We start from the raw sequence: 54,021 nt of genomic DNA, 5'->3' as shown, positions 1-54,021 counted from the left end.
ACAAAGACCGGCTCCACCACATTCACCTCAAGGACGTAAAACTGTATCGTGACAAGCTGAACCGCGTCGGCATCATGGCCAATCCGCTGGAATACCATTCGCCGAAACTACCCGGTTTGGGCGACGTCCGCTGGCGGGACTTTTTCACGGCATTGACCGACGTTCGGTATCGCGGCCCGGTTTGCATCGAAGTGGAAGACAAAGCCTACGAAGGCAGTCCCGAAGACGTACAGACGGCCATTCTCACCGCGCGCAATTACCTGAGCCAATTTCTGGCCTGATATTGATTTTTGTTTCGCAGAGTTAAGCGGAGGAAAGCAGAGTTACGCAGAGTTTATTAGAGAAAAAACTCTGCGTAACTCTGCTTTCCTCCGCTTAACTCTGCGAAACAACTCTTTCCATAACTTAATTTCCGTAACCCGCATGTCGAAATTTAAAGCTGCCATCATTGGCGGAGGAAGTATTGCCGATAAAAATCACATCCCGGCGCTGAAAACCCTTTCGGATTTGGTCGACATCGTGGCCGTTTGCAGCCGCGACGGATCGAAAGCCCAGGCGCTGGCCGATCAGCATGGTATTCCGCACGCCTTTGCCGACGCTGCGGAAATGTACCGGACGTGTCAACCAAACGTGGTCATCAACTGCACTCCGAATACCCTGCATTATCCGTTCACGATGCAGGCGCTGGAAAACAATTGCCACGTTTTGTGCGAAAAACCGCCTGCGCTCCACGCTCACCAGGCTCGTGAAATGGCTGAACTGGCGGCTCAAAAAGGGTTGATTCTGGCCTATAACCTGCAACTGCGGCAAACGAGCGAATGGGAGTTGCTGATGCGGTGCAAAGCCAACGGTCAACTGGGCGAGATTTACCACATCAAAGCAAATTTTCTGCGTCGGCGGGGCATTCCGGGCTGGGGCTATTTTACGAACAAGGAAATGCAGGGGGGAGGAGCGTTGATGGATCTGGGTGTTCACGTGCTCGATCTGGCATTGTGTGCGCTCGACTATGCTGTTCCGGCAAACATTCTGGCGAACACCTACGATTTCATCGGGAAAACCGGGGGCAAAGGGCTGATGGGTTCCTGGGACCCGCAGAAATTTGAGGTGGAAGATGCCTGCACGGCCTATCTGTCGTTTCCGAACAAGGCGTCCATCATGCTCTCGGCTTCGTTTGCGTTGAATACGAAAGCCGATATAGACCGTAATCTGGAGGTGTTTGGCAGCAAAGGTGGGGCAAAGCTGTTTCCGTTTTCACTCTATACCGAAGTGGCAGGCGAACTGGCAGATGTTCAGTTTCCGTTTCTGGAAGACGTTGACATTCAGCTCAAAAATACGGCGGCATTTCTGGATGCCTGTCTGGGAAAACCGTCCAACGTTTGCACGGCGGAGCAGGGTGCGGTTTTGCAGGAAGTCGTGGAGCGGATTTATGCGTCGGCGGAACGGTAGAAAATGGGATTTCCGAACGAAAACCTTTGCGTGAATTGCCGATAAATCATCCTTGAAATTTAAAGATTCAATTTTTAAATTTCAAGGATGAATTTCTAATAAACAAGAAAAATTGTAATGGAAGGGCTATTTTTGACTGCCTATCAATCGTCCGAGCTTCCCCCAAACTCGTAACTGTCGTCGTCTTCGCTGCGGAAGTCGTTTTCGAGTTCATTCATAAACACGGCGTCGACGGCTTCTTCGACCGTTGGCAAAATGGTCAGATCCGGAATTTTCGAACCATCCAGAAAGTCGATAATTTCCTCGTTTTTCGTCACCAGAATCAACAAGCCGGACTCGTTGGTGCATTGCCGGTTGATTTTCCGGATGGTGGGAACACCGCCATCTTCAATTTCCTGAACCGCCGTAAAATCGACGATGATGTTGCTGTAGCCTTCCCGGAAGAGGTTTCGGCTGAGGGTTTCGAAGGTGGTCGGAACCTCCCCGCCAAATACCGTTTCGTTTAGCGTAACGAGCGAATACTGCTCGTTTTTTTCAATGGCATAATTCATAATGGATAACCTTGGTCCGTTTCAAAAATAAGTAACAGTTAGCGAACGGCGGATATTTTCTTCAATACGGTCGTAAATATTGTCAGTTTCCGACCGTATAAAAGGCTGGCCGGTCACGGTTTCGTAGAGTTCGATGTAGCGATTGGAAATCTGGTCGATCCATTCGTCGCTCATCGCCGGAATCCTCTGTCCTTCTTTGCCCTGAAACTGGTTGGCGATCAGCCATTCCCGGACAAACTCCTTCGACAACTGCTTCTGCTGCATGCCTTTCTTCTGGTTTTCGGCGTAGGAGTCTGCGTAAAAATACCGGGATGAATCGGGGGTGTGAATCTCGTCGATCAAATAAATCTGACCCTCTAGCATCCCGAATTCGTACTTGGTATCGACCAGAATCAACCCGTGTTCGGCGGCCATTTCGGTGCCGCGTCTGAACAGGGCCAGGGCGTATTTTTCAAGCTGAACGTATTCGTTTTCGGGAACAATGCCCTGAGCCAGAATCTCTTCCCGCGAAATGTCCTCATCGTGTCCTTCCTGGGCTTTGGTGGAGGGCGTAATGATCGGTTCGGGGAGTTTATCGGCTTCTTTCAGACCTTCTGGCAGGGCCACTCCGCAGAGCATTCGTTTACCGGCTCGGTATTCACGCCAGGCGTGTCCGGCCAGATACCCCCGCACCACCATCTCGACCGGATACGACTGGCATTTCAGGCCCACGCTCACGTTCGGGTCGGGAACATCCAGCAGCCAGTTCGGGACGATGTCGGCGGTGGCTTTCAGGAAATGGGCCGCTGTCTGGTTCAGCACCTGTCCTTTGTACGGAATCGGGACGGGCAACACCACGTCGAAAGCCGAAATCCGGTCGCTGGCCACCATAATCAGGCGGTCGACGAAATGGTATACATCGCGAACTTTACCCCGGTAAAAACCGGTTTGTCCATCGAACTTAAAGTTGGTTTCTTTTATTGCCTGCTTGGGATTACTCATTTTCGAAGTCAAAACAATTATAAATGTAAAATGAGGAATGATAAATGTAAAAGTGCGGGTCTCGATTTCTAACTTTTACATTTATCATTCCTCATTTTACATTTTACATTTAAAATTATATTTTCTCAATCACCAGTGCCGACGCGCCCCCGCCACCATTGCAAATGCCAACGGCTCCAATGTGACCATTTCGCTGTTGCAAGACGTTCGCCAGCGTCGTTACAATTCGCGCCCCGGACGCCCCCAGCGGATGTCCCAGTGAAACCGCCCCGCCGTTGACGTTTAGTTTCGCCTGCGGTATTTCCAGAATCTGGCTGCACGCCAGGGCTACGACGGAAAACGCTTCATTAATTTCGTAATAGTCAACGTCTTCCGGTTTAATTCCCGCCCGTTTCAACGCTGCCGGAATGGCCAGCGTGGGGGAGGTGGTGAAAAGGGCCGGTTCCTGCTCGGCATCGGCGTAACCCAGAATGCGGGCGATGGGTTTCAGGCCCAACTCCTCTGCCTTTTTCAGACTCATCAACACCAGTGCCGACGCCCCGTCGTTGATGGTCGATGCGTTGGCCGCCGTAACGGTGCCATCGGGCGAAAAAGCCGGTTTCAGCTTCGGAATTTTGTCAAAAAAAACATTTTTGTACTCCTCATCCTCGCTCACCGTCAGGCTGCCTTTGTTCGTCGGAACGTCAACCGGGATGATTTCGGCTCCAAAATTACCATTTTTCGTGGCTTCTGCGGCCCGCTGGTACGATTGAATGGCAAAAGCATCCTGGGTTTCGCGACTGATGTTGTATTTGGTAGCAGTTTGATCGGCAAAAAAGCCCATCGCACGCTGGTCAAACGGATCGACCAAACCGTCTTTTGCCAGTCCGTCGATCAATTGTCCGTCGCCGTATTTATACCCAAAGCGCGCTTTGGGTATGTAGTAGGGCGCATTTGACATGCTTTCCATACCACCGGCAATGATGACGTCGGCCTGGCCCAACTGAATGGTTTGAGCCGCCATCATGATGGCTTTTGTTCCCGATGCGCACACTTTATTGACCGTCGTGCAGCGGACGTTCACGGGCAAACCGGCTTTCAAAGCCGCCTGCCGCGCTGGAGCCTGTCCCAGATTGGCCGACACGACGTTTCCCATAATGACCTCTTCCACCAGATCAGGAAGGATGTCGGCTCGCTGGTAAGCCGCCCGGATCGCCATTGCACCCAGTTCGGTCGCCGTCAGGGGCGCCAATGCCCCGCCAAAGCTACCAATCGGCGTACGGACGGCCGAGACAAATACTACGTCATTCATATTCAATGGGTTCGTCTGGGCGATCTAATAGGTGTTGAATGTAAGTCGGTCTTTCGTTTTTGCCGTTTGTTTTCGCTGGTGGATGTACTGCACTTCATTGGCCTGCATGGAATTCAGGATCGACAAAGCCTGCTCTTCCGATAGATTCAGCGACCGCAGCCGACGCAACAATTCGTTTTTAGTATCTCCCTGTTCCACTTCCGTTCCACTTTCTTTTCCACGTTCCAGGGCCGTTTCCGTTTCCTGCTGCGATTGCCGTGGCTTGGGTTTAGGTCGCTGAGCACTATTTTGGATGGGCTTTCCGGAGTAGGTTTTTTTGATCAGTTCATAGTTAAACTGGGCGGGCTCAAGGGCAGGAACCGTATTCAGTGCTTTCCGGAACAAGGTCAGCGCAGCGGTTGAATCGCCCTGCAAAACCGCAATAACACCCAGTTGGATTTCGGCAGCCGCGGCCAGGTCGGGTTGGCTGACCTGCGCCACCAGCCGGTAATGTTTCTGGGCCTGGGCATATTGCCGGAGTTGAAAATAGGAGTGAGCCAGATTCAGGCGCGCCGATGGCTCCACAAACAAAGCCGAGTTGACCAGGGCGACGTATTGCTCGGTAGCCCGTTTGTAATTACCGGCCTGGTAGGCCCGTAGGCCTTCAATCCGCGCGATGTTATCATGCGAAATCTTATCGAAAGAACGATTGTCGTACAACCAGAGCAATACCGATAAAATCAGGTAGGTCATGTTTGGGCTTGAAACGTTCGCAAAAATACGAACTCTTTTGGACAACTGGAACGGGTTTACAGCTTAAACGTTCGAACCGTCACCAGGATATCGATGGCGATCAGAACCAGCGCCACGACCAGAAAGTAATAGTATTTATTGGTCGTCACCTCCAGTTTGCGCTGGTCGACCAGCCGGTTTTCCATCGTCTGGATGGCCGAGATAAGGGGCGTCAGGTCACCGGACGACGAAGCCAGTTCCAGGTATGAGCCGCGGGTATCCTTCACAAATTGCCGTAAATAGCTGCGATTCAAACGGGTTTGCACAACCTTACCGTCTTTGTCGCGCAGGTTTCCTTTAGGCGTCGGAATGGTGGTGCCGTTTTCGGTGCCGACGCCAACGACAAAAGGCGCAATACCGTATCTCCGCAATTGTCCGGCCAGTGCCGGGTCACATTCCCCAAAATCTTCGCCGTCCGTCAGTAGGATTAACACTTTGGTTTGGGTCAGATCCGAGGTTTCGGCCAGTTGTTTCCGCAGGGCCAGTTCCACGGCGGAACACAGGTTGGTGCCGGATTCGGGTACGAGTTTTGTGTTCAGCGACTGAATAAAGAGCGTCAGCGCCCCCTGGTCCGACGTCAGGGGGGCATGGACGTAGGCTTCCGTGGAGAAAACCAGCAGGCCAAACCGGTTGCCGGGCAGTGCGTCGATCAGTCGTTTCAGTTCATACTTTACTTTTTCCAGCCGCGTAGGCGGAATGTCGGTCGCGTCCATCGATTTGGAAAGATCGACGGCGATGTAAATATCTTTTCCTTCCGAAACCAGTTCTTTTTCAACGACCCCGAAAGAGGGGCCGAGCAACGCAATCAGCAGGAGGGTGAAGTAGCCGGTTCGCAGAAAAAACTTCGGAATGGTGGCCCAGGCCGTGCTGCCCAGCAAGCGTGCAACCCGAAACGTTCGAAAAAAATAGTACCCGTAAAGCAGCACAAAGATGGCTATGAAGAGGTATTCGGTTTGGGTCAGACTGTGATTCCAGTTCATGCAATTCGCAAAGGATCAGGACATCAACGAACCGGGGGCCGTTGGATTGACTTCGTGAAGCTGCGAAATTAGGAGGAAATGACCGGATGCCCTACCGGAGATCACAAATTGCCGCGAAACTTTTTTGGCTGAAATCTTGGCGAAACGGCGGGAATACCTCTATATTTGTGACCCCAATGACGGCAAAGCGGCTTTGGGGTTATCCTGGAGAGATGCCTGAGTGGCCGAAAGGAACAGTTTGCTAAACTGTCGTACTGGCAACGGTACCGAGGGTTCGAATCCCTCTCTCTCCGCCAGAATATAAATAATAGGGATTTTAAAGGCCCCGGTTTTCTTTTCTGAATTAAAATCGTACCTTTGTGCTCTCGAAAGTAATCGGGGTGTAGCGTAGCCCGGTATCGCGCCTGGTTTGGGACCAGGAGGTCGTAGGTTCGAATCCTGCCACCCCGACGCTAAAAACCGCCTAAATTTAACGATTTGGGCGGTTTTTTTTGTAACAACTGCCCGTAATTGTACTTTTCCAAGAGTGAATTGTGACGAAAAGAACCCAAAATTCGAACCGTAGTCCCTACCCCTACAAACTCCCCCGGTTGATCAAAACCACCAATGTCTGGTATATCCTGTACTACGTCTGGAATGTGGATACCCAGAAGCTCGTCCGCAAGCGCGTTTTGGTCCAGGGGCGTACCGACGCCGAGCGTGAACAAGATGCGTCGGATATCATTGCTTGGGTAAGCAAGGAACTACAAAACGGGGCCTATGTCGGCACCCCCAAACCGAGTCCCCAACCCGCAGCCTCCGACATTACCCTGAGTAAAAACCTGACGCTGACCCAGGCGGTGGCCTACTTCTTTCAAACCAAACGCGATATTGCCGACAGCACGGCGATCCTGTACACCAATTACAGCAACCATTTCCTTGCGTTTTTCAAGGAACGGGGGAATGCCCAGGTCCAGTTACGCCAGATCACCAAACCCGTCGTTTTGGCGTTCATGGACCAGGTCAAACTGGCGGGCAAGACCCGCAACAACATCCTGGGCTTTCTGCACTCGTTTTTTGAGATGTACGTCGAGCGGGAAGTGATCGAGAAGAATCCGGCGGCTAAGATCCGGAAAGACTCCCTGGAGGAATCCGAGGATCACTTGCCCTTTACCCCGGAACAGATCCGCACCTTGAAGGAATCGATTCTGGAACGGGGCGACGAGCAGTTGTGGCTATTCTGCCAGTTCATTTACTACACCTTCGCCCGACCGGGACAGGAGATCCGTTTGCTGCAGGTGAAAGACCTGATGCCAACCAGCATCCGGATTACGGCCAAGCGGGGAAAAACCAACCGGTTCCGGTACCCCTTTCTTTCCCCAGCCCTGGAGGCCGAAATCATTCGTCTCGGTTTACGGAAATATCCGCCGGATTACTACGTGTTCAGCAACGCCAGTAATTCGGACAACCCCAATCATCCGGATAATTTCAAGGTGGTTCCGGGACCCACCCCGCCGGGCCAGAATAGCTATTACAACCGCCACGTCCGGCACCTGAAGAAACTGGGTTTATTCGGCAAGGATTACGATATCTATTCCTGGAAACCGACCGGGGTCATTGCGCTCTGGAGTGCCACCCTGGACATGAAGCTGATCCAGGAGCAGTGCGGCCATTCCACGATCAACCAAACCGATCGCTATCTGCGCAAGCTGGGCCTGGTCATCCGACCCGAAAAGCTCAACGAGTTTCCGACCATCTAAACCCGCCACAGCTCCGCTTCGCAGATCAGGATCGGATCATCACCCAGGGCGGTTTTCAGGGAGCTGATCAGGTAATCGACGCCCTGGATGTGGACCTTCTGGCGCAGGGTGAAGCGGGCCAGATCGGCCGCCGACAGATACAGATTCCGCCGGATCGGGAAGGTGCGGCCCTTGAAACGCTCGAACCGGCGCCAGTGGGTGTCCACCAGGTTGCCCGCGCCGGACCACAGCAGCGTTTGGCCCGCGTGGGCATTGGTCGCCGTGGGTACCCCGGCCACCAGCCCGTTCCAGAACAACAGCCGGTTACTGAGCACCGGTTTGCTGTCTTTGTTCAGGACACTGAACCCGGTCTGGCTGGTGGTGGCCAATCCCAAAACGGGGTCGGTCAGCAGGGTCGAAAACCGCGACTTGACGGGCAGCAGCACCCCGCCCGCGTTCTCCTCGTTCTCCGGGGTCTGGTACTTGTCCATCAGGGCCGGAATGGGTTTCATCGTCGCATCGTTGCCGTCGATCTCGTAGCTCAGCTCCAGCCTTCCGTGCTGGTCGGGAATGCGCAGGTGGGCCGTGCCGGTTTTGTAGCTCCAGTTGGTGAGCGTGGGCTGGGCCAGCACGTCATCGACAAAATCCATCGTGCAGATCTTCCGGCGCACGTTGAAGTCCAGCCAAAGGTTGAAGAGTTTGCGCAGTTCGATCAGCAGGCCCCCCAACGTGATTTCTGGCAAATGGTTGCTGTACGTCAGCGTGGTCTGCTCATCCAGGGCGTACAGGTTGTAAAACACCAGCCGCTGCATGGCGGGATCGTCCATGAAGGCCCCCTCAAAGCGCCAGCCCGTCAGCTCCCCGTAGCGTTTCAGGATTTGGTGCACAAATAACATCGGCACCCGCGCGGTCGGTTTATAAAGCCCGGCTTCCTGCTCATTGACTTTGCCGGTAAAACCGCCCACGGCCTGATTGCCGTAGAAAGCCGGGTTGTGAAGGGTGGGAAAACAATACCGGTCCACCAGCGGATCGACGCTGGCGACCGGCGATGCCGGAACCGGTTCGCTGCCCAGTTCAGTGAGCTGCGAAAGCGGGATCAGTTGGTAATCGCCGAAAATATCGCCCAGGTTCTGGGTGAAATACAGACTGTAATCGGGGGTGGTTTCCCGGATTTTGACGTAACCCTGCTCGACGATGGTGCTGTGGTGATATTTCTCGCAGTACCAGCGCCGTTTGGAACTCTCCACCTGGGGGTTGTGCAGATGCCCCAACACCCGCCGGTTGGTGGGGGTGCTGGGCAACTGGAAATCGTAGATGCGGCTACCCTGCACGGTCGAGAAATCAAACAGCGGGCTGAACTGCTCCAGCGTCAGCACCATGCCGGGTTTGCGGTCGACCGACACGCCTTCGATGCGAATGTCTAACATTATTTCAGGTTGCTGTCGTTATTGACGACGTTGATTGAATTCATCACATTGACCACGTTATGCACGCTGACGCTCAGTTCTTTGGCGGCAATGCGGTCGAGGTAGCCGTTTGCCGTGCTCAATTGGTTGGCCAGGCTGACCAGGGTGGCGTTGGTGGTAGACAACATTTCGACGGTTTCTTCCGTATTCTGGGCGATGGCGGTCATCATTTGCTGGGACTTGGTAATCTCGGCATTGGTCATCGAAACCGCCCCGGCCGCATCGCCATCGACGCCTTCCACATCGCCACCCCCGCCGTAGTCTCCCCCGCCTGCGTCGGCCGCGTACTGTTGGGCTTCGGCCAGGGCTTCTTCCTGCTGTTTCTGGGCGTCCCGTTCCGCAATTTTGGCTTCCAGTTTGGCCTGTTCGGCGGCTTTTTTCGCTTTGCCCGACCCGAACAGGTACATCCTTCCCCCCTGCAACGGCTCCAGGTACGAACGGTAATCACCCCCGTCGCCGAAGACGGCCCCGCTGCGGGCCATGATCGGCGCGCCGTTGCGGTGCAGCGAGGAGTTGAGCAGTTTGTCGATGATCGGCCGGTTGTTGCGGTAGGTGTTACGTGACAGAATCATGATGGGTTCACCCCCTTCCATTTCGCCGACCTCCTGACCCGAATCGCGCCGGACCAGCGCGATGCCCGACTGACCGTACTGACTGCCGTGGCCGGGGCCGTTGGGCACCCCGCCGTTGCGCAAGTAGCCACCCTGGGCGTAGGAAGGTGGTTTCTGCGATTTGATGATCCCGATTTGAATAGCAGCCATGGCCGCCGAGGCCGCCACCCCGATCAGCCCCAGCGGGAAACCCATCGTCGCCAGCGATTTGAGAGCCGCCATCGCGGCATTGATCAGCGCCATGGCAATCTGCATGGCCTGATCCCGCTTCCAGGCTTTGAGCTTTTCCTGCTTTTCCTTTTCAGCCGCGTCGGCGTTGATTTTGGCGATGGTTTTCTCGTACTGCTCCTTGGAGATTTTGCCTTTGTCGTACTGATCCTTCCACGACTTGAGCTGGGATTCCTTCTCTTTCTCGATCTTTTTGAGCTGACTGTCGAGGTATTTCTGGTTGAGCTGCTGCAGGGCCGCCACGGCCTGACCGGCCACCTGCAGGGTTTCCTGGCCCTTGGCGGTAAAGTCCTGCAGGGCCTTCTGGTTTTTGGCCTGCTCATTGGCCAGTTTCTGGTTCAACAGGGTCATGAACGCGGAGTAGTCCCCCTGCATGAGCCCTTCGACGGCCCCGAAAAACTGCTGCTGGTTGGCCAGCCGCTGGGCGGTGCGCTCCTGGGTCAGCGTCGTTTTGTCGGCTTCGTACTTCTGGTCGTTGGCCGTGAGCTGGGCCTTCAGCCGGTCGTCGATGGCTTTGTCGGCGGCCGCGCGTTTGTCGCGATCGGCAATCAGCTCGGCATTCTTCGCTTTTTCTTCGGCGGCTTCGTTGCGGAGTTTCTGCTGATTGTACTGGTATTCGGCATCGAGCCGCTGCTTTTTGGCATCGTAGATGGCCTGGGCGTTATTCTTCGCCAGATTCAGGTTCAGCTCGGCGCTGGCGACGGCGGCCTGAAACTGGAGGTCGAACAGTTGTTTTTCGGCTGCCAGCTCCTTGTCGCGTTTCTCCTGGCTTTTTTTCAGCTCCTGCTGGCGGTGGTCCTCGTTTTCCTTTTGGATATCCGCCGACAGTTTTTTGTTGATCTGATCGAGGGCCGTGGCCTTGCGCTGTTCATCGGTGATGGTGCGCTCGACTTCGGCCCGGGCCTGGGCGGCCTGGAAGTTCAGCTCGGCCAGCTTGCGTTCGTGTTCATCGGCAATCAGACTGATCAGTAGTTTCTGCTGCTTCTCGGCGGCTTCGCGATCCTCTTTCTCTTTCTTGTCCCGGTATTCTTTTTCCAGGGCCGCTTTGCGGGTTTCGTAGGCGCTTTCGGCGGCCGCAAACTGCGCCAGCTTCAATTTGTGATCGGCCTGGCTTTCCCGAATACGCTGTTTTTCCTGATCGGTCTCGAACCGGAGCTGGGCAATTTTGCGTTCCTTCTCGTCGGCGATGGCTTCGATACTGGCTTTGCGGGCCGCGTCGATGGCGTCCTGGTTGGCCTTTTTCTTTTCTTCGGCCCGCTGTTTTTCGTGCTCCTGGCGTTTTTTGGCATCCTCGGAAAGAAACCCGGCATTGTCCAGGGTGATCTGGTTCAGGCCGGTTTGGTTGGCGATCTGGGCCTCTTTAGCGGCTTTTTCGCCCCCGGCCTTGCTGGTGGCCACCTTGTTGTCGACGTGGGATTTGTGGTCGGCTTCGGTTTTGGCGTGACCGGTTTTGAGGGTAGCCTGGTAGGTGGTGCTGAAGGCATCGGCGACCCGTTTGCCGCCGTTGAGCATGGCGTCGGCCATGCCCTTGATGTCCATCGTGACAAAGGCTTTCACAAACTGGATGGCGACGTCAGCCGCGGTTTTCATCGCCTGCCAGAGTCCGTTGACGCCCGCGCGGAAGGTTTCGCTGTGCTGGTAAGCCGCCACCAGGGCCGCCCCCAGCGTGAGCAGGACGGTGATCACGGCCGTGACCGGATTGGTCTGCATGGCAACCTTCAACAGATTGGTGGCCAGGGTGGCGGCTTCCGTTACAATAATCCGGGCTTTCTCGGCGGCTGCCAGGCGCAGGGAATTGGTTTCGGCAAGTAAGAGTTGAGCGTTAAAGGTGATAATGGCCAGGGCCAGCAAACCGATCGAGACTTTGTTTTCGTTGAGAAAACCGGGTAAGGCCCCGATGGCTCGGCCGAAGGTCAGGGCCAGTTCACCCCCTTTCAGCACCGCTGGCAGGAGCTTGTTGCCCAGATCGACCGAGGCCGATTGCACTTCCTTGCCGAATTTGGCGAGTTGGGCGGCCGCCGTCTGGTTCTTGATTTCAAACTCTTTGGTCAGGGAGGTGCCGTCCTTTAGGGCCGTGTTGGCCAGCAGTTGCTTATCGCGCACCAGTTGGGTTTGGTCCTTCAAAAGCGACATCACTTTGGTGGCTTCCTGCGATTTGATGCCCAGATCGGACAACTGCTTGGCCACCTGATCGGCGGGCAGTCCGCGCAGGCTTTCGGCCAGTTTGAGCAAAAACTCATTTGGGTTGGTGTTGATGAGCTTTTTCATCTCGCCTTCCGTGAGGCCAAGCTGGCGGGCGAAGGTGGCCGTGTCTTTGGCGGCCGTCAGCAGGATGTTGGACAAACCCCCGGCGGAGATTTCGGCATTCAGGCCCAGTTCCTGAAAGGCGGCTCCCAAACCCAGGGTCTGGCTGATTTGGGGCGACAAATCCCCGAGTTGCCCCATGCGGGTGGTGAAATCGGCGACCACCGGGGCGGTGGCGGTTCCGGCGGCCCCTAACTCATTGAGGGCCGACCCGATTTTGGAAATAGCCGTTCCGGCATCCATCTCTTTGGTTTCCTGAAAGAGATTTTTCATCGTTCCCAGCTTGGACGTGACTTCTTCGACCCCGCCGGAAAATTCATCGCCCAGGGCCACCACGGCCTGATCGGTGGCCCGCACAAAGCCGAGCATCTCGTCTTTGGCAATGTTGATCTGTCCGCCGACTTTGGCAATCTCCAGCAGCTCAGCCTGGGCGGTGCGGGTGTCGATCTGCCGGATCTGGGCATCCAGGGCGGCCACTTCGTCGGTCGTCATCTGGGTGCTTTTGGCGATATCAGCGAAGGCATCCGAGGTTTCGGCGGCCGCCTGGACCGACTGTCGGCCAAACTGAACGACTTCCTGAATGACATCGTCCAGGGCGAAAGCTGCGAAGGTGCCCAGAAACGTTTCTTTCAGGCGGGACCAGACCGAAACGTTGTCGTCGGTGTGCTCTTTGAGCGCGCGCATTTCGGCGTTGACGGCATCGAGCCGCTGATCGACGTCGGCCACCTCTTTCATCTTATCGAGCCAGTCGTCGGAGTTGACTTTGAGGTCCTTCAGCTCGTTGTTTAAAAGGCGTTTGCGGGCGCGCAGTTCGTTGATCGACGCGTTTTCGAGGTCCAGGTTTTGGAGGTATTCGCGGGTTTCGACGTTGAGCTGCTTTTTCTGCTCGGCGAGCTGGCGGTAGGCATCGGTATTCTCTTCCCCGGCTTCTTTCATCCGGCGCATTTCGGCGGTGATCTCGCGGGCTTCCTGGCGTAATCCGGCCAGGCTCCGTTCGGCATCTTCGCCGTCGATGATGAGCTTGATTTTACTCTCTTCAACCTGGTTCATGGGGTGGCAGTAGGGAACTGTCCACCAAATTGAAAAGCCGCCCCGGGTTGAAACAGGACGGCTTCTTATTTATAGAATAAATTTAAGTGTCTCATCAAAAGAGGGTTATTTGAGACCGTTGTGAAATATCTTCCTCGTGGCCTTTTATCACTTGTTTTGAATAGACTTTGATTTTGTGACAAGTTCAAGGACCATACTTAGTTCCTCGACTACGCTTTCACTACTGCCACTATAGCCGATGCTTGTGTACCTAATCATACCATCGGCGTCAATAACCACTTTGGTAGGAATACCATTAACTTGATAGGATCTAGCTACGGAAGTATTCAAATCCAGTAGAACCGGAAACGTATATTGCCTTTGTTGAACAAAACGTTTAACCCGTTGAATGACAATCGAGTCAGCTTCCCGCCCTTCCAAGGTATTAATAAATAAAAAGACCACGTTGGGATTAGATGCGAAATCCGCCATGATCTTTTGCATCCCTGGAAAAGAGGCAATACAGGGGCCGCACCACGTAGCCCAAAAATCTAATACAATCGTTTTCCCTTTTAAAGAAGATAGGGCAGTGTGCTTGCCCTCAAAATCGGTAAGCGTAAATGCGGCAGCGGGTTGTCGGATAAGTTGACTTGACAAATCAGCTAATCGTTTAGCTCGATTGAATTCTTCCAAAGGAGCCCAATAGGCGTCAAATCCTTCGACTCCCTTGTGCTCGTTTATATAAATAGTTTTTAAGATTTCCTTAATTGTAGTATTGTACCTACCCAGTCTGACAAATTGCTCACCTTGCCGCTGAGCCTGCTGCCAATTCCCCACCTTCATGGCATTGGTCATAGCCCGTTCCAGTGTCTTTATGTCGATTTGCACTCCATCCTTTGCTAACCATTTCTGGTAAAGCGTATACGCTTCCTGATGGCGCCCTTGCCGATCCAGCGCCCAGGCAAGCATAGTTTCGTAGAATTGATAATAGCGATCCTGGATTTGTTTTGAATCGAATGCCTGCTCCTCTAATAGCTTTAAAGAACGATTTAAAAGAGTTTCAGCCTGGGGGAGCATCACACTATCGAGCACCATAGCCCAGGCGATTTTATACAAGATCATTGAATCCTGAAACAAATCGGGCCGCGATTCCATGAAAGCGTTCAGTCTGGTTTCATTATGACTTTCCACCCAACTAATGGCCATGTTTTGGGCTAAAAAGGCTAGACGCTCCGAGCGAGGAAATTCGTTTTCAAATGCTAAAAATAATTGATATAATTTTTCAGGAGGCTGACCATCTTTTTGGGCTTGTAGCCAGGCCCGGACGCGTCCTTCCTGAGCTAGCGTTCCTTTTGGATCTTTGGCGATAGCTTTCTGTCGGTACGTTTCAGCATGGGCTTTATCTCCTATTTCAGAATATAAAAGAGAAATCTCGGTCAGCACAGTAGCGTTAGGTGAGGGATAAAGATGATGATATTGGGCCAACTCCTTCCGAATAACACCTTCAAATCCTGGCTTTGCCTGCCAACCAATAGCCCATAAGCGCCTTAACCAATACGTTGTATACTGATTAGGATACAGGGTCAATTCTTTATCAAAGAGTGAGATTGCCATTGTCAGATCTGGCTTTACCCCAGCCTGCTGGGTAAAATGCCCACCAACAAAAACGATGCCCAGTCCACCAGCCGCATGTTGAATGGGAAGGTCCGATTGGTTATAGACCAGCACCGAGTAGAAACGACCTCGATTATTGTCAATCTGTTGTGGTTGATTTTTTGAACGAAAAAAAAGAATTGCTCCACTACTGTTTAAGGAGTTAAGAGGCAGAAGGCCAGAATATTGGTTCTGCTGAATGGTTAAATCAATAGTGAAAATGGAATCTGAAGGTTGGCCTTGATGATAGCGCCAGCACAGCACTACGGCTTCAATCTGATTTACTTGTTCTAAGGAAGTGCCGATAGTAGAATAGATAAAAGTGACTGGTTGTCCTTTTTGAGGGTGCTCCGGTTGAAATTGGACGTTTGCAACAATAGGCTTACTGAGAAGAAGTAAAACAAGTGTCCAACAGCAAGAAAACAAAGTTCTGTATGCTAAGTGATGTCTAAGTGTAGTCATTAATATCGCTTTCAAAACTTATTTTTCTGCAGTAAGATATGAGTTTTGTTTAAATGTTGTGTGATTTTTTTGGCGATTTTAAGATTACACGAATAGGTTGTCCTTAAAAAACGAATGCGAAATCAATTTCGTAAAACGCCCGATCCAAAAGAGATTATGTTTATGGCTAAAACTCTTTCAATCTACGCCAAAAAAAGTCTCTAATCGTCTTCTTCTGGCACAATGTCTTATTTTTTAGACTTCGCCTGAGTTTGTGAGATCAATTCAGACGAAGGTTAAAAATCTATAAAAAAGTAAACCAAGATAGGGGCCATCACTCCCCACCCGTCTGTTCCATCAGGCGAGCGTACCACCCAGTGACTACTTCCGCCGTCCTGACCCGCAGCCGGTAGCGGGCTGAATTGATCAGCTGCATCTTGGTGCTGTTGTACCAGGTGCCTTGGTACTGCTTTTTAACCACCGGCACTTTCCTACGGGAGAATAGGATGGCGGCCGCAATCCGGCGGGCGGCTTCGTTAATGCTGCTCACCGAGCGGCCCCGGTAGCCCGGCACCCGCCCGAATTGCCCCAGACCCACGGTTTTCACGAACGACTCAAGCGCATCGAGGGGCGGTAATTTATCGCCGTAGCGCACCTGGGACATATCCTTGAAGCGGCCGTATTCGTGGAAGGAGATTTCAGCCACCAGTTGCAACGCCGATCGGCTGACGCTGGCCTGGAACTGCTGGAGCAGCTCTTCGGTCAGCACCAGCCCCTTTTCTTCAATGGCCCGCTGGAACATTTGCACGCCGTCGTGCACAATCTCCTGGGCCAGATCGGCCAGCTCATCGAGTAAATCCAGGTCGTCGCTCATTGCTCGGTCATTTTAACGTACACCTTCGCACCACTGGGCGGGTTGTAGAAACTCACGCCATCCGTGCCGAACAGCCAGAGGTGTTCGGCACCTTCCTGGTTGAGCACCACCGACCGGTCGATGACAAGTGTTCCATTCGAAAATACTTCAATCCGGTAGGTTTGGCCCGGTTTGCCGGTGAGCATCAGGAACCACCAGTACAGATCACCCTGCACCGGAAAATTCAGATCGTTGGCATTTTGGGGGTAGACGTACGGGCCGGTTTGTCCCTGCACCGTCCAGCTATTGCCCCAGGGCTGCGAGCCGAAATAGACCTGCATTTGACTGGGACTGCCCGAGCGGTAATGCCAGTGCCCCGCGGGCACGTCCCAAGCGTACAGCTCCGGAGCCGTGGTGCAGGAGCCGTACTGGTCGGCGTAGCTTTGGGTGTTGAGCCGGGTAAACTCCGCTTCCGCTTTGCTGTCAGCATCGGCCTGGCTGACTTCGGAACCGAACAATCCGGCGGGAACGGTGATCAGCGCCGGGCCGCCCACCTGATCGGCACCACAGTTGCTCCGTTGGTAGGTGCCCGACCGGCTGATGGCCGCGCTCAGAAAAGGCGTCACCAGGCAATCGGCGCTGGGGACCGGGGGTAAATAGCCTTCCGTGCCGGGCACATTGGATTTGATGGGCGCTTCCGGCACGCGGGTGTTGTCGTCCAGGTAATACTTCTCCAGCAAGACGGCGGCTTTCATCCCGGTGCGTTTGCCGTTGGCATCCAGCAAACAGGTGATGGCTTTGGGCCGCCAGCCGGTGGGGCGTTTGGGCAGGTTGTCGGGTGACGGTAAACGGCTGTAATGCTGTTCTTTATTGGTGTAGCGGAAAACGAAGGTGCGGCCCAGTAGCGTCTCGTCGTCGTCCGACGTTTTGAGACTCTCCGTGACCGCGATCACCGGCAGGTACGCCCGGTCGGTGACCAGATAGATTTCGGGCGACCGGGCCAGCTCCTGCAGATAGTCGCCCTGGGCTTTGCTCAGCCAGCCGGTTGAGACAGTCAGTTCCCGTTCACCGGTGACCTCGTTGATTTCCTTCTCGGAAAATTCGGGCCGGTAGTCGTAGCCAGTAAAGCGTTCGGTGATCTGGCGTACGTATTTGACCTGTTCGACGCCCTTGCCGGTGCAGTAGAGCGTATCGAACCCGCCCAGGCTGTTGGCAAACAGGAGGAACTGCACGGTTCGGCGGTACTGGGTTTCCAGCCGGTACCAGCGGATTTCAGTCAGCCGCTCGTCGTCCTGGTTGCTGACCCAGACTTCGTAATGACTGACGAGTTTAGGGCGACTGGTCAGCTCCAGGGCTTGGGGTCCGACCGGAAAGCAGTAGACTTTGTAGGGATACACCGTCGTGAGCTGGTTCGCCACGAGTCGTTCCGAGGTACCATCGGTGTAATAGACCTGACTGATCAGTTTGAGGCTGGTGGGCAGGGGCGAAAAGTGGGTCAGCAGGTAGAGGTATTCGGGCTGATCGGCGTGGACGGTGCGGGCGTTGGGCGACCAGGTCAGAAACCGTTTGCCCTTGCCGATGAACTCGGTGAAAAAGAAATCATGGTAAGCCGCGTAGTCCCGCTCGGCAATCCCGGCTTTGATGGCGTGGGCCACCGGCGAATCGACCTGATCGATCAGCATATCGTCGTGGGTGCGGATGCGCCGGACGTAATAGGGCGTCGTCAGGCTCTCACAGATCCCGATGGTGGCTTGCCGGAAGGTGGGCGGGGTGCGGATCAAGAGCGAATCCAGGTGCCGGGCAATATCGAAATACGCGCCTTTGTACACCGAGCCAGTGGCTAGTACTTCGGGGGGGATTTCTGAAGCCACGAGCGTGTCGAGTTCCTCGAAGGTGTTGGCCAGAAAATAGGGTGGGGTCATCAGGGCCAGTCCGTAGCGCAAGCCGGTGCGGTCGGGATAGGTGATCGGGTCGGCGGCTTCGGTGTTGACGACGATGGGGTTGCCGGTCAGGTGGACCGGATAATGGGTCAGGGTGGCGAGGGCATCCATGGTCAGTACAAAAATTCGTTGAGGTTCATTTCCACATTCAGTTCCATGCGCCAGCCGTAGTGCGAATCGACCCACAGCAGGCTGACGGCTTCGAGCCGGATGCTGTTGAGATCACAGAGGATCGTTTTGCTGCGGTTATCCAGCCGCAGTTTTTTCAACAGGGCCAGCATAATCCGGAAGGAGTGGCCGTAGGCGGCCACCTGGGCGTCGTTGTCGTCGAGCGGAGCCTGCACCAGCACCGACAAACCGGTTTTGTAGACGGCCATGTGGTTGGCGGCAAAGTTATCGCCGGGCAGGATAATGGGCTGTTCGAGCCAGGCCAGGGGGTAGTCGAAGTCGGCAAAGGAGCGGGCATAATCCATGCCTTTTTCTACTCCACCATACAGAAAGAATTTAATGTCGGGGTGGGCACAGGCCCATTGCCGGAAGTAGTCCACGTAGGAAAGAAAATCGCCGGAAAGCATCGTGTTGAAGATGGTTTCCGGCGAAAGTGGGATTTCCTAGCGTAATTTAATAGGACGATATTAAAGTAGAATTGTAAAAGAAATAACTTATTATTCTAACATTGGACTATGGATCACATATTTGCCAATTTTACAACAACCTTTGCATATTAGAAAAGCTGGAGACTACTGCAAGAGACTTTTATTTTATGCTTTTTCTAATCAAATGTTATTCAACAAGAAGATCTTTTTATATTTTAAATAGCTAAAATGAATAAATACGAAATACTTGTCAATGTACTTGACCAACTCAGAAAAGAAGCACCAAGCTTAAATAAAAGATACTTTCCATCGGATACAGATACGGAGAAGCTTAACCAAGCTAGATCTAGAGCATACATACATCTATACTTAAAAGTAATTTTTGGCCTCACAGAATTTTCTGATAGAGAACATCTAATTACTGATGACAAAAACGACGGAGGTGTAGATGCGTATTATATAGATACTAGAACAAGAACGATTTTTTTTATTCAATCTAAATTTAGAGTCAATAGTAATAATTTTGAAAACAAAGAAATTGCTTTTGATGAATTATTAAATATTGATATCGATAGGATATCTCAAGGAGAAGATAAAAACGATTTAGGAATTGAGTATAATGGAAAAATTAAACAATTACAAAGAGAAATAAATCAGGTAGCTGATATAGCTAGATATTCATATGTTGTAATTATACTAGCTAATTTTAGGGAGAAGAATCAAAGTAAATTAAGGAAGCTTACTGGGGGCTATGCTTCGGTAGAGGTATTTAACTTTGAACGTACTTACAAAGAGCTTCTGTTTCCAATAATCACCGGTACATATTATAATCATGAAGATTTAAAAATACATATAAACCTTTCTAATAAATTATCAAGTAATGCAAGAATTAGTTATAGAGTTGAAACTGAACATGAGGACTGTATTATAAGTTTACTATTTGTGCCAACTTTGGAGATTGCTAAAGTAATGTATTTATATAAAAATTCTATATTAAAGTACAATCCAAGATGTTATTTGGAATTAGCTGGTAGTAGTGTTAACAAAGAAATAGAAAGAACCATTATAAAAAAGCAGACTAACGAATTCTCCTTATTTAACAATGGTATTACAATGCTTTCTTATGGAACTGAGTTTAGTGAAAGTACAGGCAAAAGAGATATTGCTCAACTAATAGTAAATAAGCCTCAAATTATAAACGGAGGGCAAACTGCTTTTACATTAAGTCGTGTTTACGAGGACGTTATTAACGATCCTGAAGAAATAAACAGAAGATTTAATAACAAAGAGGTTCTCCTTAAACTAATAACTTTCACCCCTAAGTCAGGGCCTGAAGGAATAAGTGAACTAAAACTTATAGAAGCTATTTCAAAAGCAACTAATCAGCAAACGGCTGTTGATGAAGCTGATAGGCGGTCAAATGATAGCGTTCAAGTCGAGCTACAAAGATTAATTTATGAGGAGTATGGGTATTTTTATGAGAGAAAAAAAGGCGAATTCTCAGATGGAGTCAAAGCAGGTTATATCAATAGATCACAAATAATTAACCGTGAACTTTTTTTAAGAATCTGTAAAACTTGTGATATAAAACCCTCTGAAGCTCGACGAAATAGTTACAAAATTCTTTTTAGAGAAAATAACTTTGTGACAACCTTAAATAATTCAAATAGATACAAGGAATATTTTTCGGGATATTATTGCTATGAATTATTAAATGAAATTGAGAAACGTTACAAGAAAGCAGGTAATAGCGTTTTTGGTATTGCGACATATGGAAATGCTTTCCGTTATGGAAAATTCGCAGTTGTATCTGCCTGTATGCTAAGCTTTACGCCGGAGTTAACACTTGATGATCTAGATGTAATAGTGAATTCTGTTTTGAAGACATGGAAAGATTTTGAAGAAAAAGTTTCAAATTTAAGTAGCAACTCTATCTATTTTATGAGATATTACGACTCGGAAAAAGATACAACTTATCAAGAATTAAATTTTGATAATTACTATAAAGGTAGAAATTCAGATAATGATATTAAGAAGTATTTTTTAAATAAATTTTGAGATTTTTCTTAAAACGTCTCATCGTACTTTTAACGTATGCTCACGATATTGGGAATTATGATGATGAAATAAAATTGGTGAAAGGCGCTAAGGCTTCAATAAATGTCCGATCCTAAACTCTCAATCTCCTTTTCCAGCCGCTCAGTTTCCCGTTTGATTTTCAGGTTATTATCCCGCATAAAAATCCAGACCGTGTGCACATTCTGTTTGCAAACCTGATCGAAGTTGCCGAATACGCCCAGTTTGGCAATGTCCATCAGCGAGGTCAGGATGCCTTCACCGTTTTTATACAGGGGCGGTTCGTCCGACTCGTCGCTGTCGTACACATCCTGGTAGCTCTCAAAAAACCGGTTGTTCATACACTCGAAGTATTTCAGCACCGCCATCACCTGACCGATACTGAGCTTCTGAAACTTGCGGGCGCGTTCGTCGGCCAGCACCGAATTGAACTCCTCGCGCAGATCACCGTTCCAGTCGGCCGACTGTCGGAACGATTCGGCATCCCTGCGCACCGGGCGGCACAGCGTCGCGATCAGCGCATAGACCGCCAGCGGGTTGGGGTTTTCGGGGCGGGTGTAGGCCAGGTAGTGGATGTTGGCCATCGCAATTTCAATCGCCGAGGTGTTGCTGTAGTGCAGATCGGGCAGGTGGTAGCGAACGCCGTCGACTTCAAACCAATCCAGCGGCTTGTGCTGCAGTTTCTCGTTCCAGATCCATCTTGTGAGCTGGCCCAGCCGGTACCGCTGCTCGACGGTCAGGTGGTAGGCGGTTTTTTTCGGAATCGGCATGATCTCCGCCAGCGCGCGGGCTTTCAACACCGCCCGTTCCGGGGGTTCGAGTAATTCCAGCGGAACCAGCGTCAGCGGCAAGAGCGCCATGATCTGGCGACTGGTGCATTCGGGCCAGGCCTGCGGCAGTTGGTAGGAATGGGCGTTGAGCCAAACGGTTTTCATCGAATCCAGCTACGTAGTTGAAGATAAATTCCTAGGGTGGCCAGACCCCGCCAGCCCCAGTTCTCGAGCCGGGCGCGTTGCAGGCGGGGGCGCAGCGGGTCCCGGTGGATAATCACCTGTTTCAGCGAATCCCGTTCGGTTCGCAATTTGATCATTGAGAGGGTAAGGCTCAGCCGCTCGGCCTGGCAGTGCTGCACATCGGCCCTGAGGTAGCCGGTGCGCTGTTTCAAAAACTCGTACCGCACCAGTGAATCGAGCACCGCCGGGGCCTTGCGGATGGCTTCACGAATGAGACTAACGCTGTCGGCGGGACCCACTCCGTGGGGCCACGGTATTCTTTGGCGTGACATAGTCAACGATTGCCCGTAGAGCGTCCAGCTCAGACAGATGCTGCAGACTGTCGCGCACCATTTTTTCCTGCAAGTCATGGATGCGTTGTTGTTGGGTGGAGATGATTTGCTGACCCTGGGCCAGTTGCCCGGCGTACTGAATGCTGTCGAACAGGGCCTGACGCCGGGAGTTTTCCCGCAGCAGGGCGGTGCGCTCGTCCTGGCAGGTCTGCAGGCTGCTCTGGCTGGTGAGCCAGCTTAATGCAAAACCCACCGCCCAGACCAGCCCGCCCACCACCAGTTCCCACAGAAAACGCTTCCGGTCGAGCTGAACAAACCGGATGACTTTGATGATCCATTTCATTGGGTTTGCCAGTAGGGGCTGATCTGGTTGACGATCAGCTTGATTTCGCGCATGCGCCTACGGGTTTTGTAAACGCCCCCCACGCCATTGGTGCCGCCGGTATTGAAACCGATGCAGTCGATGGCGTCGGCTTCGGGGTCCCAGCGCGGGCTGGCGTAGCCTTCGATGTGGCTGGCAAACAGGCTGACCCCGTCCATCAGGGCGGGTTTGGGGCCGAGCCGCTGATTGCCCCGACTGCTGCGCCGGTAGACGATCTTTTTGGCGTCGGCGAACCAACTCGCCACGCTGCCGGGACTAGGGATCGGGAGTTTAACACCGTTGCGCAGGTGGCACCAGTACAGCCCCGACGCGCAGTAGTACGCCCGTTCGGGCAGGCCCAGGGCGCGGTTATACCGGGCAATCTGGGGATGGTCGTTGCGGTTGGTGCGTTCCCGGATGCCCACCTGCGCGCGGGCGGTATCGTAAATGGCCTGGCGCAGCGTCCCTTCGTCGGCAACCTTCAGATCCGTCAGCGCCATCTGGTAGGGATTAACCTTCAATTTGGTCTTTACGGGGTCCCGCGCCGGCGTACCGGTCCCTACGGTTTGACCAGATGCGATAAAGCTGCCAAGAGCAAAAAGCCCAGAATAAAGCAGGTGGCGAGTTTGGAGCGTTGCCATGGGGTTAGTTCGTCAAAGAATTCCCGGTAAAAATCCTTGCCCGTCTGCACAAACGGAAGGACGTAAAAGCCCACCATCGGCACCACCAGCAAGAGCAGCAGCAGGGCGATGGGCAGATCGGTGAGCTGCACGAACTTCTCGTAGGCGAATTTCTGCACCGACGTCAGATCGTAAGGCTGCATCTGTTTGTCGAAGGCCAGGCTTTTGTTCACTTCCTGAATCGTGTTGTGCAGATCCGTGAAGGCATTGTAGGCCACCCACATCGCTACGACTACGCCCAGGAGCTGAAAGGCGAGCATCAGCCGGTGGTGCTGTTCGAACCAGGCTTTGGGCGGGGTGGGTTGGTCGGCGGTGGCCAGACCCAATAGCCGGTCGATGTCGCGGGCCTGGCGCTCGGAATCGGCGGCAAAACCGTAGAGCGTTTTCTTCTCATCTTCCGCCGTCGCCTGCCGGGCCTGGGCGCGGAAATCCTGGGCGTCCTCCAGCAGCGAATCGCGTTCGGCGATCTGGCGGGTGCGCTCGGCTTCCTGGGCCTGGCGTTTGCGGTCTTCGATGGCCAGCTTCTGGCTCTCGATGCGGGCCAGATCGGCTTTGAGTCGGTCTTCTTCGGCCTCGATGGCGGAGAGTTCGGGCACGGCGTGGCCATTGAGGGGCCGGGTTTTGCCCACTTCGGGGACTTTACCGGGTTTGGTGAGGTGTTCCATACAGCGTTTTGAAGAGAGCGTAAACAAAAATGGCCAGGGCTAAGGCCACCGCCAGGGCGGGGGGTACCCAGAGCGGGGCGGTAATCCACCACCACGACAGATCGGGGAAGGTGGTGTATTTGACGGCCGCCAGCAGCAGACAAATGAGCAGGAGTAACAGGGCAAGGTAGGCGCGGTTCATAGTACGAAATAGGGTTGGTTGGGATCGTTGGGAAAGCCTTGGCCGATTGGGGCCTTTTCGGTGGGGGCGGTGTAGGCCGCCGAGGTATAGTAAGCCGTCAGCACGGTCGGGCTGGCGGTTGTGTCGAGGTAATTCTGGAGCAGCCCGGCAAACTTATCGGCTTCTTTTTCGGCCCGCAGCGCCAGTTCTTCCCGGCGATCCCGGGGCAAATAATCCTCGTTGGTGATGCCGTCCGTTTCGGCCAATAGCCGCCAGTCTTCGGTGATATTGAGAAACGGAATCGACTCGCGAAACGACTCGTTGGCCAGCGCAAACCGCAGGAGCTGCAGGGCGTGGGTTTCTTCCTCGGTGAACCCGTACCCGGTCTGGGTGAGCTTCGACTTCAAGTCATCGAAAAACGGTTTGCCCAGCAAGGGCTTGAGGTAGAAATCTTCCGCCTTCAGAATGTATTCGCGCTGGGCCAGATACAACCGGCGCGACTTCTGGGCGTGGGGAAAATACCGGGTCAGTTCGGTGGCCGAATGCAGGAAACTGCCGTGGGTCATCGAATACGCGGCACTGTTTTTCCAGGTCGGAAAGTCATCCGCATAACTCTCCAGGTAAAAAAGGGCATCTTCCAGGGCGCGGTCGGCGTTGGCGATGAGGTCCTTTTTCATGCTGACGTAGAGCCACTTGCCCATCGGCTGGGCCTGCGAGGGGTTGGAAACCGACACTCCGGCGTCGCCGTTGGTGGACACGAGCTGGGGCAAGCCGATGAAGTAGGCGTAATAGGCTGTCGCGATCCGCAGGTGTTTTAGCAGCCGCACCGTCCGGCCTTCGGGGTTGGTCACCACCGACAACTCGTCGTACAAGGCGTCGCCGATGGCAGGAATCAGGTACTTCAGCTCGGCCTGTTCGACAAAGGGTTGCCAGGTGGGCCACTGCATGGTTTTCTGCACCCCGCCTAACACGGCTTTCAGTTGGGGTGTATCATTGATCAGCATCGGGCTTCTGTTGGTTAGGCTTGGGCTTGGTTTTCGGCTCCGGATCGGATTCTCCCTCCGGATCGGATTCGGCATTGCGCGGGTTATCGGGGCTGCTTTTGGCCGTCACGTCGTAGGTGTAGGTTTTGATCCGCTGGATGTACAGCGTTTTGGCGGGGTCCAGTCCGTCAATCTTCTGGGCGATCAGCAGCGGTTTTAAGATCAGCCGCCGGTGCTGCACCGTCAGAAAGTCCTGCATGTAGTTGGCGCTGGCTTCCAGCTCCTTGCCCGATCCACCCAGTTTCGCCCCGGTTTCGATGCCCGCCAGCGCTGGCAATACGCCGTGGCCCTGCGCCTGGGCGATGTTGGCCGCGTTGTAGAGGTTCAAAAACGCTTCATCGTCGATGGTCGATTTCAAAGGCGTGATCCGCACGCCGGGCAGTTCCTTGCCCATCGTGTCGGTTTTGTGGAAGGTGAACAGCACCTTGTTGGGGTTCTCGTAACTGGCGACGGTTTCGGCCATCGCGTCGAGTACCTTCTTCTGGTGGGCCTTTTTCTCGTCTTCGTTTTCGAAGCCTTCCGCGTCGAAATAATCGTCGGGAATGCTGATGTGGTGGGTAATGAAGTAACCGTTGTCCAGCCCCTTGTCGTTGAAAACCGGCACTTTGTTGGACACCTTCGTCCAGTTTTCGGTGCCCCACCAGGGCGAGAGGGCAAAAAACTTCTGGCCGGGAATGGCCGGGCGGCACACCCGCAGCATCGACACGGGGTATTTGGCCGGGTCGGTGGGATCGAAGGCGGGTACCCGGACATACTCGTCTTTTTTAAAGCGCGGGGTGCCGTAGTTGGCGTTGATCAGGTAGGCCGTCACCTTCGTCTGGCCCTTCTCCAGTTTGGCCGGGCGAATGTCGAAGACGTCCACCACGTCGATAGACAGGAGTTTCTGCCCGCTCTCGAAGGCAAACCGCACGTAGAATTCTTCGGCAAACGAAAGCTGGAGGGCGGCCGCCGGCACGAATTCATCCAGACCCAGCCGGTCGATCCATTCCTGGTACACCGGGTCGATGACCGGCGTGAGTTTGATCTCGTCGCCGACCACCTGGCGGGTGCCGACACCCAGCCCCAAACCGGCAGCAAAATCGGCCTTAGTGTAGATGAGCTGCCATTTGTTGGGCGACGCGCAGGCCAGTTCGTGCAGCCGGTACAGCACTTTGTCGTCCCCGCGCGGGATGTGGTCGGCTTTGGTGCCGGTGGCGCGGCCCCGGTCGAGCGAGGCATCGACCGTCGTGGACGCATCCCGGCCGAAGGTCACGACACTGGCCGCACCTTTTTGCCCGTAGGGCACGACGTACACGTTATTGGCAATTTGGCGAATCATCAGATCAGGTGGTTTACCGGCAGGTGGTTGAAGGTGACGATCAGGTCGATGTAGCAATCGAAGTGCTTGCGTTCGCCGGGTTGGTAGCATTTGAGAATGCCGGAGCGGTTCATCTTCTTGCGGTCGTTGAGCCGGTTAACCTGCGTGGGCTGGAGCCGGGTGCAACCCGACCGGACGGAAACCTGACCGGAAGTTTTCCGGAACTTCAAATCAAAGAGGGCATGGGGCCGGTTGACTTCGGCCAGCACTTCGGAGATGCCAATCACTTGACGGTGTACGCTGCTCATGGATGCGGTTTTGATACAGCCGCAAGGTTACTTCAGTGATTTTTCGGGAAGAAGGACACGATTTTTCGGGCGATTTTGAGTAGCTTTTGCAATCCGATTTTTACGAACCGGTTGACAATGAATCAGAAAAGTGAAAAGCGGCCTAAAAACCGCTTCTTCACGTACGCGGTGGGGCGCCCGCCCTTTCGCGAGAATGGAAATTTCCATTTCAAAAAATGGGGATATAGGCGCTGGAAGAATCGGAATGAATTTGCTGGAGGCTACCTACTCACTCGAATTTTTTACGCGACATACAACGTATTCTGCTGCTTGCGGTGGCCGGGCAGGAGCTGACGGCATTTGGCCCACAGCCAGTAGTCCAGGGCATCGGTGCCATCGGTGGCGTACTCCCGGTGTTTGGCCTGGCGTTCGCTGGTCTTGTCCTTTTCGAAGGTGTCGCCGATCTTGACGGGGGTGCTTTGGATGGCGATGATGAGTACCTTGTTGGTGTTCTGGTTGATGCGGATGCGGGGCGCGCGCGGGTTGGCTTCTTCCAGCAGCAGGTTGATCAGGAGGTACTTGTCCTTGTGGCGCGGGTAGGACGTCAGCTCCCTTCGGAATACCTTCCAGCCCTTCTTGATGAGGGCATTGGCAAACTGATCGAAGAAGGGTTTGTTTTCGTTGCTGGTAGCGGCACTCCGGGAACGCCCGCCCGGATCACCGTACACGAAGGCTTCTTTTTTGGGGTGGTTTTCGTAGGTGGCCGCAAACCAGGCCGCCGTTTGCAGCACAATGTTGGTGTCCTGACTGTCCAGAACGGGCTTGGTGTAGTGGCTGTTGACCACCCGCAGTTCCCGGTTGATTTCCTGACCCACCAGCGCCCAGCAGATATCAGCGTTAAAATCCAGGCTCACATCGAGCGGTTTATCGGGGTGGTAATCATTGGACTGATACAGGGTCAGCCCGGATTTATCGTCGTGCTGGTAGCCGTAACTCTCAAAATAGCAGTGCTTGCTGGTCGTAAAGGCGTGGTAAAAACAGTTGGGCAGTTTGCCGATCCGGCGGTTGAGGACTTCCACCTCGAATTCCAGCGGGTCGAGTTCCTCGCGCAGTTTATCGGCGTAGTCCAGGGGCAGAATTTCCTGATTGTCCACGTAGGTCGATTCGACAAAGAGGTTTTCGGGCGGGGTGCGTTTGAGCTCTTCCGCAGAAAATTTCTTCCGCAGCTCCAGCTCTTTTTGCCAGGCTTCCTCCGTGTGGTAGATGTGCATGCCCTCCTGGGTCCAGGGGGCCGACGAAAAATCGAAATAGCCGTGGTGCCAGGGATCAGAGGAAAATGATTTGTAGCGGTTGGCCCGCAAAGTCGGCAGAATCACCTTGTTCATGAAGTCGGGCTTGATCAGCGCCGATTCATCCGCCAGTGCCCCATCCAGGTTCAGCCCCCGGTGGGTTTCGGGTCGATCCTGGCTAATGAGCTGGAGGGTAGCCCCGGAAATGTGGGTGATGCAGTATTGGTAGCCTAACTTTCCCGGTGCTTTGAAGGGTTTGGGCCAGGCATCGGGTGGTTTGATGCCGACGACGTAGGTACCGAACGGATTGGCTTTGGAATACTCAAACTGGCCCATCATCTCCAGGGCTTCTTTCAGACCGGGCATCACCACCAGATCGAGTTGCACGTAGGTCAGCCCGACCAGCCCCCATTTGCTGCGGGGAAAGCGGTCGAAGATCATGCCGACCTTGAAGCCCAGGGTGGTGGTTTTGCCCGAACCGCGCCCGGCGTTGAAAGTTTTCCGGCGAGCACGGCTGCGGAGGAATTTAATCTGTTTGGGGTTCGCGTATACTTTGCGGCTTTCGCTACTCATCCAACTCCAGCTCCTGCTGTTTTTTGTAGACGTTGACGTTGTTGATAAAGATGTACTTGCCGGGTTTCTGGAAATCGGCGGGATCGAGGCCGGGCAGTTCCTGCTGGTACAAACCGGCCAGTTCATCGGCTTCACGCCGGCACTCGCGGGCTTCGCGGATGTCTTTTTCCTTGAAGGCGATGTTGGACAGCAGGTCGTAGTAGGCGATGGAGGCCCGGCGACGGCCTTCCTTGTCGGTTTCTTCGACGGCTCCGAACAGCAGCTTGCATTCTTCGACGATGTAGCGGGCCATGCGGTCCTGTAGGGCGTAGTCTTTCATGAGCACCGAGCGCACCATATCTTCGGTGCGGCCCATGCGGAGCATGCCCCAGGCTTTGGAATATTGCTCCAGTTTCAGTTGCTCCGACTCGGTAAAGTCTTCATAACCAATTTCATTGGCGTAAAACTGGAGATACCGATCGAGCTTGTTTTCATCAATTTTCAGTAGCCGTTTGGCTCGCTTGATGGATAGTTTCTTGGTCATTCTCTCCCGAAAAAAAGCGTCATTGCAAGATTACATAGACGCCAAAGAGATTACCAGGACGGTATAATTGTTCCTATCAAACAAAATCGTGACTACGACAATTTAGAGTGATTAACAAAAGGTAAATCCAATGACTTTGATTTGACAAAACGGTCGTTTATAGAAGGTCAGCCAGTTCTTCGGCTTTATCAAAAGTGGCTCGGCACAATTGCTTATGTGAATAAACAGGGTTTAAAGGCTCTTTGAGATGTAAAATTACCCGATTCTGAAAGGGAAGTAGCCGTACAACTAAGAAATTGTCAGGCTCTTGGGGAACAGCAAATCTGAAATAACAATAGCATAGGTCCTGAGCGTAATTGTCAGTCGGGTAAAATATTACATCTCGCAGAGCTAATTCAGTGTATACGACTTTGGTTAAGTCTTTCTTTAAGGCTTCCAATAGGTTCGTTTTGAATGACTTAAAAACCTCATTGCATTCAACGCTATTAATTTCAAAATTTTCATCCAATTCAACTTTCTCAAGCTGAGTTCTGAATAATGCCAAGACTAGATAGGTTTCAATCGCCATTTCTATAAGTCGGATAAATTAGTAACCGCTTAAATTACAATACACTTATTACTTGACTACGGATTACCTTCCCAAAATTGGGAGCGTTTTGGTGAGGGGCCTTCCATAAACTGTGGAAAGCAGGACTCTACTCGACAGCTTACTGATCAATCAAAGTCCTGCTTTCTATCTAGAAACGCAAATAGAGCAATTGTTACTCAAACAAACCGTTCCCCTCCGGATTCATAATCGCCTTCATGGCTTTCATCCGCATATCCCGCTCCCCATCCACATCCCAATGCGGGTGAAGCAGCGTGCCTTCGTCAAAGAAGTGCGCCCAGGAGCGGCCCAGTTGACGCCCCCGTTCGTTGTGCTTGTCGAGGGCAAAGTCGGGCATGTCCTGTCGGCGGAACGGGTGCGTGAACCAGGCCCAGATCAATGTCCAGTCGATCATCCGGCTTTTGCGTGCGCGGCACAAGCGTAAAACCGCGTGGGTCAGAAACAACCGTTGGGGTTCGTTCTTGTCCTCTTTCTTCTTGGCCTGTTCCCGGTGCATTTCATACAGCGCCCAGATCTCCGCCGGTAAACCCGGTTCCGCCAGGCCAATGTCTTCGCTGGTCATGATCCGAAGGCGCTTCCAGACGTATTCGACAAAACCCGAATCGTACAGCTCCACCGCCCAGAACATCGCCTGGTCCTGGTGGCCGCGCCGGATGCATTTTTGCAGCGCACTGCTGCACTCAAAAAAATCGTACCCTTTCTTGGTCCGGATGTCGTATTTGCTCATCGTTCGATTATAATTTTGGTCCCTTCGATGCTGACTTTCACCGTTTCGCCCAGGGCAAAACCGGCCTTTTCCATCCACTTGCCCGCCAGCAGCAGGGCGGGGACATATTCCGTTTTTCGGTATTTCTTGCGGGGTTGATACCCGATTTTTCGTAATTTCACGGCGTCAGAGGTTGATTGTTTAACTTCAGTAATCATTCTGGCAAAAGCCCGGAAGCCTTGCATCCGGGCTTTATCGTTTAGCCAAACAAGTTTTGTTGGCGGTCCGATGTGTTGAACAGTGGCAAATCCGAAAAGCCACGGTTCTCGCTTTTGCGGATGCCGAGCCGGGTCGGTTGGTTCACCAGCAGTTCGGCCAGTAGTTTCTGCTCGAGCACGCCGGGCTTCGGTGGGGTCTTCTTTTTCATCGCTTTTTCAGTTGTTTGTAGACCGTGGCCAGATCAATTTCCTGCCGCACCACGCGCCAGGCGACTTTCAGGCTGATACTCATGTTCAGCATGCCTTTGCGAAAGAGCGCCCAGGCCGTTTTCATCACCGACCGCAGTCGGGTAATCCAGGTAATTCTCATTGATTCTCAGAGCGTTAATGGTTTAACTTCCCCTGTAATTTCTCCCGACAGAACGGATTAAAAAAGCGTTTTTCCAGAAATATTTTTCATTAAAACGCTGATTTTCAGAACAATACAAGCTGTCCGTTTTGCAGGATTTGGGCGATGGACTGGGGTTCCGTGGGGGTCGGTTGGGGGGCGGGTTTTGCCTTCGCCGGTTCGGGCTTGGGTTTCTCCTGCAGGGTGCTGAACAGGTAGGACTCTTCGGGCTGAATCACTTCGATGGAGGGGCTACCAGCCAGGGGCAACAGGCGGTTGATCCGGTAGCCAAACCGCCATTCCCATTTCAAACTGTCCATGCAAACCGCTTCGCCTTCGCAGCCGTGCAGGGCCATGTTGACGGCCGTCATGCGCGCACAGATCGGGTCCAGGTCGGCAGCAAAGTGGTAGTTGCCTGGAGCCAGGGCGTGGAAGGCCAGCAGCATTCGCCCTGATCCACTAGCCGGGTCGGAGACTTTCAATCGCTTTCCTTTCAGTGACTCGCTGCAGCCCTGCAACCGAACCATCAGATCACAGAGGTGTTCCGGGGTGAAATACTGCCCCAGGAGTTGCGATTTGCCCCGGCTTGTCAGGCATTCGTAGTAGCTGCCCAAGCCATCGTACCAACTTGTGTCAGTCACGATTTGGGACTGCTGGAGCCGCAGTAGTTCGTGGGTCAGTTTTACGAACCGGTCCAGATCGCCGTATTGTTTTTTCAGTCGCTCGTAGGTGCCCACGCGCTGGGGCATGAACGATTCAGTCAGGAATTCCACGAAGTCGCTGAAAAAGCTGGAGTAGTTCCACCCGTGCTCCGCTTCGCAGAATAGGGCATTGAACGCACGAAGTTCGTGCGGCACATCGGTTGATTTCATACAGATAGCAAGAAAAAGCCCCTCCGGTCGGAGGGGCTGGGTGATTCAGAAGGGAACGGTTTCGGTGGTGACCGGTTGGGAAAAGTGGGCCGATCGGATCAAATGCGCGACGTAGTAGTCCTTAATTCGGAAACCGGTCAATTCCCGAAACCGGTCTTCGAGGTTCAATCGAATCACCTGCGCGGGCGATTGGTAACTGTTAGGTTTATACGTTCGGACGAAATCCAGAATGGCCTCGATGCTGATCTGGGCGGGGGCGATGGCGTTGATTTCATCCACCTGCACATCCAGGTGCCGACCGGTTTTCCGGAACCAGCTTCGCGACACGTCGGGCAGCCAGTTTTTGTCGCCACAGCGTTCGAAGTCTTCTTTCGGGAAGGGTGCCAGATGCTCATCGAGCACACTTTCCACCGACACCCAGGCTTCGGCATCGACGCAGGCCTGTTTCCAGAGTTTGGCGATTTCCAACGGATTTTGGGAGTGGTCGTACAGGTACTCATCGACCCGCTCCGGATCGATGTCGGCGGGCAGTGGAGTGGGAATCAGGGCCAGGTGGGCGACGGTGTAAAGACCAAGTTTGGCGCACACCATTTTGTCCAGGGTGTTGATGTGCATCCGGCGGCCTACCTCGCTGGCCCACTCGTAATACTCTTTCTCGGTCTTGCCGGTGGTGGCCAGAAACCGTTCTAAATTCCGGCGGGAAATTGACTCGTTTTGCATTGATATACAGGAGGTTAATTGTTTAACTTCCCCTGTAATATCTCCCGACAGAACGGATTAAAAAAGCGTTATTCCGAAAAAATTTAATATTATTATACTATTATAATTTTTAATATAAAATCGCTGCCACAATATGGGAACCCTTTCAGCATTGGAGAAAATTAAACTTGAAGAATTGCTAAAAATGCAGAGTGGGTATGTATTAGATTTTTCTGACTCATCCTTCAGAAGTTTTGTTTTAAGTTCAGTAAATAAAGATATATACCTTGAAAAATATAAAATCTATGGAAATTCAAAAGCTAACAGACTTCGCGCTTTTTGGGATTTAGAATCTAAACTTATTATTGGAAAATTATTAACTGATTTAGTTGATTTAAGGTTAGTTATGGATAATCGATTGAAGATGTATGGAGAATTCAATGAGCCTAAAGCTGATCCATTTCTAGTTGAAGAATGTATTAATATTTTGAAATTAATTAATGAAGATAAAATTGTTCCTGAAATTGACTCTATTCAAGCAATCAACGATGATGAAGCATTTGCTAAGTTAGCTGAAAATATAAGAGAAACTATAGATAAAAATGAGCCTGAAATTGGATTAGATAGGCTTCATACTTTTTTTGTGAAATTCATAAGGGCACTTTGTGTAAAACATCGAATTGCTTTTTCAAAGGAAGAGTCCTTAAATGCTATATTTGGGAAATATGTAAAATGTATTAAACAAAAGGGTATGATTGATTCTAATATGGCTGAAAATATTCTAAAATATTCAATGAATATACTTGAGTCATTTAATAAAGTTCGAAATGATAATACATATGCTCATGATAATCCTCTGTTAAACTATGATGAATCAGTTTTAATATTTAATAATTTAGTAAATTCTGTCAAATTTATTCGAAAAATAGAAGGTTATGATAGCTAAATAAGCAAAATTAAAAAGGTAATTCAATAGCCTCTTCTCCCCATTGATCAAACAACGACGTGTCAATATCTTTAAATGCCTTCATTATTCCGTCTAAATATTTCACTAAATAGGAAGGTTTCATTATTTCGATTAAAAAAGTATCTCCAAAATCTTGTATATCTTTTGCTTTCACTTCAGAACTTAAGATTGGGTCTTGGAAAAAATACTGCATTTTATATTGACCATAATCAATTTCTTCTAAAATTTCTTTTGAATCATTTCCGGTGGTTAATCTCAGTAAATGACCTTCATAAATAACAACATATAGATAAATAGATCTAATATTACGATTTGACCTAGATCTAATTATTATTGATCTTTTTAATAGTCCATTTAAAGACGTGAAGAATGGTGTATTATTTTGTTCAATATTATTCCCTTTTGTGAAAATTAAATTTGAAGAAAATACAGAGGAATTATATAATATAGGGAGGAAATAAAATTGTGATAAAATTTCATATTCCTGAATGCTTTCTATTGGGTCAAGATAAGGGAATATTTTAAAATAATCGCTTGATCCATATATATTATCGACAAAAAAGGTTCGTTGTGGTTGATATAATACCAATTGTTTTTCTGTAGATTTTTTACATTCTATTAATATTTTAATTTCAATTCCATTAATAATTTTACTGGCAATAATATCTGATTCTCTTATTTGCCTCGTTTCGAAATCTAAATACTGGGTAGAAATAAGATTATCCCATCTATGTTGATCTAATATATTGGCTATATTCATCTCAAGTGGGAACCCTGATTTAACCAAAGCATCTTTTATCTTTTTAAGTAATTCTTGATCTATCGGCTTATCTTCCATTGTATATTTGTTGTTTATATTATGATATAGTTTATTGGGCAATAAAAGTTCTTTAGAAAATAGCTGTTATTTAAATATATAATAGCTTCAAACTAAAAACCTATTTTCAACGTCTTTTGAAACGGATGCTTCAACTTCGCCTTCCCACGCGCTTTCTTTAAAGTAACCACATCCCTTCCAAATACTCGTTGAAGATATTCAAAATCTTTCTCTTCCGCTTCCAGGTTCCGAAACTCGGCCAATCCCCCCGAATTCACAAACGTATCCTTCTGATAAAAGTAAAACCGGGTATCCTTCCAGATCAGCCGGTGTTCGTAGGCATTCAGGCAACTGATCCAGTAGTCCTCGTTGCACTTAATCTCCGGGGAGTACCACAATTTACTACCCGCCAGCACGCCGTGCGCACAGCCGGTCACGTAGCCGCTGAGCTGAATCGGACTGAGCGAGATATACGAAACCGGCGTGGGGCTGGAGCTGAAGCCAAACAGGTAGGCACCGGCCTGCCGGGCTGCTTCGGCCGTCGCCTGAATGATTTCCCGCGCGGTGCGCTCGTCCACGTCCGCCGGTTCGCCGGGCTGGGTATACAGCCGCCGGAACGCCTTGATGTCGTCATCAAGCATGAACACGTTGCCGAAATGCCGGATGATCCAGTCGCGCTTGCGGGCCAGGCCCACCACCGAATCCGGATGGGTGACGATCTCGTCTTTGGGGTTACAGAGCCGGTAGGCCTTTTCCTGACTTTCCGGAACGCAGAGGATCGCGCCTTCCACCACGCTGGTCGTCAGCACCCGCGTGTGGCGTTTGTGGCTCGGAATTACGATCTGGCAGCTTTCCATTGGTCCTGGAGGTGTTTGGCGGTGAGAACGTACGTTTTGCCCACGAGCGTGGATTTGTAGCATTGCATCGTATCGACGGCCAGCAGTTCGGCCACGTTGGTTTCGTCGATCTCGTTGGTGCAGACAATGATAAAGGCCGTGTATTTCTCCGAGAACTTGGCCACAATCGGCATTTCCGGTTTTTCTTCTTCCGGCAGCGCTTCCTTCAACTGGGCTTCCAGATCACCCAGATCGATGCCGTAGCTGCCCAGATCGACGTATTCCGAAAAGTCGGACTGTAGCAGCAGTTTGTCCCACTCACCGAAGGTGCTGTTCTCGATGACGGAAATTTCCTTGAACTCGGCTTCGGTCAGTTTGCGGGTGGCCACCCGCACGTCGATCAGCTCGTGGCCCTTGCCCATCGCCAGCATCACCTTGCACCGCTGGTGGCCAGCCATCAGCGTGCCATCCGCATCGACCACCGGCAAACCGATCAGGCCAAACTGGCCGATCTTGCTTTCGAGTTCCCGCTGTTTGGCGGCCGTAATTTTGCGGGGATTCTTTTCGTAGGGCACCAGGTCCTGCACCCGGCGTTTTTCGGTAACAAATAATTCCGTCATGGTTTGCGAACACGTGATTGAGTCGCAAAACTGACCGCCACCGGGTGGACATCACAGGACGACATCAAAGGGCTTTGAAGATCGCGACCATCCGCTCCAGCTTCAATTCGGCTTTGGCGATCTGGGTGCGGTAGTGCTGTTTTTTGGCTTCGGTCGAAGCCCGTTCCAGGCCGCTACGGTATTTGCTCAGTTTCGATTTCTCGTAACGCATCAGCCGGTCCAGCTCAAACTTATCGGTGGGCAGCGAAGCCGCGTAGCTGTCTTCGATCAGTTTCACCGGCTCACTCACCGGGCGGTGGCCGTGGTCGAGGGCGTAGCGGATTTCATCCTGCTTTTCGACCCAGGCCCTTCGGAGCGTCAGGATCTGTTGCACCACCTCCGGACACGCCAGTTCGTCGGGAATGCTTTTGAGGGAATTGGAGAGTTCGGCTTTCCGGCGGCTGATCTCACTCTGCTCGCTCCGGATCGTGTCGACCAGGGCGGCCAGATCGGGCGGCAAACTGGCACCAGGTTGCCGCAGGGGACGAGCCGGTTTTTCGGGCTGGGGGGCGGGTTGGGCGGTGCTCAGGTTCTCGTACACCCGCCGGGCCTGCTCGACATCGGCCGGGGTGGCCTGGCTGCTGCGCAGTTGGAGTTTGGTCAGGTTCCAGGCGGCTTTGGCTTTCGCCCGTTCCTGTTGCAGTTGGGTTTCGGTCATCCCTCCAACCTACACGCCAAATTAGTCGTCCGACAGGACTTCATCCGGGGCCGGGGTTTCTGATCGGAGGGCTTCGCCAAATTCATCGACGGTTTGTTGCCACGTTTTGGCATCGATCCAGAGTTCCGGCTCATGATAGTGGTTGATCTGCTCTGCCAATATAAACTGAACTTCGTCGGAATAACTCGTCAGGAGCTGCTGGAGCTGGTGGGGCGCAATACCGCCCTGTTGCAGAAAATTCGAGAGGGAGGGCAGACAGGCAGGACGGAGCATATATGAAGCCGGTTGGTCACTGCGAACGATCAGTCAAGAAGACGACCAGTTACCCTACTTACAAAGGTATGCCAACCGGCAGGTCTTGAGTCCTGCCAGTTGGTCGTCTTCTAATAAATAATCGTTCGCAGGGCAAACATAACAAAAAACCGGTTGACCTCAAGGCCAACCGGTTTTTACATACAAACAATTTCGGCGTTAACTACTCATCCGGATCATCGTCCGATTCTTCTGATTCGTCCGACGCGTCGGGTTCATCCGATCCTTCCCGGCTTTTCAGCAGGGCTTCCAGCTTCTGCTGGGCTTTTTGTTTCAGGTCCTGATCGGTCGCCGGTTCGGGTGCCTTTCCGGCTGGGGGTGTTTTCACTTTCGCCATGGGGTTGTGGGGTGGATGGTGCCGATGGGTTGTCGGCGGGTTCAAAATAGTGGTTTAATCCGGCCTGAATCAGCTTTTCGACCAGCGCATCGGTCAGCGTCTCGTCGATGTTCACCAGGCCCAGGTTTCCGACCGAATGGCGAACGCCCCCCTGGGGAACGTTCACCAGTTTAAACTTCGTCAGCATCGATCAGGATACCGGGGCGGGTTGGATCGGCAGCGTGGCCACCAGCGACGCCTGAATCGGCAGCAGATCCCACATGAAACCGTCCTGCTCGCCCTTCAGCGTAAAGCCCCGCTTGTCGTTGCCCTTCTTACCGCCCTTGAACGATTTCTTCAGAAAGATCGGGTTGTCGCTCGACCCCACCACCACGTACTGCCCGTCGTTCATCTCCACCACCCAGACGCTGCCCGCGTTCAGGTGCTTTTTCAGCTCCCCCTGGATGGTTTTCGAAAACCCGGCCAGCATCAGCTCGATCGTGTGCTTGTGGCTTTGAAAGCCCGGATCGCCGTTCGAATCCGAGTTGACTTCCGCCGTGCCGTCCGGAAACTGGTACTCGGCAAATTTGTCGGTGCCTACCAGCTCGGGCAGCGCCGTCACTTCGCCGGTACCGGCTTCGGCCAGCGTGGGCCAGATGCCCTGGATGGATTTGGACAACACCACCAGCACTTTCCTGAGGCCGCCGGGGTTGGGGGCCTGAAACGACTGGCCGTCGAGGTTGGCAAAGTTGACGTAGGCCATCCCCAGCACGGGAGCCGCCACGCCCAGGGGATCGGCAGCCAGGTGGTGGAACACTTCGGAGGGCAGCACCACCCCGATCAGGAAGGCCAACCCGGCCCCTAAAAAACGAATAACCGCTTTGGTTTTCATGCAGCTAACAACAGATTAAGTAAGTGAAACAGAAAGTGAAAAAGGCTTAGACCTGACCGCTCCAGATCAGACTCGGCATGGCCACGTCCATGCCCACCTGGAAGTCCATCACCCAGGCCAGGTCCCGCTCGCGGACGTTGTAATCGAACGTCAGGTTCGACTGCGCCGATTCGTCGTCGTAGAGCCAGGCGATGATGTTGCGCGGCAGAATCAGCGGGGCTTCAAACGCCGTCAGCCCGGTGGTGAGCATATACGGCTCGACCAGAAATTCGATCACCGTCCCCTCGATGGTCTGCTTCTGAAAACCGGCGTTGTAGGGCAGCGTGCCGTATTCCTTGCGGTAATTGCGCTCGTAGGCTTTCAGGTGCGACAGGGGCGTCAGACACACCAGATCCTGGTAGAAGTACTCGGTCGGCAGCACATCGATGATCTTCTCGAACTGGGTCACGGCGTTGGCTTCGGTAATGGCAGCAATCGTGGCGATGTTGGCCGCCGGTACCCCGCCCGAAACAATCTCCGACTGGTAGATTTTAAACAGGCCGTCCATCGTATCCAGGGGCGAAGTGCCCGCGTCGTTGCGCACCCCGTTGATGTAGGCATTGCGCAGATCGGTCTGGATGCGCTTGATGACATCATTCATGATAAACTGCTCGAAGAGCACTTCCTCCTTGTTGATCTTGCCGCCCTTGATCTGCCCGTAGTAGGTCTTCCACAGGGCCATGATCTTCTCCTGGGTAAACTTCAAATCAACCTTGCAGGGCTTGACTTTGGCCTTGCGCGGTTTGATCTTGAAGACGTTGTTTTTGGGCGTAAAGCCGTTGTACTGCGAGGGTTGCACCACCGATCCCATCACCAGTTCGGTCAAAACAACTTCGTCATTGCCCGGAATCGACATGACGTACTCGTCGAGCGGTTTGACCGGCGTACCGGGTAGGCCGCTGACGCCGGGGGCCAGGGCTTTTGAAAAAATGTGGTCTTTGTTGTCGCGCGCGTAGTCGGTGGCCGTGCCGGCCAGCGCGCTCAGGTCTAATGCATCGGGCATCGTGGATCAGGCGGTTGAAGTAAAAAAAGTGGTGTGGATAGTCCGAAAAGCCAAGCTTACTGATTCCAGGGGGCGGTTTCATAGGACCGCTTTTTGCCGGTCGTCCCGGTGTTGGCGTCAGCCCCCGGCGTGACGGCCTGGCCCACCAGATTGCCGTGCCAGCGCCGAAGGGTCTCCAGCTCGGCTTTGTTTTTGCGCCAGTGACCGGCGTCGGCCAGCAGCGTCTGGTACTCCGTTTCGCTCATTTCCACCTGCATCACGTCCTCGCTGGCCTGGGTGGGGGCGGTTTCCACCGGGGCGGTTTCTTCAGTGGGCGGTGCTTCCGAAGACAGTGGCTCGTTTTCGGCGGAGGCTTCAACCGGTGGGGTTTCGACCACTGGGGTAGCTGGGTTCTCTTCTTCAGCCTGCGTCTGGAAAAAGTGGCGCAGGCTCAGGCGGATTTTTTTCATGATTGTGGTATGGAAAAGATGTAAAGTTGCGGATCAGGCGGATTTGGCGAGTTGATCGGCCCGGCGGATGGCGTCGCCCAGAAAACCGATGCGGTCGGCCATGCCCAGCGTCAGGGCCTGCCGACCGGAATACATTTTTCCGGAAAACACGTCGCGGGAAATACCCGGCCGCCCGCGCTGCACGGTTTTGATGAACGACTGGCGAATGTCGTTGAGTACGGTTTTGGTTTCCGTCCGCACGGCATCGGAGAGCGGTTCGATGCTGTTAAACAAGGCTTTGTCCTCGGAGCCATCGGCCCGGATGATGTTGACCGACAGTCCTTCCTGCTGGTAATACTGGCTGGCATCGACGTGCATCGCCAGCACGCCAATGCTGCCCACTTCGGAGCTGGTGGGGCTTTCCATGATGATTTCCCGCGCCTGGCTGGCCACCCAGTAAGCCGCCGACGCGGCCATGCCCGCCACCCAGGCCACCACCGGTTTGCCCGACCGGCGCACCACTTCGCCCAGCATTTCGGTGCCGTCCACCTCGCCACCGGGCGAGTTGATTTCCAGCACGATGGCGGAAATGGTTTCGTCGCGGTTGGCTTCCAGCACCCAGTTCGCCGTATCCTCCGATCCCCAGGCGCACAAACCGCCGTAGCGGCTCATGGTACCCATGATTGGCAGCACGACCACCCGGCCGGATTTGGCCGATACTTTGGACAGGGACGAATAGCCCGGCACGGCGGCCGAACGATCCGCGCCCCAGTCGTCCTGGCCCACGTCGTCGTGGCCGGTCAGGGTGCTGACGAAGCGGGGAACTTGCCGGTTTTCGGAAACATCAAACAGGGGTTTGCCGGCCAGCAGGCGACGCAGAGCCAGATCGGCCATGCGCTCGTGAAAGAGGGGTTCCAGCGCCCATTTGGCGGAAAGCAGGGTTTCAAGCATACAAAAAAGGTCCAATCAGACCGGAATCTGTTCGACTATTCGGGCATTCCCCAGGACTCAATTCTCCCACCAGCTTCGGCCAAACCAGCGGCAGGCCCAATACATCAGCCGGTTGCGCAGCTTGCGGTGGGGTTCGATCTGGTCGATCCTTGACCAGTACTCCAGATCGGCCAGCTTACGGGCCAGCTTAGCCCCCAGCCGGTCTTCGCCCAGCCGTTGATCGTACCAGTAATCGTGCAGCAGACTCGCCCGGTTGTAGCGGCCGATGGGCGGGAAAACGCTCCACAACGGCGCGGGCACACTGGCAAAATCCGTCACGTAACCCGCCGGGATAATCACTTCCCCGATCAGCGTCTGAAACGTCAGGGGTTCGACCAGCACCCAGCGGTCCGATTTGTCCGGGTCTTCTTCCCGGTAGCGCACAATGATTCCCTTTTCCATCAGAATTCTCCCAAAGCGTCTTTTTCCCGGATGATGTTCGCCAGCATTAGATACACCACCACCAGGTACGGCTCCGTTCCGGTCAGCGGCAAACCCTGCGCCTGCAGGTGACCCAGCGCCATCGACTGGAAAAAAGCCAGTTCCGGCACGGCCCCCGGCGTTTCCGCATCGACCAGCGCCCCGGTGGCCGCGTCCCGAAACGAGCCAGCGGTGGTGCGCGGAATCTCGATGGGCTGCACCCGCGCCATCCGTTCGCGCATCACAAACGGCGACAGCGTGCTGTCCTGGCCATACAGCGCATACAGATCGTTGCCGTCCGCATCGCAGACGTAGAGTTCAAACAGGACCGAAATTTCCAGATCCGCGTCGAAGGTCAGCCGTTTGAGCCGGACCCGGCGCTGCAGGCCATCGGCCAGCAGCGGGGTGGGTGAGATCGGCAGGTCGATGCCGGAAATGGCTCCCGAGGGCTGGCGGAGCAGGCCCAGTTGGGCGAGTAGGGTGTTTTCCATTTTACGCAATGAGGATATAGTCGAATTGAAAAGTGGTGCTGCCCGCCGGTCCCGAGTCCGTGGCGTTGATCGTAAAACCCGAACTGCTTTTGGTGCCCACGAAAAACCGGTTGAAACTCATGCCCGTCTGGTTGTTGCGGGCCGTCAGCAGCACCGCCTTCGGAGCCGCCGACAAAACCGATGCCAGTGTCACCGTGGCCAGCACCACATTGGTGCCCGGCGTGGTGCCGGTGGTCAGCGTCAGGGTTCCCGCCAGATCGGTCGACCCGGCCACCAGCGAGGCCGTGGCCCCGACCCCGGCCCCGGTGGCGTTCACCGCGTTGACAGCAACACTGGGGGCATTGCCCGACGCGATCAGTCGTTTCAACGTCACATCCCCGTTAAAGGTAGTGCCCCCCGAAAAGATGTTCGCTTTCGAGAACAAGTTGGGCTGGTGCAGTTCCGCCAGGGTTCCCCGGCCAAACGGTAGACGTGCGTGGGCGATGCCCAATTCCATTAGCCGCACGGTCATGTTAGCCGCAATGGTATAGGTCACCCGCAAACCCCGCAATGGAAAATCAGGCTCGGTGGTGGCCGGGATTTCAAATAGGCCCTGTTTCAAAACATGCACGCCGTCATAAACCGTACGAAAAGGATATCCCGAAGCCGACGTTTGCCATTCCACTTTCAGGTTGCTCACCTCGGTTGTGTAGGGAAAGCGTGAAACGGAAAAAAAACGAAAAGTCGCCTGGCTATAAACCAGCAAGGGCGTCGTAAACGCGTAGGTCATCTGCACCGTTCCGCCCGAAACGCCCCCACTAAAAATCGCATCGATGTTGTCGCCGTCGTCGGTCAGGGCGGTGACGTTGGCGATCGTCGCCGTCCCGGTCAGGGCCACGGCGGGGGACGAAAACAGCCCCCGGGCGATTCCGAACGCCATCATGTTGCTGAGCTTACCGCCGAAAAACAGGCTAACCAGTTCGCTGCCCAGGCCGATCCGGAGCCGCGTGGGTGAAAAGGGCTGTTCCAGAGTGGCCGAAGGCACCACACCCAGGACTCGGAGCGCCTGGGTTTTGATGAGTTGACCGGAAGCGGTCTGCGCCACCAACAGGTCAGTATCAAAGCCATCGCTTTGGGGCAGCACACTGGCCGTGAGTGTTCCCGGATTGCCCTGATCACCTTTATCGCCTTTGGCTCCTTTCAAATCCGTATACGCCCCATTGACGCCATCGGCTTTTTTAAACCGCAGTTGGGTGCCGTTCCACTCGTGGTCGGGCGTGTAATCCTGACCGGTCACCCAGTCGATGAGGCTGATGAGAAAATCGCGCACCACCAGGGGCGATAAAAACCGGAAGGGTTTGGGGGGGCTGCCCGAAAAGGTGTCGGTGATCTGGTCTTTGATTTGCTGGATGTTCAGGGGCATATACTTAGGAAGTAAAAGAGAGATCAAACTCGGGACCCCAATCGGCATTGGGGAACAGGTCGGCGTTTTCGAAACTGTCCAGCAGCCAGACCGGGTGGGACTGCCGGCCGCGGAGTTGAAAGCGGATCACGTTGCGGTCCGCCGGGCGGTTGCCGGTTCCTTTGGTGGTGGTCAGCTCCAGCGGGGTCTCGACATCACCCGCCAGATAATTGGTACCGTTGTAGTCCTGCAGCAGCGCCACCCACCGCCGACCCAGATTCCGAACGATCCAGGCCAGCACGTCGGCGCGCTGTTTGGGAACCTCGAAGCCAATCACCAGCTCGAAGGCGTCGCCGTTCTCGGTTTCGGTATGTCCCACGCTGAGGCCGCAGGTACCGTTGGCAAAACAGAACTCGTAGACCGTGGCCCCCGCCGGTACGATCAGATGGTCCCCTGCCAGGGTGGGAAACGGCAGGGCGTTTGGGAATTGGATGGGATCGAGGATGGCCAGCACGTCGGTTTCGGCCAATAGCTTCAACCGGCGGATGCCCCCGGCGTTGGCAAATTGTCCCCATTCCCCAATGCGTTGCTCCGTGATTCCCATGCGTCGAAACTACGGATTCGGATAAGGGGGAAACAGGACAGGATTCGGCCCCAAAAACGGGCCTTTATAAAGAAGGAATGGAAACGAAAAAACCTGCCCGTAGAAAGCGGACAGGTTTTTCGTTTTCAGGACACGATTTCAGGGGAATAGGACGCCATCGGCCCAAAATAGGACACGATTATTTTAGGCGGCTTGCAGTCGTTTGGCGGGGGTGCTGAGACTGCGGAGCTGGTGACGCCGAACGAGCTTAAAGGCGGCATCGTAGTCGTAATGCTCGGGGTTGATCTGGAAAATCTCGTAAAACCGCTTGACCGATCCCTGCAGCGAGGGCAGCCGGTCCATGCGGCCTTTGACAAAACTGATCAGGCCGTTTTCAAAATAGTCTTCCAGAATATGGCCCAGGCGGATCAGGTTGTCGTCGGTGACCAGCTCGGTGCGGAGCGGAAACGAACAGGCGACGCTCAGCGTCACGCCAGTCAGGATGGGCAGGGGTTTGAAGCCCTCGCCCCAGTCGCAATCGTCGAGGGGGTACTGGCTCAACAGGCCAATGATCACCCGGCCCAGGTAGCTGTTTTTGCGAACCTGAATCGCTTCAGGGCCAAATACATCCGGGTGGGTTAAATAGGCTTTAACGTGCGGTTTGATGGGGATTTCGATTTGCATGGTCAGTTTTGGGAAAGTTGCTTAATTTAGCGTCTCTTGTCGATCCCGTTTTTAGATGACCCGCTGTTGGTAGCAGCGGGTTTTCTTTTTGCACCGTAGCTTACAAACTTGTCTTTCTTATTAAGGAGGATTATTGCACTTAATTAATTTTATGTAAGCAAAAATACTCATATTGAATTATGATAATTAAGTGATATTCAATATTTTAAAACATTTGCCGAAAAAATCCTGTTATCACTGTACAATAGGCAAATTTATCGCCCTTCCCCTTTAAATACCACCGAGTGAAATGTAACCTCAAGATTTATTTAGCAGATGATGATCAAGACGATGTATGGATTTTCCAGGAAGCTTTTAAGAAATATTATCCGAACATTCAGATTGAAGTGTATGAAGATGGAGAAAAATTACTGGATGCTATCCATGTCGATGAAACTCCACCCACATTCATCTTTTTAGACATCAATATGCCGGTAATGGATGGCTTTGACGCTTTAACCAAATTAAAGGCCAGTCCCCCGATTTCCTCGATTCCCACTTTTATGTTTTCCAGTTCGGAATATGGAAACCATATCCAACGATCCTACCAACTCGGTGCAACTTCCTACTTTAAGAAACCAACAAATTATTCTGAATACCTCAAAATGGTTGAAATATTCAAAGCCTATTGGGAATTTAACATCGTAGCTCCTTCATTGAAATAATCCGCTTGCAACAATCCATCGGGAGATTGTATTTCCTGCCGATAAACTCTAGTTGTAAATAAATGCTCCTTCAGTTTTCTCATCTTGGCTTTGATGGTTCTGTAGTGAGCCAAAATATTCTCAGTGAGGATATTGAAACTCTCTTTGATATATTATCTCAGTTTGTGGCAGAAGGCTATACTCTAATATCCGCGTGTGTGGTTGATGAGGTTGGGAGACGAACCGACTTGCCCATAGAGGCATTTGATAGTGAACCAATTGAAAAATACGTAAGAAATTTGACAGTAGAGTATCAACAAGTGCTAAGTTCATAAGCTGGAGTAATTAATCAGGGAGTTACCTGTGGTATACTATTTGTGTGTTCAGAAAAGAATAAAGTAGTACACGTTTAATTTTTGACATTTCCCGGCATGTCATGCTGGGTTTTGTTTTTAAGGTCAATTTCATTCTGACTATCCGATGAAAATCAATTCGCATATTTTGATAGCTATTTTCGTCGTATGCATAGAACTCGATATAGGTTTTTTATGCTATTTTATTCGGGGCATTTAAGCTTAACCACATAAAGATCGCTTCATGATTGAACATTTAAAAAATTGATTTATTTGCGAATGGGAGGTTATTTTAACTTCTTATCTTTATTCGGAATACTTTCCGTATCTTTAGTATAGTCACTTCACAATGAGCCCCTTCCCTGCCCCCTGTATCCTAAGCTGTCGGCCAAGTTGCTCCAAAAACCACCGCTCAAATGATCCAAATCGATTTTGACCAACAGGCGTAGGTACGTCCGCAAGTTCAAGCCAATTATCTCCTTCATATTAATCAGATAGCCAAACTGCATTCCAAAAATTTGCATTTCTCAATTTGGCAAAAGGCTATGATCAAAGAAAGCACCAGGCTTCATAATAAGTGTATTGCTTCACACAAGCACTGACATCAATCTAGAAATTAATCTTAACTCCATTATTTCCATGAAACTTTCCTTACGTCCAGTTGAAATCCCGTTTCTGATTGGTGACACTGTTTGGGTCAATCAATTTTGCGGAGAAGCCAATGAGTATCCCTATTTTCAGGCAAAAATTATTCAAATCATTTTGGATGGCAGTATTGGCAATAGCATTGTTATCCGTCACCGTCGTGAAATTCACGAATTGGTGGTCAGTAGTGGCATCTACGATTTGAAGCCATCGGGTGACCGTGATGGGTTGCCCAGAATCAGTATCACCGTAGAATTTCTTAGCCCACAGAAGAGCCTTTTTGAAACAGAGAAGGATTTGTTGGATTATAAGAATCACATTACCCCTCCAAGTGAGGTTATTCATAATTAGCTAGATTTATTTATTAAAATATCTCTAGGTGTATATTTTAATAAATATAATCGATATCGATCCATTAGAATTATTTCATTCATTAACTTATTTAAAAATTCAATCTACGAAAAACGTCAGTTTATTAACCAGGAATAGTTGACTTTCTATTCAGGAGGAATGGATTGATTAAAGAAAAATAAAATTTGCTTAGAAAGTGATCTACTACATTTATAAAAGCCGGAGTTGATTGTAAAACCGCCCCGTTGGCCCATACATCCGGCGTTCGGCATTGTCCCGCCGGTCGTGCGACAAATGGCAGAGCTGGCACCGCGCCTGGAGGTTATCAAACCGATTGTGGGTGATATCGTGATCCAGATGCGCGACGGTCAACACGACAACCGATAGTTTTGCCATCGGATAGTCGTTAAACCGCAGGTTATGCTCATCCCGGTAGGCGGTCGCTTCCTTATAGCTGCCTAACCCCGCCCCGAGTCGATCCGCTTCTGGCGTGCCGTGAACCGGCAACCACTTGTTTTCCCGCCATTGACCAACGGAGTAGTTGGCAACGCCACAGCATTCACACCGGCCTTTTGCCCGGTGGAACCGGATCAGGCGACTGATCAGGCTCCACTTCGGATGATAGCGTTTGTAATCGACGGGCATATCAGAAAGGGATATCGTCGTCGGCAGCATTTCCCAGTCCGGCTGGTGCGGGCTGCGGTAGTCCCGCCGTCCGGTTCGGAACCGGAGCCTGGGGTAAACCGGCCACCGCAGCCGCCGATTGCGTCTGGACCACTTCAATGCGCCAGGCGTTCAGGTTGGTCACCACGCCCTTCTTGCCGCCTTCCGCCGTCTTGTCGTATTTGCGGCCATCCAGGTTGTATTTGACCACAATCGTCTGCCCCGGCTTCAGGTCATTCACCAGATTGACTTTATCGCCTTTCAACTGAAATTCCGGCGTATTGGGGTATTCCGGATTGGTCGTGATATCGATCCAGAACGAGCGGACCGTGTACCCGTTTTGCCCCACTTCTTTGACCTTGCCGGTCCCCAGATACTTGCCCGTAACGACTTGTGCGTCTTGCATAAAAATGATTGATTAGAGGTTATAAAATGAATGAATGCGTTGGTTTCATCACATGGCCACGATGCCCGTAAAGCGTTTCAGCGTCCCGGTTTCGACCCAGTCCCGGAACTGGGCCAGGCTCACTTCCTGCGGCACTTCGGTATCGATGTTCAACAGCCCGATCTGACTCACGCGCCAGGTGCCACCGGCATCGAAACCGCCCACTTTGTAGAGCACCAGAAACAGTTGCCCCTGCCCATCCCGCCAGCGGCTAAAGCGGGCAATCACCGGCTCGGTTTTTTGTACTTTTTCGGTTTCGACTTCCAGCGTTTCCATGTTTTTTGCTGATTTTTCGGGGTCGTAGTTCTACTACACTACTACAATTCGGCAATTGATTGAAAATGAATAGCTTGATGGGTTCGGTTTGTAGTTTTTTTGTAGTAGCGCCTACTACAAATACTACATTACTACAGGTTTACTACGGAATTACTACAACTTTACTACACGTTTACTATTGATAATCAGGTGGATAACTCTCGTTGTAGTAGTGTAGTAGATAATTCCTTCTTTTTCCGGGACTTTACATCATCGTTCGCTCTACTCGTTTTCCACGAAAATCAACTCCAAACTTGTCAGTCAACTTGCTATAGGTCATTGAACATGAGCCGGTAACGACGCGCTTGGGTTTGTCGGAAGGGTCACTGGCATCGGCATTGAAACGGATGTTGCGGAAAAAGTTATTAGGGTCGTCGGGTGCTTCGAATGCCAGAATTTCGTCGCGCAACGTGTCGCGCTCGGCCGGTGACTTCCAAAACGTCTGCCGGTATTTCTGGGCGTAAATGGTATAAAGCGAAGGAAACCGCAGGTGCAACAGGCTTCCCTCAAACCGGAAATGAATGTCTTCCTGGATAAAGCCGTTTTCGTACTGGTTCTGGATGATCTCGAAGAATTCCGACAGCGCCGTTTTCTCGGTCTGAATGGTGTGCTGGCGCAGAATCCCGCGCGTTCCGATGGCGACGAACTCATCCAGAATGTCGTCGTCGCTGGTCACCTCGAACTGCAGGTTGATCTTGCCGAAAATCTGCAGGATGTAGGCCACCGACAGCACCCGGGCCATGTTGGAGATCAGCCGTTCCACCGGTTTTTCGTGCCGGGTCGCTTCCTTCAGGGGCGTATACAGATCATCGTAGGCCTGCTTGAGATTCGCTTCCACCAGCGCCCGGTGTTTCAGCATTTCCAGCGTCACAAACGACAAACCGTCCTGCTCGATGTCCTTAAACCGCGCGAAGGCTTCCACCTGTTCGTCGGTTTTCTGCTGTTCGGTGATGGGCACAAACAGGCAGCGGCTGAAGAAAATCGGGTTTTCCGGAATGTAGTTGGACGTCAGCACCAGGGCGCTGTAAATGTCGATGGTGTCGGTGCCGTCCCGGCTGTTTTCTTCGGCCCGGATGTAGCCATTGTCGTCGTAAGCCGACTGCAGCAACCCTTCAAACGGAAAATCATTGTGGTACTCATCCATCCAGATCACCCCGTTGGAGGTGTGCGACATCACCCGGACCAGCCCCGCTTCGGTGTTCTTGTTTTTGAGGTTGGCCACCGCTTCGTGCAGGTTGTAGAGCCGACACAGCGACCGGGCAATGGAGCTTTTGCCGCTGCTGGCCCCGCCCTTCAAATACAGAATCGGGCTGGCGTTGGTGTGTTTGACCACCAGGTCGCGGAACAACGCCATCAGGTAGAAAGCCGCCGGAATGATCGCATTCTCGTATTTGTGCACCTGCACCAGCAAGCCAAACCAGTCGTTGAACGTTAAGGTGCCGGGGGATAACTGAAACAGGTGCGCCCGCTTTTTCTTGACCACCGGCATGGACAGACACAGGGGCGGCTGGCCGTCCGGCGGGTTGACCGCCACGATGCCAAACTCGTCGGGTTCCAGCACCGCATCGGCCGAATCGACGCTGATGGCTTTGTTGGAAAAGAAAAACACGCGGCTCTCCGGATGGTAGCCCAGCCGGGTGACCTTGACGGCGTTGGGGAAATTCATCCGGAACATGTGCTGCCAGAGTTCCCCCAGATACGTATCGGTAATTTTGAGGGCCAGTCGGTGGCTGGCCAGCTTGTTTTTGAGCTTGGTCGCCGAGCAAAACTCCTCGTGGGAAATTTCGATGTACAGCGGTTTGGTGATGCCAATCCGCAGAATCTCCAGAATCCAGGTCTTTTCCTCGTTCTCGTCCTCGGTGCAATATTTGACGTAAATCTGAAAATTCTCGGCCACGCAAATCCAGTTCTTGGTGCCCCAAATCCAGATGCCGCCGTCGCGGTAATCGACGTTCTGCGACAGAATGCGATCGGCCTTTTTGGGTTTGTCAACGGATTTTGCTTCCGGATCGGGCTGATCCGAGCTTTCGGCTACCTTCTTTTCCTTGCGGGTTTTAGAGACATCGATGTTGTAATCTTTGGCAATTTGAAAGAACTTCCAGGGGTGCGTAAAACGGGTGGTCTGGACGGCATTGGTAAATTTCTCATCGGCATCTTCCACTGTATAGTTCGGGTTGAACTGACTGACCTGGTGGAACAAGGCCCGACCATCTTCACCGAGTGTAGCCATACAGAAAGCGATCAGGAGCCATTCATTGGAGTAGTTGCCGGTTATATCGACCTGAGCGGCTTCAATCCGCTCCACCACAGCCGCGACGTGGCGGAAAACCTCCGTCGCATCCTTCTTGATTTGGATGTCGGTTTTGGGTTTTTCCTTCCGGGTGGCCAGCCCCTTGATTTTGTACGGTTCCGCATTTGGGTTCAGGTAGACGTCCGGGTCATAGCTCAGAAAACAGGGCCGGGAAACGTCCGACCCGCTGGCGTCGACGTCGAGCCGGTAGGTTTGCCGGAAGTAAAACGCCAGATCGGCGAAGGCCTCCGGGTGCCGGTCCGGGTCGATCTCCAGAATCAGTTTGAGTCCATCGCCCGAAGGAGAGGCAAACAGCACCAGCGTGTGCGGATCGGCCTGGAGCTGCAGGCGGGTTTCGTCCAGATTCTCGACGTGATCGAAATCCAGGACCAGCAGCCGGGAATGCTGTTTGAGGTTTTTAACCAGGCGGGTCGGCGCAAAGACGCCCGAAAACGTCACGTAGTCCAGCCCTTCCTTGAGCGGCTTGCGGGCTTTGGGGTCGGGAAAGGTGCGAATCTGCTGAACCTTCTGGCGGTAGGTGCCGTCCGATATCAGCCGGACGGCATCTGCCAGGGTGAGGGTGGCCGACGGGGCATTGACCCGAATGCCCCCTTTGAAAAATGAAAACGAATACGTCTGCAGGCGCTCGATCATAGCTTGCGTTTCTTTTTGGGTTCATCCATCAGCCAGATCCACAGGCGCGGGAAACAGATGCCCAGCGCCAACAGGATCAGAACCGCCAGCAGGCTATACCACTGCAACAGGAAATGGGCCTGGGGATTCATAGGTAAAAAGTGATTTGAAGCCGGGCGTGGGGCGAGTCCGGAAGGACCCGCAGCAAATCGCGCAGGGCCTGGTGTTCCATCTCCAGCGAGTGGTGCAGCAGCCAGGCCGACTGGGCCACCCGGTGCCCTTCCAGCAGGAAATTCAGGTAGACGCGCAGGTTGTCGAAATCAGAATAGGTGCCAATGGAATTGGCCGGTTCGTCGGGGACAAGCGCATCGAGCTGGTAAAGTACCGGCGTCGGGAAGGGGATGCTTGTTTCGTCGGCGTACACCCTGAGCTTCATCAGGATGTGGGTGTCGAGAATGGCGTGGAAAACGTCCAGGGCGGGCTGGTTTTCGAACGGCACGGCCAGGGTGATGAAGCGGTTGGTGGCTTTGGGACGGAGATGGCCGAGAATCTTTCGGAGTGTTTGCAGTAGCATAGGGCATGAGTGGGTTGCTTTGGCACACAATAGATGTCTCGTGTACCAAAAGTGATGGGTGGACTAATTCAGAATAAGGACGAAATCAATGGAGCTGCAGGGAGCGGGCAGCGGTCAGGAAATCACTCACTTCAGATAGGAGCTTCCGGTCTTTTTCGGTGTCGATGCCGTCCAGTTCCTGGTAGCGGATCAACCGGGCGATGTACGTATCAATCGTACGCTGAGCGTCTTGTAAAACGGATTCGTTCATCAGAGCGAGCGAACCGTCAAAGTAGGCCAGAATAATTTGAATGGCGGTCATGCTTGGTGGGGCGGATAAGGTTCGTAGATGGTAATGAGGGCTTTGCACCGACTGCCGAAAGCAAAAATCTGAATGTCGGTGGCATCGGTTCGACCGTTTTTGGTCAGCAGCAATGAGCCAAGTCGCAGTTTTTCGCCCACCAGCTCAATGATGTAATTCGTACCCCTCAGCCGGTCGGGTTCCTCTCGAATCGACAGGGAATCGAGGTGGTTTTGGGCGTACAGAATGGACGCCAACCCCTTGATGGCCGGATACTTCTCTAATTCTCCATGGTTCAGAATCATCGTTTACTTGGTTTAAATTGAAATTCATTTACTAGCGATTAAGCTTGTGTCGGCTCAGTCGTTTCCTCATTGTTTTTTCCTTGTCCTTCAGGGAAACAGCAACTTCTTCGACGAGCAGGGTAATTTCGGGGTCAGCTACCCGGCAGAGCCAGGCTTCCCGCCAGCGGGTCGAGTTACTTAACGAGTCGAGATGAGGGGCTATCACAATGACAGCATCAATCACTTTTTGCTGGCCGATCCCTTTGGGGAGGTTAGAACGAGCATTTCTCATTCGGTTACGCCATTCTTCGGCTGCAGTGGCCTTTTGTCCTTTCATTGCCCCCACATTCATTTTGGGTTTGGTGGATTGTGTTTGTCTGGCTACTTTTACCAGTGTTAGATTTAACAGTGGCAAATGTAGTCTATTAGACTACATTTTGTCAACTATTGGGCTATATATTTTTTCGATGGCTTCATTTGCGCAGCGTTTAAAACTTTTAATGAGTCAGAAAGGGCTCAAACAAGTCGATCTGGTAAGAGCCACAGGTGCTACCAGACAGGCTGTTAATGGCTGGTTCACTAAAGGGAAATTGCCAAGCCAAGACAAATTGCCCTTGATTGCCAAAGTATTAGGTGTAACAGTTGATGATTTACTTAAAACTGAAGAGAGTACAGAAAAGGAACTACCTGCTGCGAAGGATGACTCTGCTGAATTCTGGAAGAACAAATACATTCAAGTGCTTGAAGAAAAGAATCAATTATTAGAGGAGAAGAACAAATTGTTACAAAAACAGTCAGAAGAACAGGCTAAAACAATCGAGCGGCAGAAGGTTTGAGGTCCTCCTGGGGGGGATTATTATTGGAAACTTCGGCTATAATTAGGTTAATTAATTAGTTAACCAAGCAAATAAAATGGTTACAAATTTTAATTTCTTTTATAAACATGACTTATGGTTACTTGAATGTCTTTGCGAGATGAAGGAGAAAAAAACATCAGAAACTTGGAAATTGGCAGTTCCATAGGTCTAAATCGGCACCAATTTTCATTAAAAAAGCCCCTATATGCGCTAATTTAGGTCTTTTTTATGCGTTTTGGCCCGGAGTTCGAATCCTGCCACCCCGACGCTAAAAACCGCCTAAATTTAACGATTTGGGCGGTTTTTTTTGTAACAACTGCCCGTAATTGTACTTTTCCAAGAGTGAATTGTGACAAAAAGAACCCAAAATTCGAACCGTAGTCCCTACCCCTACAAACTCCCCCGGTTGATCAAAACCACCAATGTCTGGTATATCCTGTACTACGTCTGGAATGTGGATACCCAGAAGCTCGTCCGCAAGCGCGTTTTGGTCCAGGGGAGTACCGACCCCGAGCGTGAACAAGATGCGTCGGACATAATTGCTTGGGTAAGCAAAGAGCTGCAAAACGGGGCCTATGTCGGTACCCCCAAACCGAGTCCCCAACCCGCAGCCTCCGACGTTACCCTGAGTAAAAACCTGACGCTGACCCAGGCGGTGGCCTACTTCTTTCAAACCAAACGCGATATTGCCGACAGCACGGCGATCCTGTACACGAATTACAGCAACCATTTCCAGGCGTTTTTCAAGGATCGGGGGAATGCCCAGGTCCAGTTACGCCAGATTACCAAACCCGTCGTTTTGGCGTTCATGGACCAGGTCAGGCTGGCGGGCAAGACCCGCAACAACATTCTGGGCTTTCTGCACTCGTTTTTTGAGATGTACGTCGAGCGGGAAGTGATTGAGAAGAATCCGGCGGCAAAGATCCGAAAAGACTCCCTGGAGGAATCGGAAGATCACTTGCCCTTTACCCCGGAGCAGATCCGCGAATTGAAGGAATCGATTCTGGAGCGGGGCGACGAGCAGTTGTGGCTGTTCTGCCAGTTTATTTACTACACCTTCGCTCGACCGGGGCAGGAGATCCGCTTGCTGCAGGTGAAAGACCTGATGCCAACCAGTATCAGGATTACGGCCAAACGGGGGAAAACGAACCGGTTCCGGTACCCATTTCTCTCACCGGCCCTGGAGGCCGAAATCATTCGTCTCGGTTTACGGAAATATCCGCCGGATTACTACGTGTTCAGTAACCAGAAAAATTCTGATAATCCCCGGCATCCCAACAATTTTAAAGTGATTCCCGGGCCGACTCCACCCGGAAAGAATAGCTATTACAACCGTCACGTCCGCCATCTGAAGAAGCTGGGTAGTTGTGAACTGTCCACCAAATTGAAAAGCCGCCCTGGGTTGAAACAGGACGGTTTTTATTTATAGAATCAATTTAATGATTGTGCCTCACAAACGAGCGTTAATGTGAGATAGTTGTGCAGGCAAGATTTTTGTACTCTATCTCCAACTACTTAGAGACAAAAGCACAGTATCAATCAAAAAGGCTTTAACATTTCGTTAACATTTGTTGGCAACTCATT

64 protein-coding genes and 2 tRNA genes (1 of these 66 only partly in view) are annotated in these 54,021 nt (G+C 52.3%); 12 read left to right on the top strand and 54 right to left on the bottom strand.

The window, feature by feature from the left end; translation table 11 throughout:
- Together ACS5NO_RS20960 and ACS5NO_RS20955 are read left to right on the top strand one after the other, a co-directional pair.
- Positions 1-281, top strand: partial view of a sugar phosphate isomerase/epimerase family protein gene (locus ACS5NO_RS20960; protein ID WP_439416947.1) — the 3' portion only. The gene continues 631 nt to the left of window position 1, outside the view; 281 of the gene's 912 nt are visible here — the last part of the coding sequence; its start codon lies off the left edge, out of view; the stop codon is at positions 279-281.
- Between the two features lie 142 nt (positions 282-423).
- A complete protein-coding gene (locus tag ACS5NO_RS20955; RefSeq protein ID WP_439416946.1) occupies positions 424-1,446 on the top strand; it encodes a Gfo/Idh/MocA family protein in 1,023 nt (340 codons plus the stop codon).
- 143 nt (positions 1,447-1,589) lie between these two features.
- On the opposite strand, the gene ACS5NO_RS20950 is transcribed toward ACS5NO_RS20955, so the two are convergent.
- From ACS5NO_RS20950 to ACS5NO_RS20930, 5 genes are all read right to left on the bottom strand, one after another.
- On the bottom strand, positions 1,590-1,997 hold the full coding sequence (locus tag ACS5NO_RS20950; RefSeq protein WP_439416945.1) for an STAS domain-containing protein: 408 nt from the start codon (positions 1,995-1,997) through the stop codon (positions 1,590-1,592).
- A 21-nt stretch (positions 1,998-2,018) separates the two neighbouring features.
- Positions 2,019-2,978 (bottom strand): phosphoribosylaminoimidazolesuccinocarboxamide synthase, encoded by a 960-nt coding sequence (locus ACS5NO_RS20945; protein ID WP_439416944.1) that lies wholly within the window; start codon positions 2,976-2,978, stop codon positions 2,019-2,021.
- Positions 2,979-3,093: 115 nt separating this feature from the next.
- Positions 3,094-4,269, bottom strand: coding sequence for an acetyl-CoA C-acyltransferase (locus tag ACS5NO_RS20940; RefSeq protein ID WP_439416943.1), 1,176 nt, complete (start codon positions 4,267-4,269; stop codon positions 3,094-3,096).
- 24 nt (positions 4,270-4,293) lie between these two features.
- A complete protein-coding gene (locus ACS5NO_RS20935; protein WP_439416942.1) occupies positions 4,294-5,001 on the bottom strand; it encodes a tetratricopeptide repeat protein in 708 nt (235 codons plus the stop codon).
- Positions 5,002-5,057: 56 nt separating this feature from the next.
- The gene (locus ACS5NO_RS20930) at positions 5,058-6,020 is read right to left on the bottom strand and encodes a vWA domain-containing protein (RefSeq protein ID WP_439416941.1); all 963 of its coding nucleotides are present in this window, start codon (positions 6,018-6,020) and stop codon (positions 5,058-5,060) included.
- Positions 6,021-6,226: 206 nt separating this feature from the next.
- Between ACS5NO_RS20930 and ACS5NO_RS20925 the strand changes: the two genes are divergently transcribed.
- The 3 genes from ACS5NO_RS20925 to ACS5NO_RS20915 all read left to right on the top strand — a co-directional run bounded on the left by ACS5NO_RS20925 (position 6,227) and on the right by ACS5NO_RS20915 (position 7,759).
- Positions 6,227-6,316 (top strand) — tRNA-Ser (locus tag ACS5NO_RS20925).
- 80 nt (positions 6,317-6,396) lie between these two features.
- Positions 6,397-6,470 (top strand) — tRNA-Pro (locus tag ACS5NO_RS20920).
- An 83-nt stretch (positions 6,471-6,553) separates the two neighbouring features.
- Complete coding sequence (locus ACS5NO_RS20915) at positions 6,554-7,759, top strand: tyrosine-type recombinase/integrase (RefSeq protein ID WP_439416940.1); 1,206 nt, start codon at positions 6,554-6,556, stop codon at positions 7,757-7,759.
- Here ACS5NO_RS20915 and ACS5NO_RS20910 read toward each other — a convergent pair.
- The 6 genes from ACS5NO_RS20910 to ACS5NO_RS20885 all read right to left on the bottom strand — a co-directional run bounded on the left by ACS5NO_RS20910 (position 7,756) and on the right by ACS5NO_RS20885 (position 18,838).
- Positions 7,756-9,165 (bottom strand): hypothetical protein, encoded by a 1,410-nt coding sequence (locus tag ACS5NO_RS20910; protein WP_439416939.1) that lies wholly within the window; start codon positions 9,163-9,165, stop codon positions 7,756-7,758. The two genes, ACS5NO_RS20915 and ACS5NO_RS20910, sit on opposite strands and share 4 nt — an antisense overlap.
- A complete protein-coding gene (locus ACS5NO_RS20905) occupies positions 9,165-13,397 on the bottom strand; it encodes a phage tail tape measure protein (protein WP_439416938.1) in 4,233 nt (1,410 codons plus the stop codon). Before ACS5NO_RS20905 ends, ACS5NO_RS20910 begins: the two co-directional genes overlap by 1 nt.
- Before the next feature lie 147 nt (positions 13,398-13,544).
- Complete coding sequence (locus tag ACS5NO_RS20900; protein ID WP_439416937.1) at positions 13,545-15,506, bottom strand: redoxin domain-containing protein; 1,962 nt, start codon at positions 15,504-15,506, stop codon at positions 13,545-13,547.
- Between the two features lie 298 nt (positions 15,507-15,804).
- Positions 15,805-16,344 (bottom strand): hypothetical protein, encoded by a 540-nt coding sequence (locus ACS5NO_RS20895; RefSeq protein WP_439416936.1) that lies wholly within the window; start codon positions 16,342-16,344, stop codon positions 15,805-15,807.
- The gene (locus ACS5NO_RS20890) at positions 16,341-18,374 is read right to left on the bottom strand and encodes a DUF5977 domain-containing protein (RefSeq protein WP_439416935.1); all 2,034 of its coding nucleotides are present in this window, start codon (positions 18,372-18,374) and stop codon (positions 16,341-16,343) included. The genes ACS5NO_RS20895 and ACS5NO_RS20890 overlap by 4 nt, the downstream gene beginning before the upstream one ends.
- A 2-nt stretch (positions 18,375-18,376) precedes the next feature.
- Positions 18,377-18,838 carry a hypothetical protein gene (locus ACS5NO_RS20885; protein ID WP_439416934.1) on the bottom strand — a complete coding sequence of 154 codons (462 nt, stop codon included), beginning with the start codon at positions 18,836-18,838 and terminating at the stop codon, positions 18,377-18,379.
- 249 nt (positions 18,839-19,087) lie between these two features.
- On the opposite strand from ACS5NO_RS20885, the gene ACS5NO_RS20880 reads away from it, so the two are divergent.
- On the top strand, positions 19,088-20,917 hold the full coding sequence (locus tag ACS5NO_RS20880) for an AIPR family protein (RefSeq protein WP_439416933.1): 1,830 nt from the start codon (positions 19,088-19,090) through the stop codon (positions 20,915-20,917).
- Between the two features lie 95 nt (positions 20,918-21,012).
- Here the strand turns inward: ACS5NO_RS20880 and ACS5NO_RS20875 are convergent, their stop codons facing one another.
- The 19 genes from ACS5NO_RS20875 to ACS5NO_RS20785 all read right to left on the bottom strand — a co-directional run bounded on the left by ACS5NO_RS20875 (position 21,013) and on the right by ACS5NO_RS20785 (position 32,609).
- Positions 21,013-21,870 (bottom strand): hypothetical protein, encoded by an 858-nt coding sequence (locus ACS5NO_RS20875; protein ID WP_439416932.1) that lies wholly within the window; start codon positions 21,868-21,870, stop codon positions 21,013-21,015.
- Entirely contained in the window at positions 21,867-22,187 is a 321-nt protein-coding gene (locus ACS5NO_RS20870; protein WP_439416931.1) for a hypothetical protein, read from the bottom strand. Before ACS5NO_RS20870 ends, ACS5NO_RS20875 begins: the two co-directional genes overlap by 4 nt.
- The gene (locus ACS5NO_RS20865) at positions 22,165-22,563 is read right to left on the bottom strand and encodes a hypothetical protein (protein ID WP_439416930.1); all 399 of its coding nucleotides are present in this window, start codon (positions 22,561-22,563) and stop codon (positions 22,165-22,167) included. Before ACS5NO_RS20865 ends, ACS5NO_RS20870 begins: the two co-directional genes overlap by 23 nt.
- Positions 22,560-23,102 carry a hypothetical protein gene (locus ACS5NO_RS20860; protein WP_439416929.1) on the bottom strand — a complete coding sequence of 181 codons (543 nt, stop codon included), beginning with the start codon at positions 23,100-23,102 and terminating at the stop codon, positions 22,560-22,562. Before ACS5NO_RS20860 ends, ACS5NO_RS20865 begins: the two co-directional genes overlap by 4 nt.
- A 38-nt stretch (positions 23,103-23,140) precedes the next feature.
- Positions 23,141-23,926, bottom strand: coding sequence for a hypothetical protein (locus ACS5NO_RS20855; protein WP_439416928.1), 786 nt, complete (start codon positions 23,924-23,926; stop codon positions 23,141-23,143).
- Complete coding sequence (locus ACS5NO_RS20850) at positions 23,901-24,107, bottom strand: hypothetical protein (RefSeq protein WP_439416927.1); 207 nt, start codon at positions 24,105-24,107, stop codon at positions 23,901-23,903. Before ACS5NO_RS20850 ends, ACS5NO_RS20855 begins: the two co-directional genes overlap by 26 nt.
- On the bottom strand, positions 24,104-25,090 hold the full coding sequence (locus tag ACS5NO_RS20845; protein WP_439416926.1) for a DUF6712 family protein: 987 nt from the start codon (positions 25,088-25,090) through the stop codon (positions 24,104-24,106). The genes ACS5NO_RS20850 and ACS5NO_RS20845 overlap by 4 nt, the downstream gene beginning before the upstream one ends.
- Positions 25,077-26,447, bottom strand: a complete 1,371-nt coding sequence (locus ACS5NO_RS20840) for a hypothetical protein (protein ID WP_439416925.1) — start codon at positions 26,445-26,447, stop codon at positions 25,077-25,079. Before ACS5NO_RS20840 ends, ACS5NO_RS20845 begins: the two co-directional genes overlap by 14 nt.
- On the bottom strand, positions 26,447-26,734 hold the full coding sequence (locus ACS5NO_RS20835; RefSeq protein WP_439416924.1) for a hypothetical protein: 288 nt from the start codon (positions 26,732-26,734) through the stop codon (positions 26,447-26,449). The genes ACS5NO_RS20840 and ACS5NO_RS20835 overlap by 1 nt, the downstream gene beginning before the upstream one ends.
- Positions 26,735-26,761: 27 nt before the next feature.
- Positions 26,762-26,941 (bottom strand): hypothetical protein, encoded by a 180-nt coding sequence (locus ACS5NO_RS20830; protein ID WP_439416923.1) that lies wholly within the window; start codon positions 26,939-26,941, stop codon positions 26,762-26,764.
- A 74-nt stretch (positions 26,942-27,015) separates the two neighbouring features.
- Positions 27,016-28,575 (bottom strand): hypothetical protein, encoded by a 1,560-nt coding sequence (locus ACS5NO_RS20825; protein WP_439416922.1) that lies wholly within the window; start codon positions 28,573-28,575, stop codon positions 27,016-27,018.
- Complete coding sequence (locus ACS5NO_RS20820; protein WP_439416921.1) at positions 28,568-29,098, bottom strand: hypothetical protein; 531 nt, start codon at positions 29,096-29,098, stop codon at positions 28,568-28,570. The genes ACS5NO_RS20825 and ACS5NO_RS20820 overlap by 8 nt, the downstream gene beginning before the upstream one ends.
- Before the next feature lie 157 nt (positions 29,099-29,255).
- Positions 29,256-29,666 carry a hypothetical protein gene (locus ACS5NO_RS20815; protein ID WP_439416920.1) on the bottom strand — a complete coding sequence of 137 codons (411 nt, stop codon included), beginning with the start codon at positions 29,664-29,666 and terminating at the stop codon, positions 29,256-29,258.
- A 193-nt stretch (positions 29,667-29,859) separates the two neighbouring features.
- Positions 29,860-30,432: an AAA family ATPase gene (locus ACS5NO_RS20810; protein WP_439416919.1), complete on the bottom strand. Its 573-nt coding sequence runs from the start codon at positions 30,430-30,432 to the stop codon at positions 29,860-29,862.
- The gene (locus ACS5NO_RS20805; RefSeq protein ID WP_439416918.1) at positions 30,429-30,593 is read right to left on the bottom strand and encodes a SymE family type I addiction module toxin; all 165 of its coding nucleotides are present in this window, start codon (positions 30,591-30,593) and stop codon (positions 30,429-30,431) included. The genes ACS5NO_RS20810 and ACS5NO_RS20805 overlap by 4 nt, the downstream gene beginning before the upstream one ends.
- 77 nt (positions 30,594-30,670) lie before the next feature.
- Positions 30,671-30,838: a hypothetical protein gene (locus ACS5NO_RS20800; RefSeq protein ID WP_439416917.1), complete on the bottom strand. Its 168-nt coding sequence runs from the start codon at positions 30,836-30,838 to the stop codon at positions 30,671-30,673.
- Positions 30,835-30,999: a hypothetical protein gene (locus tag ACS5NO_RS20795; protein ID WP_439416916.1), complete on the bottom strand. Its 165-nt coding sequence runs from the start codon at positions 30,997-30,999 to the stop codon at positions 30,835-30,837. The genes ACS5NO_RS20800 and ACS5NO_RS20795 overlap by 4 nt, the downstream gene beginning before the upstream one ends.
- 104 nt (positions 31,000-31,103) lie before the next feature.
- Positions 31,104-31,889: an N-6 DNA methylase gene (locus tag ACS5NO_RS20790; protein ID WP_439416915.1), complete on the bottom strand. Its 786-nt coding sequence runs from the start codon at positions 31,887-31,889 to the stop codon at positions 31,104-31,106.
- Positions 31,890-31,934: 45 nt separating this feature from the next.
- Positions 31,935-32,609, bottom strand: coding sequence for a hypothetical protein (locus ACS5NO_RS20785; RefSeq protein WP_439416914.1), 675 nt, complete (start codon positions 32,607-32,609; stop codon positions 31,935-31,937).
- A 133-nt stretch (positions 32,610-32,742) separates the two neighbouring features.
- On the opposite strand from ACS5NO_RS20785, the gene ACS5NO_RS20780 reads away from it, so the two are divergent.
- Positions 32,743-33,534, top strand: coding sequence for an abortive infection family protein (locus tag ACS5NO_RS20780; protein WP_439416913.1), 792 nt, complete (start codon positions 32,743-32,745; stop codon positions 33,532-33,534).
- 10 nt (positions 33,535-33,544) lie between these two features.
- Here the strand turns inward: ACS5NO_RS20780 and ACS5NO_RS20775 are convergent, their stop codons facing one another.
- From ACS5NO_RS20775 to ACS5NO_RS20705, 15 genes are all read right to left on the bottom strand, one after another.
- On the bottom strand, positions 33,545-34,393 hold the full coding sequence (locus tag ACS5NO_RS20775) for a hypothetical protein (protein ID WP_439416912.1): 849 nt from the start codon (positions 34,391-34,393) through the stop codon (positions 33,545-33,547).
- A gap of 92 nt (positions 34,394-34,485) precedes the next feature.
- Complete coding sequence (locus ACS5NO_RS20770; protein ID WP_439416911.1) at positions 34,486-35,229, bottom strand: GREB1-related protein; 744 nt, start codon at positions 35,227-35,229, stop codon at positions 34,486-34,488.
- Positions 35,208-35,828: a ParB N-terminal domain-containing protein gene (locus tag ACS5NO_RS20765; protein ID WP_439416910.1), complete on the bottom strand. Its 621-nt coding sequence runs from the start codon at positions 35,826-35,828 to the stop codon at positions 35,208-35,210. Before ACS5NO_RS20765 ends, ACS5NO_RS20770 begins: the two co-directional genes overlap by 22 nt.
- A gap of 64 nt (positions 35,829-35,892) precedes the next feature.
- Entirely contained in the window at positions 35,893-36,525 is a 633-nt protein-coding gene (locus ACS5NO_RS20760) for a hypothetical protein (RefSeq protein WP_439416909.1), read from the bottom strand.
- Between the two features lie 21 nt (positions 36,526-36,546).
- Positions 36,547-36,798 (bottom strand): hypothetical protein, encoded by a 252-nt coding sequence (locus tag ACS5NO_RS20755; protein ID WP_439416908.1) that lies wholly within the window; start codon positions 36,796-36,798, stop codon positions 36,547-36,549.
- Positions 36,799-37,000: 202 nt separating this feature from the next.
- Complete coding sequence (locus ACS5NO_RS20750) at positions 37,001-37,174, bottom strand: hypothetical protein (protein WP_439416907.1); 174 nt, start codon at positions 37,172-37,174, stop codon at positions 37,001-37,003.
- A 190-nt stretch (positions 37,175-37,364) separates the two neighbouring features.
- Positions 37,365-38,045: a hypothetical protein gene (locus tag ACS5NO_RS20745; RefSeq protein WP_439416906.1), complete on the bottom strand. Its 681-nt coding sequence runs from the start codon at positions 38,043-38,045 to the stop codon at positions 37,365-37,367.
- 46 nt (positions 38,046-38,091) lie between these two features.
- Entirely contained in the window at positions 38,092-39,087 is a 996-nt protein-coding gene (locus ACS5NO_RS20740) for a hypothetical protein (protein ID WP_439416905.1), read from the bottom strand.
- Between the two features lie 56 nt (positions 39,088-39,143).
- Entirely contained in the window at positions 39,144-39,536 is a 393-nt protein-coding gene (locus tag ACS5NO_RS20735) for a hypothetical protein (RefSeq protein WP_439416904.1), read from the bottom strand.
- Between the two features lie 33 nt (positions 39,537-39,569).
- Positions 39,570-40,466 carry a S49 family peptidase gene (locus ACS5NO_RS20730; protein ID WP_439416903.1) on the bottom strand — a complete coding sequence of 299 codons (897 nt, stop codon included), beginning with the start codon at positions 40,464-40,466 and terminating at the stop codon, positions 39,570-39,572.
- Positions 40,467-40,523: 57 nt separating this feature from the next.
- On the bottom strand, positions 40,524-40,907 hold the full coding sequence (locus ACS5NO_RS20725; RefSeq protein WP_439416902.1) for a DUF1353 domain-containing protein: 384 nt from the start codon (positions 40,905-40,907) through the stop codon (positions 40,524-40,526).
- Positions 40,907-41,416 carry a hypothetical protein gene (locus tag ACS5NO_RS20720; RefSeq protein WP_439416901.1) on the bottom strand — a complete coding sequence of 170 codons (510 nt, stop codon included), beginning with the start codon at positions 41,414-41,416 and terminating at the stop codon, positions 40,907-40,909. The genes ACS5NO_RS20725 and ACS5NO_RS20720 overlap by 1 nt, the downstream gene beginning before the upstream one ends.
- Position 41,417: 1 nt before the next feature.
- The gene (locus ACS5NO_RS20715; RefSeq protein WP_439416900.1) at positions 41,418-42,818 is read right to left on the bottom strand and encodes a hypothetical protein; all 1,401 of its coding nucleotides are present in this window, start codon (positions 42,816-42,818) and stop codon (positions 41,418-41,420) included.
- 4 nt (positions 42,819-42,822) lie between these two features.
- Positions 42,823-43,401 carry a hypothetical protein gene (locus tag ACS5NO_RS20710; protein WP_439416899.1) on the bottom strand — a complete coding sequence of 193 codons (579 nt, stop codon included), beginning with the start codon at positions 43,399-43,401 and terminating at the stop codon, positions 42,823-42,825.
- Positions 43,402-43,584: 183 nt separating this feature from the next.
- Positions 43,585-44,064, bottom strand: a complete 480-nt coding sequence (locus ACS5NO_RS20705) for a hypothetical protein (RefSeq protein ID WP_439416898.1) — start codon at positions 44,062-44,064, stop codon at positions 43,585-43,587.
- A gap of 284 nt (positions 44,065-44,348) precedes the next feature.
- Here ACS5NO_RS20705 and ACS5NO_RS20700 point away from each other — a divergent pair, with 284 nt between their 5' ends.
- The 3 genes from ACS5NO_RS20700 to ACS5NO_RS20690 all read left to right on the top strand — a co-directional run bounded on the left by ACS5NO_RS20700 (position 44,349) and on the right by ACS5NO_RS20690 (position 46,096).
- Entirely contained in the window at positions 44,349-44,768 is a 420-nt protein-coding gene (locus ACS5NO_RS20700; protein WP_439416897.1) for a response regulator, read from the top strand.
- Positions 44,769-44,830: 62 nt separating this feature from the next.
- Positions 44,831-45,082, top strand: coding sequence for a hypothetical protein (locus ACS5NO_RS20695; RefSeq protein WP_439416896.1), 252 nt, complete (start codon positions 44,831-44,833; stop codon positions 45,080-45,082).
- Between the two features lie 657 nt (positions 45,083-45,739).
- A complete protein-coding gene (locus ACS5NO_RS20690; protein WP_439416895.1) occupies positions 45,740-46,096 on the top strand; it encodes a hypothetical protein in 357 nt (118 codons plus the stop codon).
- Positions 46,097-46,306: 210 nt separating this feature from the next.
- Here the strand turns inward: ACS5NO_RS20690 and ACS5NO_RS20685 are convergent, their stop codons facing one another.
- The 9 genes from ACS5NO_RS20685 to ACS5NO_RS20645 all read right to left on the bottom strand — a co-directional run bounded on the left by ACS5NO_RS20685 (position 46,307) and on the right by ACS5NO_RS20645 (position 51,932).
- On the bottom strand, positions 46,307-46,741 hold the full coding sequence (locus ACS5NO_RS20685) for a hypothetical protein (protein ID WP_439416894.1): 435 nt from the start codon (positions 46,739-46,741) through the stop codon (positions 46,307-46,309).
- A 1-nt stretch (position 46,742) separates the two neighbouring features.
- Entirely contained in the window at positions 46,743-47,165 is a 423-nt protein-coding gene (locus tag ACS5NO_RS20680; RefSeq protein ID WP_439416893.1) for a DUF3127 domain-containing protein, read from the bottom strand.
- Positions 47,166-47,213: 48 nt separating this feature from the next.
- Positions 47,214-47,480 (bottom strand): hypothetical protein, encoded by a 267-nt coding sequence (locus ACS5NO_RS20675; protein WP_439416892.1) that lies wholly within the window; start codon positions 47,478-47,480, stop codon positions 47,214-47,216.
- Between the two features lie 244 nt (positions 47,481-47,724).
- On the bottom strand, positions 47,725-50,463 hold the full coding sequence (locus ACS5NO_RS20670) for a BT4734/BF3469 family protein (RefSeq protein WP_439416891.1): 2,739 nt from the start codon (positions 50,461-50,463) through the stop codon (positions 47,725-47,727).
- Complete coding sequence (locus tag ACS5NO_RS20665) at positions 50,460-50,594, bottom strand: hypothetical protein (RefSeq protein ID WP_439416890.1); 135 nt, start codon at positions 50,592-50,594, stop codon at positions 50,460-50,462. Before ACS5NO_RS20665 ends, ACS5NO_RS20670 begins: the two co-directional genes overlap by 4 nt.
- Entirely contained in the window at positions 50,591-51,016 is a 426-nt protein-coding gene (locus ACS5NO_RS20660; RefSeq protein ID WP_439416889.1) for a hypothetical protein, read from the bottom strand. Before ACS5NO_RS20660 ends, ACS5NO_RS20665 begins: the two co-directional genes overlap by 4 nt.
- A gap of 85 nt (positions 51,017-51,101) precedes the next feature.
- Positions 51,102-51,317, bottom strand: coding sequence for a hypothetical protein (locus ACS5NO_RS20655; RefSeq protein ID WP_439416888.1), 216 nt, complete (start codon positions 51,315-51,317; stop codon positions 51,102-51,104).
- Entirely contained in the window at positions 51,314-51,601 is a 288-nt protein-coding gene (locus ACS5NO_RS20650; RefSeq protein WP_439416887.1) for a hypothetical protein, read from the bottom strand. Before ACS5NO_RS20650 ends, ACS5NO_RS20655 begins: the two co-directional genes overlap by 4 nt.
- A 31-nt stretch (positions 51,602-51,632) precedes the next feature.
- Complete coding sequence (locus ACS5NO_RS20645) at positions 51,633-51,932, bottom strand: hypothetical protein (RefSeq protein ID WP_439416886.1); 300 nt, start codon at positions 51,930-51,932, stop codon at positions 51,633-51,635.
- 115 nt (positions 51,933-52,047) lie between these two features.
- Between ACS5NO_RS20645 and ACS5NO_RS20640 the strand changes: the two genes are divergently transcribed.
- Both ACS5NO_RS20640 and ACS5NO_RS20635 read left to right on the top strand, forming a co-directional pair.
- Complete coding sequence (locus ACS5NO_RS20640) at positions 52,048-52,416, top strand: helix-turn-helix domain-containing protein (protein WP_439416885.1); 369 nt, start codon at positions 52,048-52,050, stop codon at positions 52,414-52,416.
- A gap of 370 nt (positions 52,417-52,786) precedes the next feature.
- Positions 52,787-53,866, top strand: coding sequence for a tyrosine-type recombinase/integrase (locus tag ACS5NO_RS20635; RefSeq protein WP_439416884.1), 1,080 nt, complete (start codon positions 52,787-52,789; stop codon positions 53,864-53,866).
- Positions 53,867-54,021 lie beyond the last annotated feature (155 nt).

This window comes from Larkinella fluvii, assembly GCF_051857545.1.
In the GTDB taxonomy this organism is placed as follows: Bacteria; Bacteroidota; Bacteroidia; order Cytophagales; family Spirosomataceae; genus Larkinella.
The sequence above is the reverse complement of the archived record's forward strand: the minus strand, read 5'-3'. Positions and strand labels throughout refer to the sequence as shown.

What these genes read in the sequence shown, in the direction of transcription:
- ACS5NO_RS20660 (WP_439416889.1), bottom strand. Translation starts at nt 51,016, where the DNA reads ATGCTACTGCAAACACTCCGAAAGATTCTCGGCCATCTCCGTCCCAAA.
- ACS5NO_RS20670 (WP_439416891.1), bottom strand. Translation starts at nt 50,463, where the DNA reads ATGATCGAGCGCCTGCAGACGTATTCGTTTTCATTTTTCAAAGGGGGC.
- ACS5NO_RS20690 (WP_439416895.1), top strand. Translation starts at nt 45,740, where the DNA reads ATGAAACTTTCCTTACGTCCAGTTGAAATCCCGTTTCTGATTGGTGAC.
- ACS5NO_RS20695 (WP_439416896.1), top strand. Translation starts at nt 44,831, where the DNA reads ATGCTCCTTCAGTTTTCTCATCTTGGCTTTGATGGTTCTGTAGTGAGC.
- ACS5NO_RS20775 (WP_439416912.1), bottom strand. Translation starts at nt 34,393, where the DNA reads ATGGAAGATAAGCCGATAGATCAAGAATTACTTAAAAAGATAAAAGAT.
- ACS5NO_RS20725 (WP_439416902.1), bottom strand. Translation starts at nt 40,907, where the DNA reads ATGGAAAAGGGAATCATTGTGCGCTACCGGGAAGAAGACCCGGACAAA.
- ACS5NO_RS20930 (WP_439416941.1), bottom strand. Translation starts at nt 6,020, where the DNA reads ATGAACTGGAATCACAGTCTGACCCAAACCGAATACCTCTTCATAGCC.
- ACS5NO_RS20890 (WP_439416935.1), bottom strand. Translation starts at nt 18,374, where the DNA reads ATGGATGCCCTCGCCACCCTGACCCATTATCCGGTCCACCTGACCGGC.
- ACS5NO_RS20880 (WP_439416933.1), top strand. Translation starts at nt 19,088, where the DNA reads ATGAATAAATACGAAATACTTGTCAATGTACTTGACCAACTCAGAAAA.
- ACS5NO_RS20785 (WP_439416914.1), bottom strand. Translation starts at nt 32,609, where the DNA reads ATGCAAAACGAGTCAATTTCCCGCCGGAATTTAGAACGGTTTCTGGCC.
- ACS5NO_RS20825 (WP_439416922.1), bottom strand. Translation starts at nt 28,575, where the DNA reads ATGAGTAGCGAAAGCCGCAAAGTATACGCGAACCCCAAACAGATTAAA.
- ACS5NO_RS20770 (WP_439416911.1), bottom strand. Translation starts at nt 35,229, where the DNA reads ATGGAAAGCTGCCAGATCGTAATTCCGAGCCACAAACGCCACACGCGG.
- ACS5NO_RS20735 (WP_439416904.1), bottom strand. Translation starts at nt 39,536, where the DNA reads ATGAAAAAAATCCGCCTGAGCCTGCGCCACTTTTTCCAGACGCAGGCT.
- ACS5NO_RS20755 (WP_439416908.1), bottom strand. Translation starts at nt 36,798, where the DNA reads ATGCTCCGTCCTGCCTGTCTGCCCTCCCTCTCGAATTTTCTGCAACAG.
- ACS5NO_RS20815 (WP_439416920.1), bottom strand. Translation starts at nt 29,666, where the DNA reads ATGGCGATTGAAACCTATCTAGTCTTGGCATTATTCAGAACTCAGCTT.
- ACS5NO_RS20845 (WP_439416926.1), bottom strand. Translation starts at nt 25,090, where the DNA reads ATGCTGATCAATGATACACCCCAACTGAAAGCCGTGTTAGGCGGGGTG.
- ACS5NO_RS20705 (WP_439416898.1), bottom strand. Translation starts at nt 44,064, where the DNA reads ATGCAAATCGAAATCCCCATCAAACCGCACGTTAAAGCCTATTTAACC.
- ACS5NO_RS20910 (WP_439416939.1), bottom strand. Translation starts at nt 9,165, where the DNA reads ATGTTAGACATTCGCATCGAAGGCGTGTCGGTCGACCGCAAACCCGGC.
- ACS5NO_RS20905 (WP_439416938.1), bottom strand. Translation starts at nt 13,397, where the DNA reads ATGAACCAGGTTGAAGAGAGTAAAATCAAGCTCATCATCGACGGCGAA.
- ACS5NO_RS20710 (WP_439416899.1), bottom strand. Translation starts at nt 43,401, where the DNA reads ATGGGAATCACGGAGCAACGCATTGGGGAATGGGGACAATTTGCCAAC.
- ACS5NO_RS20865 (WP_439416930.1), bottom strand. Translation starts at nt 22,563, where the DNA reads ATGAAATGGATCATCAAAGTCATCCGGTTTGTTCAGCTCGACCGGAAG.
- ACS5NO_RS20795 (WP_439416916.1), bottom strand. Translation starts at nt 30,999, where the DNA reads ATGAGAATTACCTGGATTACCCGACTGCGGTCGGTGATGAAAACGGCC.
- ACS5NO_RS20875 (WP_439416932.1), bottom strand. Translation starts at nt 21,870, where the DNA reads ATGAAAACCGTTTGGCTCAACGCCCATTCCTACCAACTGCCGCAGGCC.
- ACS5NO_RS20835 (WP_439416924.1), bottom strand. Translation starts at nt 26,734, where the DNA reads ATGAGCAGCGTACACCGTCAAGTGATTGGCATCTCCGAAGTGCTGGCC.
- ACS5NO_RS20945 (WP_439416944.1), bottom strand. Translation starts at nt 2,978, where the DNA reads ATGAGTAATCCCAAGCAGGCAATAAAAGAAACCAACTTTAAGTTCGAT.
- ACS5NO_RS20665 (WP_439416890.1), bottom strand. Translation starts at nt 50,594, where the DNA reads ATGAATCCCCAGGCCCATTTCCTGTTGCAGTGGTATAGCCTGCTGGCG.
- ACS5NO_RS20935 (WP_439416942.1), bottom strand. Translation starts at nt 5,001, where the DNA reads ATGACCTACCTGATTTTATCGGTATTGCTCTGGTTGTACGACAATCGT.
- ACS5NO_RS20800 (WP_439416917.1), bottom strand. Translation starts at nt 30,838, where the DNA reads ATGAAAAAGAAGACCCCACCGAAGCCCGGCGTGCTCGAGCAGAAACTA.
- ACS5NO_RS20840 (WP_439416925.1), bottom strand. Translation starts at nt 26,447, where the DNA reads ATGATTCGCCAAATTGCCAATAACGTGTACGTCGTGCCCTACGGGCAA.
- ACS5NO_RS20830 (WP_439416923.1), bottom strand. Translation starts at nt 26,941, where the DNA reads ATGGAAATTTCCATTCTCGCGAAAGGGCGGGCGCCCCACCGCGTACGT.
- ACS5NO_RS20675 (WP_439416892.1), bottom strand. Translation starts at nt 47,480, where the DNA reads ATGGAAACGCTGGAAGTCGAAACCGAAAAAGTACAAAAAACCGAGCCG.
- ACS5NO_RS20790 (WP_439416915.1), bottom strand. Translation starts at nt 31,889, where the DNA reads ATGAAATCAACCGATGTGCCGCACGAACTTCGTGCGTTCAATGCCCTA.
- ACS5NO_RS20810 (WP_439416919.1), bottom strand. Translation starts at nt 30,432, where the DNA reads ATGAGCAAATACGACATCCGGACCAAGAAAGGGTACGATTTTTTTGAG.
- ACS5NO_RS20720 (WP_439416901.1), bottom strand. Translation starts at nt 41,416, where the DNA reads ATGGAAAACACCCTACTCGCCCAACTGGGCCTGCTCCGCCAGCCCTCG.
- ACS5NO_RS20715 (WP_439416900.1), bottom strand. Translation starts at nt 42,818, where the DNA reads ATGCCCCTGAACATCCAGCAAATCAAAGACCAGATCACCGACACCTTT.
- ACS5NO_RS20895 (WP_439416936.1), bottom strand. Translation starts at nt 16,344, where the DNA reads ATGAGCGACGACCTGGATTTACTCGATGAGCTGGCCGATCTGGCCCAG.
- ACS5NO_RS20765 (WP_439416910.1), bottom strand. Translation starts at nt 35,828, where the DNA reads ATGACGGAATTATTTGTTACCGAAAAACGCCGGGTGCAGGACCTGGTG.
- ACS5NO_RS20740 (WP_439416905.1), bottom strand. Translation starts at nt 39,087, where the DNA reads ATGCCCGATGCATTAGACCTGAGCGCGCTGGCCGGCACGGCCACCGAC.
- ACS5NO_RS20820 (WP_439416921.1), bottom strand. Translation starts at nt 29,098, where the DNA reads ATGACCAAGAAACTATCCATCAAGCGAGCCAAACGGCTACTGAAAATT.
- ACS5NO_RS20680 (WP_439416893.1), bottom strand. Translation starts at nt 47,165, where the DNA reads ATGCAAGACGCACAAGTCGTTACGGGCAAGTATCTGGGGACCGGCAAG.
- ACS5NO_RS20850 (WP_439416927.1), bottom strand. Translation starts at nt 24,107, where the DNA reads ATGAACCGCGCCTACCTTGCCCTGTTACTCCTGCTCATTTGTCTGCTG.
- ACS5NO_RS20745 (WP_439416906.1), bottom strand. Translation starts at nt 38,045, where the DNA reads ATGAAAACCAAAGCGGTTATTCGTTTTTTAGGGGCCGGGTTGGCCTTC.
- ACS5NO_RS20655 (WP_439416888.1), bottom strand. Translation starts at nt 51,317, where the DNA reads ATGACCGCCATTCAAATTATTCTGGCCTACTTTGACGGTTCGCTCGCT.
- ACS5NO_RS20955 (WP_439416946.1), top strand. Translation starts at nt 424, where the DNA reads ATGTCGAAATTTAAAGCTGCCATCATTGGCGGAGGAAGTATTGCCGAT.
- ACS5NO_RS20750 (WP_439416907.1), bottom strand. Translation starts at nt 37,174, where the DNA reads ATGGCGAAAGTGAAAACACCCCCAGCCGGAAAGGCACCCGAACCGGCG.
- ACS5NO_RS20685 (WP_439416894.1), bottom strand. Translation starts at nt 46,741, where the DNA reads ATGCCCGTCGATTACAAACGCTATCATCCGAAGTGGAGCCTGATCAGT.
- ACS5NO_RS20940 (WP_439416943.1), bottom strand. Translation starts at nt 4,269, where the DNA reads ATGAATGACGTAGTATTTGTCTCGGCCGTCCGTACGCCGATTGGTAGC.
- ACS5NO_RS20780 (WP_439416913.1), top strand. Translation starts at nt 32,743, where the DNA reads ATGGGAACCCTTTCAGCATTGGAGAAAATTAAACTTGAAGAATTGCTA.
- ACS5NO_RS20640 (WP_439416885.1), top strand. Translation starts at nt 52,048, where the DNA reads ATGGCTTCATTTGCGCAGCGTTTAAAACTTTTAATGAGTCAGAAAGGG.
- ACS5NO_RS20645 (WP_439416886.1), bottom strand. Translation starts at nt 51,932, where the DNA reads ATGAATGTGGGGGCAATGAAAGGACAAAAGGCCACTGCAGCCGAAGAA.
- ACS5NO_RS20950 (WP_439416945.1), bottom strand. Translation starts at nt 1,997, where the DNA reads ATGAATTATGCCATTGAAAAAAACGAGCAGTATTCGCTCGTTACGCTA.
- ACS5NO_RS20885 (WP_439416934.1), bottom strand. Translation starts at nt 18,838, where the DNA reads ATGCTTTCCGGCGATTTTCTTTCCTACGTGGACTACTTCCGGCAATGG.
- ACS5NO_RS20855 (WP_439416928.1), bottom strand. Translation starts at nt 23,926, where the DNA reads ATGGAACACCTCACCAAACCCGGTAAAGTCCCCGAAGTGGGCAAAACC.
- ACS5NO_RS20730 (WP_439416903.1), bottom strand. Translation starts at nt 40,466, where the DNA reads ATGCTTGAAACCCTGCTTTCCGCCAAATGGGCGCTGGAACCCCTCTTT.
- ACS5NO_RS20650 (WP_439416887.1), bottom strand. Translation starts at nt 51,601, where the DNA reads ATGATTCTGAACCATGGAGAATTAGAGAAGTATCCGGCCATCAAGGGG.
- ACS5NO_RS20760 (WP_439416909.1), bottom strand. Translation starts at nt 36,525, where the DNA reads ATGACCGAAACCCAACTGCAACAGGAACGGGCGAAAGCCAAAGCCGCC.